This window comes from Paenibacillus lautus (genome assembly GCF_050482385.1).
Classification (GTDB): Bacteria; Bacillota; Bacilli; order Paenibacillales; family Paenibacillaceae; genus Paenibacillus_AQ; species Paenibacillus_AQ lautus_B.
On the sequence record NZ_JBCNHV010000032.1, the window covers coordinates 57,672 to 115,342 of the forward strand.

The 57,671-nt window shown below is 47.4% G+C and carries 60 protein-coding genes, 2 tRNA genes and 1 riboswitch (2 of these 63 cut by a window edge); of the genes, 48 read left to right on the top strand and 14 right to left on the bottom strand.

Features of this window, described 5'->3' with window-relative positions:
- The 14 genes from ABEW73_RS32030 to ABEW73_RS32095 form a co-directional block, all read left to right on the top strand.
- A protein-coding gene (locus ABEW73_RS32030) for an AAA family ATPase (RefSeq protein WP_430170319.1) crosses the window boundary here: on the top strand, nt 1-418 show its 3' portion. Its footprint begins 173 nt before the window's first position; only the last 418 of its 591 coding nucleotides appear in the window; its start codon lies off the left edge, out of view; it ends in the stop codon at nt 416-418.
- 286 nt (nt 419-704) lie between these two features.
- A complete protein-coding gene (locus ABEW73_RS32035) occupies nt 705-1,472 on the top strand; it encodes an AAA family ATPase (protein ID WP_430170318.1) in 768 nt (255 codons plus the stop codon).
- A 321-nt stretch (nt 1,473-1,793) separates the two neighbouring features.
- Nucleotides 1,794-2,219, top strand: a complete 426-nt coding sequence (locus tag ABEW73_RS32040) for a MarR family winged helix-turn-helix transcriptional regulator (protein ID WP_430170316.1) — start codon at nt 1,794-1,796, stop codon at nt 2,217-2,219.
- Between the two features lie 81 nt (nt 2,220-2,300).
- A complete protein-coding gene (locus ABEW73_RS32045) occupies nt 2,301-3,719 on the top strand; it encodes an MDR family MFS transporter (RefSeq protein WP_430170315.1) in 1,419 nt (472 codons plus the stop codon).
- A gap of 305 nt (nt 3,720-4,024) precedes the next feature.
- On the top strand, nt 4,025-4,822 hold the full coding sequence (locus tag ABEW73_RS32050; protein WP_430170313.1) for a DUF817 domain-containing protein: 798 nt from the start codon (nt 4,025-4,027) through the stop codon (nt 4,820-4,822).
- A gap of 165 nt (nt 4,823-4,987) precedes the next feature.
- Complete coding sequence (locus tag ABEW73_RS32055) at nt 4,988-5,122, top strand: hypothetical protein (RefSeq protein ID WP_272914349.1); 135 nt, start codon at nt 4,988-4,990, stop codon at nt 5,120-5,122.
- A 132-nt stretch (nt 5,123-5,254) separates the two neighbouring features.
- A complete protein-coding gene (locus ABEW73_RS32060; protein ID WP_430170311.1) occupies nt 5,255-6,196 on the top strand; it encodes a GNAT family N-acetyltransferase in 942 nt (313 codons plus the stop codon).
- Between the two features lie 211 nt (nt 6,197-6,407).
- On the top strand, nt 6,408-7,259 hold the full coding sequence (locus ABEW73_RS32065; protein WP_430170309.1) for a CPBP family glutamic-type intramembrane protease: 852 nt from the start codon (nt 6,408-6,410) through the stop codon (nt 7,257-7,259).
- Nucleotides 7,260-7,276: 17 nt separating this feature from the next.
- Nucleotides 7,277-7,885: a TetR/AcrR family transcriptional regulator gene (locus ABEW73_RS32070; protein WP_430170307.1), complete on the top strand. Its 609-nt coding sequence runs from the start codon at nt 7,277-7,279 to the stop codon at nt 7,883-7,885.
- 341 nt (nt 7,886-8,226) lie between these two features.
- Complete coding sequence (locus tag ABEW73_RS32075; protein WP_430170306.1) at nt 8,227-8,628, top strand: Rrf2 family transcriptional regulator; 402 nt, start codon at nt 8,227-8,229, stop codon at nt 8,626-8,628.
- A 212-nt stretch (nt 8,629-8,840) separates the two neighbouring features.
- Entirely contained in the window at nt 8,841-8,975 is a 135-nt protein-coding gene (locus tag ABEW73_RS32080) for a hypothetical protein (protein ID WP_430170305.1), read from the top strand.
- 28 nt (nt 8,976-9,003) lie between these two features.
- A complete protein-coding gene (locus tag ABEW73_RS32085) occupies nt 9,004-9,654 on the top strand; it encodes a ThuA domain-containing protein (RefSeq protein ID WP_430170303.1) in 651 nt (216 codons plus the stop codon).
- Nucleotides 9,655-9,779: 125 nt separating this feature from the next.
- Nucleotides 9,780-10,250: a DinB family protein gene (locus tag ABEW73_RS32090; RefSeq protein WP_430170302.1), complete on the top strand. Its 471-nt coding sequence runs from the start codon at nt 9,780-9,782 to the stop codon at nt 10,248-10,250.
- Nucleotides 10,251-10,512: 262 nt separating this feature from the next.
- A complete protein-coding gene (locus ABEW73_RS32095) occupies nt 10,513-11,952 on the top strand; it encodes an MDR family MFS transporter (RefSeq protein ID WP_430170402.1) in 1,440 nt (479 codons plus the stop codon).
- A 199-nt stretch (nt 11,953-12,151) separates the two neighbouring features.
- On the opposite strand, the gene ABEW73_RS32100 is transcribed toward ABEW73_RS32095, so the two are convergent.
- Together ABEW73_RS32100 and ABEW73_RS32105 are read right to left on the bottom strand one after the other, a co-directional pair.
- A complete protein-coding gene (locus tag ABEW73_RS32100) occupies nt 12,152-13,183 on the bottom strand; it encodes a ribonucleotide-diphosphate reductase subunit beta (protein WP_430170300.1) in 1,032 nt (343 codons plus the stop codon).
- Between the two features lie 765 nt (nt 13,184-13,948).
- Entirely contained in the window at nt 13,949-16,282 is a 2,334-nt protein-coding gene (locus ABEW73_RS32105) for a ribonucleoside-diphosphate reductase subunit alpha (protein ID WP_430170298.1), read from the bottom strand.
- Between the two features lie 194 nt (nt 16,283-16,476).
- Nucleotides 16,477-16,709: riboswitch (cobalamin riboswitch) on the bottom strand.
- A gap of 359 nt (nt 16,710-17,068) precedes the next feature.
- Here ABEW73_RS32105 and ABEW73_RS32110 point away from each other — a divergent pair.
- The 5 genes from ABEW73_RS32110 (at nt 17,069) to ABEW73_RS32130 (ending at nt 20,526) form a co-directional block, all read left to right on the top strand.
- A complete protein-coding gene (locus ABEW73_RS32110) occupies nt 17,069-17,374 on the top strand; it encodes an MTH1187 family thiamine-binding protein (RefSeq protein ID WP_076322239.1) in 306 nt (101 codons plus the stop codon).
- 108 nt (nt 17,375-17,482) lie between these two features.
- Nucleotides 17,483-17,554, top strand: a tRNA-Thr gene (locus tag ABEW73_RS32115).
- A gap of 165 nt (nt 17,555-17,719) precedes the next feature.
- Nucleotides 17,720-18,778: a tyrosine-type recombinase/integrase gene (locus ABEW73_RS32120; RefSeq protein ID WP_430170296.1), complete on the top strand. Its 1,059-nt coding sequence runs from the start codon at nt 17,720-17,722 to the stop codon at nt 18,776-18,778.
- 87 nt (nt 18,779-18,865) lie between these two features.
- Entirely contained in the window at nt 18,866-19,501 is a 636-nt protein-coding gene (locus ABEW73_RS32125) for a hypothetical protein (protein ID WP_430170294.1), read from the top strand.
- A gap of 359 nt (nt 19,502-19,860) precedes the next feature.
- Complete coding sequence (locus tag ABEW73_RS32130; RefSeq protein ID WP_430170293.1) at nt 19,861-20,526, top strand: hypothetical protein; 666 nt, start codon at nt 19,861-19,863, stop codon at nt 20,524-20,526.
- Here the strand turns inward: ABEW73_RS32130 and ABEW73_RS32135 are convergent, their stop codons facing one another.
- Together ABEW73_RS32135 and ABEW73_RS32140 are read right to left on the bottom strand one after the other, a co-directional pair.
- A complete protein-coding gene (locus ABEW73_RS32135) occupies nt 20,527-20,664 on the bottom strand; it encodes a hypothetical protein (RefSeq protein ID WP_430170291.1) in 138 nt (45 codons plus the stop codon).
- 56 nt (nt 20,665-20,720) lie between these two features.
- Nucleotides 20,721-21,023, bottom strand: a complete 303-nt coding sequence (locus ABEW73_RS32140; protein WP_430170289.1) for a BRO-N domain-containing protein — start codon at nt 21,021-21,023, stop codon at nt 20,721-20,723.
- A 236-nt stretch (nt 21,024-21,259) separates the two neighbouring features.
- Here ABEW73_RS32140 and ABEW73_RS32145 point away from each other — a divergent pair, with 236 nt between their 5' ends.
- A complete protein-coding gene (locus ABEW73_RS32145; RefSeq protein WP_430170287.1) occupies nt 21,260-21,526 on the top strand; it encodes a hypothetical protein in 267 nt (88 codons plus the stop codon).
- Between the two features lie 36 nt (nt 21,527-21,562).
- On the opposite strand, the gene ABEW73_RS32150 is transcribed toward ABEW73_RS32145, so the two are convergent.
- Nucleotides 21,563-21,808, bottom strand: a complete 246-nt coding sequence (locus ABEW73_RS32150) for a helix-turn-helix domain-containing protein (protein WP_430170285.1) — start codon at nt 21,806-21,808, stop codon at nt 21,563-21,565.
- 145 nt (nt 21,809-21,953) lie between these two features.
- Between ABEW73_RS32150 and ABEW73_RS32155 the strand changes: the two genes are divergently transcribed.
- The 15 genes from ABEW73_RS32155 (at nt 21,954) to ABEW73_RS32225 (ending at nt 33,958) form a co-directional block, all read left to right on the top strand.
- Nucleotides 21,954-22,424, top strand: a complete 471-nt coding sequence (locus ABEW73_RS32155) for a hypothetical protein (RefSeq protein ID WP_430170284.1) — start codon at nt 21,954-21,956, stop codon at nt 22,422-22,424.
- Nucleotides 22,425-23,745: 1,321 nt separating this feature from the next.
- Complete coding sequence (locus ABEW73_RS32160) at nt 23,746-24,951, top strand: hypothetical protein (RefSeq protein WP_430170282.1); 1,206 nt, start codon at nt 23,746-23,748, stop codon at nt 24,949-24,951.
- 13 nt (nt 24,952-24,964) lie between these two features.
- Complete coding sequence (locus ABEW73_RS32165; protein WP_430170280.1) at nt 24,965-25,747, top strand: hypothetical protein; 783 nt, start codon at nt 24,965-24,967, stop codon at nt 25,745-25,747.
- A 101-nt stretch (nt 25,748-25,848) separates the two neighbouring features.
- Nucleotides 25,849-26,073, top strand: a complete 225-nt coding sequence (locus ABEW73_RS32170; RefSeq protein ID WP_430170278.1) for a helix-turn-helix transcriptional regulator — start codon at nt 25,849-25,851, stop codon at nt 26,071-26,073.
- A gap of 89 nt (nt 26,074-26,162) precedes the next feature.
- Nucleotides 26,163-26,543: a hypothetical protein gene (locus ABEW73_RS32175; RefSeq protein ID WP_430170277.1), complete on the top strand. Its 381-nt coding sequence runs from the start codon at nt 26,163-26,165 to the stop codon at nt 26,541-26,543.
- Nucleotides 26,544-27,338: 795 nt separating this feature from the next.
- Nucleotides 27,339-27,533, top strand: coding sequence for a hypothetical protein (locus tag ABEW73_RS32180; RefSeq protein ID WP_430170275.1), 195 nt, complete (start codon nt 27,339-27,341; stop codon nt 27,531-27,533).
- Complete coding sequence (locus tag ABEW73_RS32185; protein ID WP_430170273.1) at nt 27,530-27,898, top strand: hypothetical protein; 369 nt, start codon at nt 27,530-27,532, stop codon at nt 27,896-27,898. The genes ABEW73_RS32180 and ABEW73_RS32185 overlap by 4 nt, the downstream gene beginning before the upstream one ends.
- A gap of 86 nt (nt 27,899-27,984) precedes the next feature.
- On the top strand, nt 27,985-28,743 hold the full coding sequence (locus tag ABEW73_RS32190; protein ID WP_430170271.1) for a hypothetical protein: 759 nt from the start codon (nt 27,985-27,987) through the stop codon (nt 28,741-28,743).
- Entirely contained in the window at nt 28,743-28,952 is a 210-nt protein-coding gene (locus tag ABEW73_RS32195; protein WP_430170269.1) for a hypothetical protein, read from the top strand. The genes ABEW73_RS32190 and ABEW73_RS32195 overlap by 1 nt, the downstream gene beginning before the upstream one ends.
- Nucleotides 28,949-29,269, top strand: a complete 321-nt coding sequence (locus ABEW73_RS32200; RefSeq protein WP_430170267.1) for a hypothetical protein — start codon at nt 28,949-28,951, stop codon at nt 29,267-29,269. Before ABEW73_RS32195 ends, ABEW73_RS32200 begins: the two co-directional genes overlap by 4 nt.
- Before the next feature lie 65 nt (nt 29,270-29,334).
- Nucleotides 29,335-29,598 carry a hypothetical protein gene (locus tag ABEW73_RS32205; RefSeq protein WP_430170265.1) on the top strand — a complete coding sequence of 88 codons (264 nt, stop codon included), beginning with the start codon at nt 29,335-29,337 and terminating at the stop codon, nt 29,596-29,598.
- Complete coding sequence (locus ABEW73_RS32210) at nt 29,595-31,442, top strand: phage tail tape measure protein (RefSeq protein ID WP_430170263.1); 1,848 nt, start codon at nt 29,595-29,597, stop codon at nt 31,440-31,442. Before ABEW73_RS32205 ends, ABEW73_RS32210 begins: the two co-directional genes overlap by 4 nt.
- A gap of 13 nt (nt 31,443-31,455) precedes the next feature.
- Nucleotides 31,456-31,785 (top strand): DUF2577 family protein, encoded by a 330-nt coding sequence (locus tag ABEW73_RS32215; protein WP_430170261.1) that lies wholly within the window; start codon nt 31,456-31,458, stop codon nt 31,783-31,785.
- 864 nt (nt 31,786-32,649) lie between these two features.
- A tRNA-Thr gene (locus ABEW73_RS32220) sits at nt 32,650-32,712 on the top strand.
- Nucleotides 32,713-33,517: 805 nt separating this feature from the next.
- Complete coding sequence (locus tag ABEW73_RS32225; RefSeq protein WP_430170259.1) at nt 33,518-33,958, top strand: NucA/NucB deoxyribonuclease domain-containing protein; 441 nt, start codon at nt 33,518-33,520, stop codon at nt 33,956-33,958.
- 249 nt (nt 33,959-34,207) lie between these two features.
- On the opposite strand, the gene ABEW73_RS32230 is transcribed toward ABEW73_RS32225, so the two are convergent.
- The gene (locus tag ABEW73_RS32230; RefSeq protein WP_430170257.1) at nt 34,208-34,375 is read right to left on the bottom strand and encodes a hypothetical protein; all 168 of its coding nucleotides are present in this window, start codon (nt 34,373-34,375) and stop codon (nt 34,208-34,210) included.
- A 344-nt stretch (nt 34,376-34,719) separates the two neighbouring features.
- Between ABEW73_RS32230 and ABEW73_RS32235 the strand changes: the two genes are divergently transcribed.
- Both ABEW73_RS32235 and ABEW73_RS32240 read left to right on the top strand, forming a co-directional pair.
- On the top strand, nt 34,720-35,625 hold the full coding sequence (locus ABEW73_RS32235) for a DUF4183 domain-containing protein (protein ID WP_430206423.1): 906 nt from the start codon (nt 34,720-34,722) through the stop codon (nt 35,623-35,625).
- A 127-nt stretch (nt 35,626-35,752) separates the two neighbouring features.
- Nucleotides 35,753-36,037, top strand: coding sequence for a DUF4183 domain-containing protein (locus ABEW73_RS32240; protein WP_430173783.1), 285 nt, complete (start codon nt 35,753-35,755; stop codon nt 36,035-36,037).
- Nucleotides 36,038-36,495: 458 nt separating this feature from the next.
- On the opposite strand, the gene ABEW73_RS32245 is transcribed toward ABEW73_RS32240, so the two are convergent.
- From ABEW73_RS32245 to ABEW73_RS32255, 3 genes are all read right to left on the bottom strand, one after another.
- Nucleotides 36,496-37,806, bottom strand: coding sequence for a serine hydrolase domain-containing protein (locus tag ABEW73_RS32245; protein ID WP_430173782.1), 1,311 nt, complete (start codon nt 37,804-37,806; stop codon nt 36,496-36,498).
- Between the two features lie 315 nt (nt 37,807-38,121).
- On the bottom strand, nt 38,122-39,930 hold the full coding sequence (locus ABEW73_RS32250) for a LamG-like jellyroll fold domain-containing protein (protein ID WP_430173781.1): 1,809 nt from the start codon (nt 39,928-39,930) through the stop codon (nt 38,122-38,124).
- Between the two features lie 491 nt (nt 39,931-40,421).
- The gene (locus ABEW73_RS32255) at nt 40,422-40,625 is read right to left on the bottom strand and encodes a hypothetical protein (RefSeq protein WP_430173779.1); all 204 of its coding nucleotides are present in this window, start codon (nt 40,623-40,625) and stop codon (nt 40,422-40,424) included.
- A gap of 305 nt (nt 40,626-40,930) precedes the next feature.
- Here ABEW73_RS32255 and ABEW73_RS32260 point away from each other — a divergent pair, with 305 nt between their 5' ends.
- Entirely contained in the window at nt 40,931-41,662 is a 732-nt protein-coding gene (locus ABEW73_RS32260; protein ID WP_430173778.1) for an N-acetylmuramoyl-L-alanine amidase, read from the top strand.
- 486 nt (nt 41,663-42,148) lie between these two features.
- Here the strand turns inward: ABEW73_RS32260 and ABEW73_RS32265 are convergent, their stop codons facing one another.
- Nucleotides 42,149-42,481 carry a hypothetical protein gene (locus ABEW73_RS32265; RefSeq protein WP_076322226.1) on the bottom strand — a complete coding sequence of 111 codons (333 nt, stop codon included), beginning with the start codon at nt 42,479-42,481 and terminating at the stop codon, nt 42,149-42,151.
- Nucleotides 42,482-42,730: 249 nt separating this feature from the next.
- Here ABEW73_RS32265 and ABEW73_RS32270 point away from each other — a divergent pair, with 249 nt between their 5' ends.
- From ABEW73_RS32270 to ABEW73_RS32295, 6 genes are all read left to right on the top strand, one after another.
- Nucleotides 42,731-43,333 carry a DUF4352 domain-containing protein gene (locus tag ABEW73_RS32270; RefSeq protein WP_430173776.1) on the top strand — a complete coding sequence of 201 codons (603 nt, stop codon included), beginning with the start codon at nt 42,731-42,733 and terminating at the stop codon, nt 43,331-43,333.
- Nucleotides 43,334-43,563: 230 nt separating this feature from the next.
- Complete coding sequence (locus ABEW73_RS32275) at nt 43,564-45,309, top strand: ABC transporter ATP-binding protein (protein ID WP_430173775.1); 1,746 nt, start codon at nt 43,564-43,566, stop codon at nt 45,307-45,309.
- Nucleotides 45,306-47,111, top strand: a complete 1,806-nt coding sequence (locus ABEW73_RS32280) for an ABC transporter ATP-binding protein (protein WP_430173774.1) — start codon at nt 45,306-45,308, stop codon at nt 47,109-47,111. The genes ABEW73_RS32275 and ABEW73_RS32280 overlap by 4 nt, the downstream gene beginning before the upstream one ends.
- A gap of 312 nt (nt 47,112-47,423) precedes the next feature.
- Nucleotides 47,424-47,723 (top strand): phage holin family protein, encoded by a 300-nt coding sequence (locus tag ABEW73_RS32285; RefSeq protein ID WP_071222109.1) that lies wholly within the window; start codon nt 47,424-47,426, stop codon nt 47,721-47,723.
- Between the two features lie 113 nt (nt 47,724-47,836).
- Nucleotides 47,837-48,355 (top strand): DinB family protein, encoded by a 519-nt coding sequence (locus ABEW73_RS32290; protein WP_430173772.1) that lies wholly within the window; start codon nt 47,837-47,839, stop codon nt 48,353-48,355.
- 190 nt (nt 48,356-48,545) lie between these two features.
- Nucleotides 48,546-48,701: a hypothetical protein gene (locus ABEW73_RS32295; RefSeq protein ID WP_006208027.1), complete on the top strand. Its 156-nt coding sequence runs from the start codon at nt 48,546-48,548 to the stop codon at nt 48,699-48,701.
- Between the two features lie 51 nt (nt 48,702-48,752).
- Here ABEW73_RS32295 and ABEW73_RS32300 read toward each other — a convergent pair whose 3' ends face one another.
- Nucleotides 48,753-48,983: a hypothetical protein gene (locus ABEW73_RS32300; RefSeq protein WP_071222107.1), complete on the bottom strand. Its 231-nt coding sequence runs from the start codon at nt 48,981-48,983 to the stop codon at nt 48,753-48,755.
- Entirely contained in the window at nt 48,984-49,559 is a 576-nt protein-coding gene (locus ABEW73_RS32305; RefSeq protein ID WP_076322219.1) for a 5' nucleotidase, NT5C type, read from the bottom strand. It lies immediately after the preceding gene.
- 288 nt (nt 49,560-49,847) lie between these two features.
- Here ABEW73_RS32305 and ABEW73_RS32310 point away from each other — a divergent pair, with 288 nt between their 5' ends.
- The 3 genes from ABEW73_RS32310 to ABEW73_RS32320 all read left to right on the top strand — a co-directional run bounded on the left by ABEW73_RS32310 (nt 49,848) and on the right by ABEW73_RS32320 (nt 55,106).
- The gene (locus ABEW73_RS32310; protein ID WP_430173770.1) at nt 49,848-52,100 is read left to right on the top strand and encodes an ATP-binding cassette domain-containing protein; all 2,253 of its coding nucleotides are present in this window, start codon (nt 49,848-49,850) and stop codon (nt 52,098-52,100) included.
- A gap of 228 nt (nt 52,101-52,328) precedes the next feature.
- Nucleotides 52,329-54,005 carry a glycoside hydrolase family 13 protein gene (locus tag ABEW73_RS32315; protein WP_430173769.1) on the top strand — a complete coding sequence of 559 codons (1,677 nt, stop codon included), beginning with the start codon at nt 52,329-52,331 and terminating at the stop codon, nt 54,003-54,005.
- A gap of 39 nt (nt 54,006-54,044) precedes the next feature.
- Nucleotides 54,045-55,106: an NAD(P)-dependent alcohol dehydrogenase gene (locus ABEW73_RS32320; protein WP_430173767.1), complete on the top strand. Its 1,062-nt coding sequence runs from the start codon at nt 54,045-54,047 to the stop codon at nt 55,104-55,106.
- Between the two features lie 127 nt (nt 55,107-55,233).
- Here ABEW73_RS32320 and ABEW73_RS32325 read toward each other — a convergent pair whose 3' ends face one another.
- Nucleotides 55,234-56,082 (bottom strand): hypothetical protein, encoded by an 849-nt coding sequence (locus ABEW73_RS32325; protein WP_430173765.1) that lies wholly within the window; start codon nt 56,080-56,082, stop codon nt 55,234-55,236.
- Nucleotides 56,079-56,597 carry a sigma-70 family RNA polymerase sigma factor gene (locus tag ABEW73_RS32330; RefSeq protein WP_430173764.1) on the bottom strand — a complete coding sequence of 173 codons (519 nt, stop codon included), beginning with the start codon at nt 56,595-56,597 and terminating at the stop codon, nt 56,079-56,081. Before ABEW73_RS32330 ends, ABEW73_RS32325 begins: the two co-directional genes overlap by 4 nt.
- A 327-nt stretch (nt 56,598-56,924) precedes the next feature.
- Between ABEW73_RS32330 and ABEW73_RS32335 the strand changes: the two genes are divergently transcribed.
- Nucleotides 56,925-57,671, top strand: the 5' portion of a protein-coding gene (locus ABEW73_RS32335) for an MFS transporter (protein WP_430173762.1). 507 nt of this gene lie beyond the right edge of the window; the window shows 747 of its 1,254 coding nt (coding positions 1-747); the start codon lies at nt 56,925-56,927; the stop codon falls past the right edge of the window.

Genomic DNA, 57,671 nt, shown 5'->3' on the forward strand with positions numbered 1-57,671 from the left:
CTTCTATAAAGAGAACCTGCGCGATCTGGAATATGATACGACCAAGGACATTTGCATCGAGAACTTGAGTGCCGGACAAAATGTCTTTATGATTTCTCCCTTTACCGCGGAGCTCAAGAGCCGCGAATGGATTGAAGAAGTCATCGCATCGGCAGGGTTAACGAAGAACGACGTTGACGTGAAGGTCATTGTGGTCGCGCTCAAAGACATGGATTTGCAGAAGGAACGGATCGTCGACAGACAGACCGAGCGGGATCAGTGGAAGCTGGATCATTGGGACGACTTCAAGAAACGCGTCGATTTCGTTCCGGAAGTGAACTGGGACATTCCGCAGACGTCCATTAAGGTATTCGATAACAGCGGCGATCTGACGGAAGAGAAGGTCGAGGAGCTCTATCAATTTATCATAAGCGAATAACATGTCGGAGCAATAGCATTCGATATCGGATGAGAAAATGCGTCTTTCCAGGTGCCTACGTGCCCTGTGATGGCGCATTTTTTTGGAGACTGGGGCATCATCTGCGTGAAGGAATCGTCCTACCTGTTATCGCCAGAGCAGCAGGGTTTCCCAGGTTCATGCTTCTGGAATGCGCCGTAGACTATAGACTGCATTTGGCACTTCTTCCGAATTGGAACCGAAGCTGGAATGTTATATAGTAGACTTGTCATGATCGGTTAACGTAAATATCAAGGAGGGAAAGCGGTTGGATCAGTCGGCTATGCTTGCCTATCTTCGCAGCGTTGTGTTAATGAGGGATCGTATCCCGTCATTTAACGAATACCCCTTTAATTTGCCGGCCGTAGCGGCTATGGACGGACTTCATTTTCATCCCAAGGTTACTTATATCGTAGGCGAGAATGGCATGGGCAAATCCACGCTACTGGAGGCGATTGCGACGGCCCTCGGGTTTAATCCGGAAGGAGGGACTTTGAATTTCTCCTTCTCGACGGAGGAGACCCATTCCAAGCTTCATGAATATATACGAACCGTTCGAGGCGCACGCAAACCGCGGGACGGGTTTTTCTTTCGGGCGGAGAGCTATTATAACGTCGCGACGAATATCGACCGGTTGGATGCCGAAGAGAGCTTCGCCCCTCCCATCAAAAATTCCTATGGCGGCAAATCACTTCACGAGCAGTCGCACGGCGAATCGTTTTTTGCCACTTTTTTGCATCGATTCTGGGGGAACGGTTTGTACATCATGGACGAGCCGGAAGCGGCACTCTCTCCATTTCGCCAAATGGCGCTGCTCAGACGCATCCATGACCTGGTCCACGAGGATTCGCAATTCATTATTTCCACGCATTCGCCGATTGTTATGGCTTATCCGGATTCGATCATTTATAAGTTGACATCCGAAGGGCTGGAAGAGTCGAGCTTGGAAGAAACGGATCATTATATGATTACAAAGGAATTTGTGAATCGCCGGGAAGCGATGCTTCACGAATTGTTTGCAGACGATGAAGAATAGCCATCAAGTGTGAAGGGTTCCGAAGGCGTGAGTTGGCCTTACCGGGTCCCTTTTTTTGTATAGCAGAGGGGAATTAGACTAGGCGAATCGTTATGAAGGGCATACCATGGGGGAGTTTTTCTGGAAAGGTGTCTTCTATAGAGATTATGGCGGCTCAGATCCCTGTAATGAACTTCGAATGATCTAAGTAGTTTAGTGATAAATCATGCATTAAAAGGGAAATAGGGAAATGAAAACATGAAAATGGTGTTTACAAGTTAGAATCATTGAACTAAAATAAGATTGAGGTGAAAAACTCTGGAGAACGGAAGAGAAGCAAGCGTGGAGAGACTCATGGATATGTACCGTGAGTTATCGGATAACATGACGAGGCATCGCGTCGTATCTTTTTTGAATCACTTGAGAAAGAACGATTTAACGATGAATCAATATAAGATTTTAAGTTTGATCGAGCAGCAGGGTCCGCTGCTTCCCAACCGGTTGGCTGAGCATATGGAACTTAAGGCTGCAACGATCACGTATTTGGTGGACGCTCTGGGACAGCGGGGATTGGTGGTTCGAACGCCCAATCCGAGTGATGGACGAAGCCACTATGTCAATCTTACGGCAGAAGGCCGGCAGCTTGTGCTCGATGCGCGCAGCGAGGGGGATTATGCCGTCATGGAATCCTTCAAGCAGCTGGATGAGGATGAGGCGGATAACCTGTATATTTTACTGCGATTGCTTGGCAAAAAATTATTTCCATAATCTAAGACCAAACTCTTCGAATCCCGCCTCCAGCTCTGTTAATCAGATCCGGGCGGGGTTACTTTGTTTAGGAGGCTTCATGTGAATACACAAGATAAATCTTCATTTTGGCTTATTATGAGCGCTATATTTTTCGGTAATTTTCTGGCGGTGCTTAGCATCACCACCATTAACGTGGCCTTTCCGGTTGTAATGCAGCAATTCGATACCACGCTGAGCACTACCCAGTGGCTGATGGCGGGGTACCTGCTGGCAACGGGAATTGTGGCCCCCATCGTAGGCTACATGGGGGACCAGCTCAGTTATAAGAGGCTGTTTGTCCTGGCATTGATGGGGTTTACGCTCTCGTCGCTATTATGCGTCGTAGCCTGGAATATCGAGACCTTGATTGCGTTCCGGATTACGCAAGGCGTGTTCGGCGGGATGATTATCCCGATTACGATGACCATCATCTACCAGGTATTCCCCCGGGAACGGCAAGCCTATGCCATGGGTTTATGGAGTCTGGCCTCCATGCTGGCACCGGTGATTGGGCCGACACTTGGCGGATGGCTGGTGCAATATTTTGGCTGGAAATCGATTTTCATTCTAAATATTCCGATCGGCCTGATCTCGATTGTCATCGTAAGCAAATTCATTCCTTTTTACCGACTGACCGGGAAAAAGTCGTTTGATTTCCTCGGATTCTTGACGGTGGTGGCGGGCAGTTCTCTTTTGCTGCTCTCCTTCAGTCATGGTAACGACTGGGGCTGGGGATCCTGGAAGACCCTGTCCCTGCTCATCTCCGGAGTCTTACTGCTGCTGTTCTTCATTAAGTGGGAACTGCGGATTTCATCCCCGTTATTGCAGCTTAAAGTATTCAAATTCCCCCGATTCCGGTACAGCTTGATCCTGAACTGTATCGTGACGATATCCCTGTATACGGGAACCTTGCTGGTGCCGCTCTATTTGCAGACTGTGCTGAAGCTGTCCCCGATGGATACCGGCCTGATCATGCTGCCGGGCGCGATTGTCATGGCAGCAGCGTCGCCGCTTATCGGTAAATTTTATGATCGGATCGGTCCATTCCGGCTGGTGATCACGGGAGTTCTCATCATTGTGGCAGCCACGCTCGCTTTCAGCGGAATCGGCACCCGTACCTCGGTTTTGTACATTTCCTTGCTGCAACTGGTTCGCTGTCTCGGCATTGCTTTATGCAATATGCCGTTAACGAACGCAGCGATGAGCGCGGTGTCCAGCGAATATTCCGGTCACGCATCGTCCATCACGAACTGGGCACGCCAAGGGCTTGCTTCATTATCGATCGGCATATTCAGCGCATTGGTAGTATCCAGAACATCCTACTACATGGGTGCGGGGGCTTCGACCCAGCGTGCCGCAACAACGATGGGCATTGATGATGTGTTTATGATCGGAACGATGGTGGCTGTTATTGCCATACCTCTTACATTTTTGTTACGGGTCAAAAAGAAAAAATCGGTTCACCCTGTCGCGCTCTGACCCGGCGTTCATCGGCCATGTTGGAGAAGATGATCTTTCGGGCTGTTGAAGCTTAGCGCAACACAGGGAACCCGAAAGGTATCAAGCGATTGAACGGTGGTTGAACTGCATCATTGGCGTCATGCACAGCCACAAAATTATAGTCAAATAGGACGTTAACCGATGAGAGGGCAGCTCTAGGGCTGCTCTCTTTATTTGCTTTACACCCGTCAATGGATTGGACGAATGATGACAACGCTGTTCTTTTATTGAATTCGCGGACTGTGGTAGGGTGAAGTATACGAATGTGCAGGTAGGAGGAGCTTATGGAATTTATACGGAAGCTGTGGATTTTCGGTTATCAGCAGGCTTTGTCCTGCATATTTCCGGTTATGATCTTCGGTACGCTGGGACTGACCAAGGTGGTTGAAATTCCCGGCTTGGCGCGTTATGATCTCATCCTTCTCATATGTGTACTGGCACAAATCGGGATGCTGGTGAGCAAGCTGGAGACATGGGATGAGCTGAAGGTCATCTGCGTCTTTCACGTCATCGGTTTGATGCTGGAGCTGTATAAAGTGCATATGGGCTCATGGTCTTACCCCGAGGAGGGCTGGAGCAAAATCGGCGGCGTCCCGCTGTACAGCGGCTTTATGTACGCCAGCGTAGCCAGTTATATATGCCAGGCATGGCGCCGAATGAATTTGCGCATCACCGGCTGGCCGCTGCCTGTGCTGACTGTGCTGATCAGCGCAGCGATCTATGCCAATTTCTTTACCCATCACTACGTATGGGATGCGCGCTGGCTTCTCACGGTATTGCTGTTCGTGGTTTTTGGCAGAACCATGGTGTATTTTGACGTGGATGGAAAAACCTTGCGGATGCCACTGGTGCTGTCGTTTCTGCTGATTGGTTTTTTCATCTGGATCGCTGAGAATATTTCTACGTTTCTTGGGGCCTGGACCTATCCGGGTCAGGAGCGGACATGGAGCCTGGTGCATATCGGCAAAATCAGCTCGTGGTTTCTGCTGGTGGTGATCAGCGTCATCATTGTGGCTCAGCTGAAGCATCTGAAGCAGGGCAGAGGACCGTCCAAAGACAATCCGAAGGGAACGGTCATGTGAATCCAGTTTAGCGGATTTGACCATTCATGCGAAATCATGTATCCTATGCTGATTAAGGTATGGAAGGCTAACGTTGCGACTCGAGCTGTAAAGCGAGAGACTTTGTATAAACATAGATGTTTGGCATGGATGAACCGCCGCGAAGCAGAAGGGAGGAGTATTCACATGAAAAAAAGATCATTGGCGTCTTTGGCAAAAGGCATGGGATACTCCACCGCTGTTTTCTTTGATCCGTCCGATAATGGGAGAAGTGTGTCCAAAATCGGATATTCAGCGATCAAGGATCCTTCCATTCGGTAACCGGATGAGGATGCAGTGGAATTGAACACCACAGGTCGCTTGCTTGTGGTTGCATAGATCGGCATGTACACCACAGGTGCGCTGTGGTGTTTTTTTGTGATTCTAATGCTTCAAACAGAGGAGAGGGTAACTATGTTCATGCAAGGGAAACAGATTTATGTCAAGTCGGTAGAGGAGTCGGATGTAGAGGCACTGCTGAAGCTCGAGAAGGATAACCGGGATTTTTTTCAGCGGTTCACGGGTTTAAGGGAAGAGAGCTTCTACACCCATCAGGGTCAGCTTGAGCGGATCCGAAAGGCCATGGAAGCCAGCAAGGCAGATCAAGGGTATGTCTATGTGATTGGACTACAGGACACCGGAGAGATGATCGGCGAGATAATGCTGACCGAAGTGGTGCGGGGGAATCTGCAGAGCTGCTGGATCGGTTATTTTCTGGACCAAGATCACAACGGAAAGGGCTATATGACCGAAGCGGTGCAATTGATTGTGACGTTTGCCTTTCAGGAATTGAAGTTTCACCGGATTGAGGCGGGCGTGATGCCGCACAACCTGGGTTCGATCCAAGTGCTTTTGAAAGCTGGATTCCATAAAGAAGGCATTGCCCGGAAAAACGTGAACATCAACGGAACGTGGGAAGACCATCAGACGCTGGCTATAGTGAATGAAGCCGATGAGGATCTGCCGTCCCCAATCCAGCGGTATAATCCGCCTGTCATCGCCCCGCCGATCGGGCCTTATACCCATGTAACCAAGGTTCCGAGAGGGGCTGAGCTGTTGGTCTTCTCCGGTCAGGTGGGAACCGACAGGGAGGGGAACTTGCCGGAAGATATGAAGCAGCAGGTGGAGAACACTTTGGCGAACATTGAGAGGTTATTGGGTGCGGAAGCGATGTCCGCGGATCATATCGTCAAAATCAACATTTGGGCGGCTCAGGAGGTCGACTGGGATCACTTTCACCAGGCATGGGAGAAATTCCACGGGGGGAAGGCGCCGGCCATGACGATGGCCTACGTACCGGCACTGGCGATGCCGTCCATTCTGGTAGAGATCGAGGTATGGGCAGCGAAGGGGTAAAACGACCAGAAGGATAGATCGAATCTTCAGCTCCTTGGTTTATTCAACAAAATTAGCTGCTGATTAAGTAAAGAAGCGATTATTTTTATAGCCAACCACGCGATAACAAGCGTCAAAATCATTGTTTAATGTTGACAGACATATATAAGATATGTATATTGTGATTACCGACTAATTAGTCGGTAATCACAATGAGAGATGGGTGCATGTCATGGAAAAAAAATATGGTCTTCAACCACCGATACCATTCAGCTTTAAATCTGTAGCAGGGTTCATCGTCATTTTTATAATTTGGCAAGGCGGCACTTTATTATGGTTAAATCTTGTTAATTCTTTGATTCCCGCTACTCGCTCAGGATTACCTAGTTTAATCACACTGTATATGTCTTTTTTATTCCTTATTCTCGGCATCTTTCTTGTTACCAAATATTTCTTCAAAATTCGTTTTAGAACATTTTTATTTGAAGGTAAAAGGCCCGATTTCCGAAAGTTCGCAATTTATTTTTTGTGGTATTTTATAGCACTTATCTTGTATTTGCTTATCGATATCGTCGTGCATCCTCAAGCTTTTACGCTTCATTTTGATCCGCTTCCATGGTTAGGTGTACTCATTGTTACCGCTCCTTTGATTTTGGTTCAAAGTGCTGCTGAAGAGATGTTGTTCAGAGGCTATATGTACCGTATGTTTAGATCATTAAGAGGCGGTGTATTCTGGTCCATCTTCGTCACTTCCCTAACCTTTGCCCTGATCCATGGTTTTAACCCCGAAATGCTAAACTACGGGATTTTTGGACCGTTGTATTACCTGCTGGGGGCATTCTTTCTGGGAATCGTTGCCTACCACACCAATGGTCTGGCTGCTCCCATCGGAATCCATTTTGCCACGAACATTTTTAATACATCCATTTGGGGATATGGATCATCGACGCTGGAAGACATGGGGCTGCAAAATATTGTATACCGCCACACGCTAGATATGCCGTTTGCATTTTCTATGGTTTTTGCTATTGTTATCTCATATGGTGCTTTTCAATTTTTCAAGCATAAAAGGAACCGTTCATAAGGTTCCGGGAGGAGCTTATGGCCAGAAGGCGATTGCCAGCAGAAGAAGCAAAAACGATTATATTAAACCATGCCAAGTTATTATTTATTGAAAAAGGCTATGATCGAGCTACAATGGACGATTTATGTATCTCGACTCAGATGAGTAAAGGCAATTTGTATCATCATTTTAAAAATAAAGAGGTACTCTTTCTCCAATTGCTTACCCAGCATGCCGAACAAATGTCACAAAAGTGGCTTCGTTCGGCTGAGCAATCCACGTCTCCCAGCGAACAGTTGCTTGAAATGGCTGATTTATTCGGAAGAGATTGTGAAAGTCCCTTAATCCAAGCACTTGAAGAGTATGCCAAAACACTTTCAAGCGAATCCGAAGCATTGGCTACATTGAGAGAGATCACAGAAGTAGCCTATCGTGCAATTAGACAAGTGCTGCATAAAGGGATCGAGCAAGGCGTTTTTATTAATGAAGATATCGAAACGTTGAGTTTTGGTGTGATGTCCACATTAGCCGGAGCAACGCAGCTCTGCCTAACGATGCCAAAATTAAGCGGGGACGAATATGCAGCCCTGCATGTCAATGCGATCAAGCTGCTTTTAAAGGGAATATCGATGGATGATCCCAACTGAAAAAAGAGAACACACTTGCTGGAAAACACTCATTGCCCGGACAATCGATGGTCGATAGATGTGCATCGCAGGCTTTTTTCACCCAGGCGATCCACTAGACACTTCTCCCATCGATCCGGGTACAGCTTGTTTAGCAGCCTTCGGCTCTGCCTGGCGAATTTCATCCGGAGTGGCGTTTTCAATGACGTGGTCGTTTCTAAACCGCTCCTTTAATTGCCAACTCCTTTTTCTCCTGATGAAACTTCGTGAGATTCCAAGAAAAGCGCATGTTTTATGCTTGACGTAATGGAATATAATAGTTATTATAGACCTGCAAAGTCCTTAATTGAGGTGATGTTTGAATGAAGTACTCCAAGGCTACAGACTATGCCCTCCATACGATGCTCTTTCTTACTGCGGCGACTCCCCAGAAACCAATAGGCGTACAGCAGTTGGCAGAGCGACAAAGTGTGTCTCCAACCTATTTGTCCAAAATATTGACCAAGTTGGTGAAGGCCGGCATGATTGAATCGATAACGGGGGTGAATGGCGGCTATCGACTCAAACGAAATTGGGAAGATATTTCGTTTCTGGATATTATCCATGCGATTGAAGGTTCGGCTTCCTTGTTCGATTGCAGTTTCGAACATGGACCAGGATGCCCGATTCAAAAGGTGGTGTTATCGGCAGAAGAGAAGATGGAAGAACTGTTGAGAAATCAGAAGATGTCGGATCTTGTACGTGAACATAACATCGTCATATGATCCTTCTTTTTTAGTCTATTCATGACAACGTGTATCTTTAAAATCTACAATATCGATTTATAACAGGCATGATTGAATCGATAATGGGGGTGAATGGTGGGTATCGATTCAAACGAAGCCGCACTCCTATGCAATCCACTATACCGCGTCAGCATTTGTTAGCCTATGGGTGACAAGTGATGGTTTTCTAACCGGGGTGGCTGCAGTCCTACATGAGCCGCGATTTGGATCAAGAAGCGGCCGTGCCGCCGGATGTGTCTGCCGATCGCATCATGAAGTTTGTGATGGACCCAAAGGCGTACCTTGGCGAACAGCCGATTTTTCTGGATTATGAAGGACGAGAGTGACCCTGGCAAATGAGAAGGAGAGGAGACTATGAATATGAAAGCAATTGCGCTTGGACAATACGAGGGAGCGAAATATCATCCTTTTACGCATATTGATCACGAATTACAAACCATATTTGAACCTATGGACGTTGAATGTACGGATGATTATGCCGTGCTTCAAGAGGATAAGCTGGAGGGCTATGATCTGTTCATATCGTACACGGATTTTTCGGATCTGGAGATACCCGAAGACCAGGTACAAGCGCTCATATCCTATGTGAGAAACGGCGGGGGGCTGCTAGCTATCCACAACGGCATCTCGCTGCAGCAAAGCCAAGAGCTGGAAAAGTTAATCGGCGGCAGGGTTACGGGACATCCGGAATATACGTCACTGCCAATTCGATATAATCATGGGAGTCACCCTATTGTGGAGAACTTAAGCGATTTTACGGTAGATGAAGAACCGTTTCGGTTCGAGCTGAGTCCGCATGAATCGGCGGTTATACTTGCCGAATATGTGCATGATGGCCAGCGGTGGCCTGCTGCGTGGGCACATACATATGGTTCTGGCCGCGTGGTATATCTGATGCCGGGGCATCATCTTCCATCTTTCCAGGTGGAATCCGTGCGTAAGCTGATTCGGAATAGCGGAATGTGGGCTGCCCGGGGTGCGAAGAGTAGTGATTCGACATCCTAATTTTAGGATAACGTGCATCGCTATTAACGGCGGTATTATTAGTGCGCTACGTATGGCGATTAACTAGGTGGCGAAATCCGCAATTTAACCCATACGTAGCTTATTATCAAAAGGAGAGTGAGAAGATGGATGTATTCAAAAGCCAGTATGATTTGATTAAGCGTACAAGGGAATCATTATTTCGTTACTGCGAAACTATGTCCCCCGCAGATTATGTTAAAGAAGTTGAAGCCCTAGGCGGAGTTTCTATTCGCAGTCTGCATGTTCATGTCACTGATTGTTATCGGGTATGGTTGGGGAGTCGTGGCCTTGGCAAATCACTTCCAAAATTAAAACCAGAATCCGTTGACAATGTGCAGAAAATGCGTGAAGTTTTTAAGAAAACAGATGACCTGGTTTATGAATTTCTGAATGAATTTAAAAACAAATGGGATCCTGCCGTTCAAGCATCCTGGCAGAGTGACAGTGTAGAGTTAACCGAATTATGGCTATTTACGCACACCATCACCCACGAATTTCATCATAGAGGACAAATTGTAAAAATAGGCAGGCAGCTCGGGTATATCCCGCCGAAAATGAACCTTGCTAAATCTTAGTGATTTCATAGAGATACGTTACTGTCCAAGTTGATGAAGGCGAGCATGACAATCCTGGCGGAATGCCCGATTCAAACAGGTGGTGTTCTCGGCAGAAGAGAAGATGGAAGAACTGTTGAGAAATCAGAAAATGTAGGATCTTGTACGGAAACTGAATATAGTTACATAACACTTCTTTTTTGGATCAATTAAAGACAACTAGTGCCTTTAAAATCTATAATACCTAATTATTACTGGGAGAGTGGAGAATAATATGCAAGCAGTGACGTCAGAAACACAGCATAATGCGGTGCAAAAATATAAAGTTATCCCCATCATGGTTTCGTTACTATTAAGCGGATTTATTGGGATGTTTAACGAGACGGCTTTAAACGTAGTGCTCAGCGATTTAATCAACCAGTTTCATATCACCGCCGCAACAGCTCAATGGCTGACGACGGGTTACTTACTGACCCTCGGCATATTGGTTCCGGTATCCGGGTTGTTTCTCCAATGGTTTTCAACCAGACAATTGTTCACGGCTTCGCTCCTGTTGGCTTTACTCGGCACAGCGGTGGCGACCGTTTCCCCCGGATTTGAGCTGCTCATGATTGCACGGGTGATTCAAGCTGCGGGCGTAGCGATCATCCTGCCGCTGATGTTTCACACCGTGATGGTCATTGTTCCACCTGAGAGGAGGGGGACGACATACGGGCTGATCGGGCTTGTCCTTGTGGTTGCTCCTGCTGTCGGACCTACCCTTTCCGGTCTGTTGATCGATCAGCTTAGCTGGAACTGGATTTTCGGATTGACTCTTCCCGTTTTGGCGTTTTCTCTTCTGTTTGGCATGCGATATATGCAAAATATATCGACGATTACCAAGCCGAGAATCGATATCTATTCGCTTATCTTATCCACGCTTGGCTTCGGCGGAATTGTATTTGCTTTTAGCAGCGCCGGGGAAGGAGGACTTGGAGCGCCCAAGGTCATGATTCCGATGATTGTCGGCATATTGGCGCTATTGATATTTGCGGTACGGCAAGTGCGAATGAAGCAGCCGATGATGGATTTGAGAGCATTCAAACAGCCCATGTTTACGGTAGGTACTGTTATGCTCATGATTGCCGTAATGGTGATGATGGCATCCATGATTATGTTGCCCTTGTATTTGATCAGAGGCCTCGGCCTTAACGCTTTTTCGGCCGGACTTGTGTTGTTGACCGGGGGGATTGTGAACGCGATCACGCAACCGATTATGGGCAGAATATTCGATAAATTTGGGCCGAGATGGGTTGTACCCGCTGGTATGGCCTTGATATCCGTCGTGCTCTGGTTTCTCTCAGGAGTTACGACAACGACGGCCATAAGCCAGATCATTATGCTTCATACCTTCTTGATGATCGGGATCTCCATGGTTTGGATGCCTTCACAGGCGAATGCTCTGAACCAATTGCCTCCTTCACTTTACCCGCACGGCAGCGCAATTATGAATACGGTCCAGCAGGTGGCGGGTGCGATCGGCACAGCGGTTGCGGTAAGTATCATGTCTGTGGGCATGAGCAGCTTTTTGAAGCAAACGGCAGACCAGGCGGATCCTGCTAACGCCGCGCTTGCTTTGACAGCGGGTGTACAGCATGTTTTTAATATTGCTATTGTTGTTGCGATTGCAGGTTTCGTCATTTCTCTATTCATGAAGCGTGTTCACATATCAGAGCAGAAATAACCCTCCATATTTGAAATTTGAAAATCAACCAGCGCGGCCAGCAGTTTCAGCGGCACGAACCGATTACGTACAGAAATGTCAGCTTCATAAATGATGAAACATTATTGTATTACATTTTATTGTAGTCGATCATATGATATAAAAAACCTCCGTGATCCCTGTTAAGGGATCACGGAGGTTTGTGTATATGGAGAGGATCTTATAGATCGTCAAAACCGTTGTCGTCGCCAACCTTGCCGTAGTTACGGGATTTGGCTTCGAAGAAGTCGGTTTTGGTTGCGTTCAGAGCTTCATCCGAGAAAGGCTTGATCCATGGCATGCAGTTGACGTCTACGCCTTGGTAAGCTTTTTCCAGACCCATCATCGTAATACGACGGTTCGCGATGTACTTGATGTAGTCGCCCAACTCGTTCAGATCGATGCCGCGCACATTGCTGAGCGTGTAGTGTGCCCAGTTGGTCTCAAGCTCAACGGCACGGTCGATGGTGCGGTACAGGTAGTCGATGTTCTCTTGGGAGTTCAGCTCCGGGAAATCCTTGAGCAGCTGCTTGAATACTTCGGCGAAGAAGTAACAGTGCTGGTTCTCGTCACGCTGAATGTAAGAGATCATCTGGCTGGTTGCCATCATCTTCTGGTCGCGAGCCAGGTTGTAGAAGAAGGCAAACGTGCTGTAGAAGAAGATACCTTCCAGGATCAGGTCGGCCACCATTGCTTCGAAGAAGGACTGCGGCGACGGATTGTCGCGGAAGTTCTGATAAATATCTGAAATGAACTGATTGCGCTCCAGCAGGACCGGATCATGCTTCCAGTATTCAAAGATTTCCTTCTGTTCTTGATCCGAAACGATGGAAGAGAGCACGTAGGAATAGGATTGGTTGTGAACGACCTCTTGCTGACCGATGATAGCCGAGATGGCTTCGAGTGACGAATCAGTAAAGTAACGCTTCACGTCGCTGACAAACATCGTCTGCATGGAATCCAGAACAGCGAGCAGGGAGATGTTGATCTTAAAGGTGCGCTGCTCTTCAGGGTCCAGGCGCGGGAACTGCTGCGCATCCTTGGACATTGGAATCTCGTCCGCGATCCAGTGGTTCAGTAGCAGGACTTTGTACAGCTTATACATATGAGGCATCCGAATGTCGTTCCAGTTCAAGATCCCGGAGCATTCACCTTCAATGACGCGAGTGGAGCGGTTGGGTGCTTCGGTGTTAAATATCTTTTGCATTTGCATGCCGATTTTCTCTCCTTGTATATCATAGTAGGGCGGGCAGAGGCGAAGCCGAGGGATAGGGTCCAGCCTATTCGAGGGACGGGTATCCACTCTCCAGCCGCTGTTGTCCGCCCTTTGCTTGAATGTATTTAAAGGTTGCAAAGGGCTCCCAAAGGCGGACGTAAACTCTTCCGCTTGGATACCCTTACCCTTGTAGTCTTTTATTAGATAGCATATTCAATCCTGCCTCGCGGGAACACCCGCATGCAGCCGTTTGATGCTTGTTGCACCGCATGAGAAGCGACTCCCAAGGGGAGAGCGATCCCAGCAGGCAGTAACTCAACAACCGCACGAAGTAACTCACGGTCCCTGCGCCGCATGAGAAGCGATTCCCAGAGGGAGAGCGATCCACGCAGGCAGTAACTCAACAACCGCACGAAGTAACTCAAAGGTCCCCGCACCGCATGAGAAGCGATTCCCAAGGGGAGAGCGATCCCAGCAGGCAGCAACTCAACAACCGCACGAAGTAACTCAAAGGTCCCCGCACCGCATGAGAAGCGACTCCCAAGGGGAGAGCGATCCCAGCAGGTAGCAACTCAACAACCGCACGAAGTAACTCATTAGCTTCCGCACTAAATTCCAGCGTTCCCGAAGGGAGAAAGCGCTCCTAGCCACTAAAGTAACATAGAAGCCGCCTCATTCATTCCCTGCACATCTTGCGGGTGTCCAGAGGGCAGAGCCCTTGGGGCCCTCCCTTGGAAGGGAGGGTTTGGGTGGGTTCGAATTTTAGCTTGCGCACGACTCACACTCTTCAATCGTCAGCGCACGGCTGCGTACATAGTACGTGGACTTGATGCCGGCTTTCCAGGCATGCAGGTGCAGCTCTAGGAATTCCGAAGCCCGGATATCAGGGCGGACATACAGGTTAAAGCTTTGCGCTTGGTCAACGTGACGCTGACGGGCGGCAGCCATTTTGATGGACCAATGCTGGTCGATCAAGAAAGCCGTTTTATAGTACCAGATTGTTTTTTCGGACAGATCCGGCGCCGGGTTAGCCACTTTGTAAGTGGTTTTTTCTTCATAAGACAGAAGTTCGTACAATGGATCGATGCTCGCCGTGGAACCCGCGATGATCGAAGTGGAGCCGTTCGGTGCGATGGCAAACAGCCATGCGTTACGGACGCCGCTTACTTGTACTTCCTGCTGCAATTCGCGCCATTGCTCAGTGGTTACGAACTTGCCTTCATGCTCGCCGTCGGTGTAACCGCGGAACTTGAAGTACTCGCCGCTCTCCCAGTCGGAGCCTTTGAATTTCGGATAATGTCCTTTTTCCTTGGCCAGCTCCATGCTGGATTTGACGAGCAGGTAGTTGATGTGCTCATACAGGTTGTCATTATAGGCAACGGCTTCGTCGGATTCCCAGCGGATGCCTTCCAGCGCCAGCAAGTGATGCAGACCGAAGGTGCCGAGACCGACCGCACGATATTGACTGTTGGTATATTGAGCTTGTAAAACTTCGATATTGTTAATGTCGATGACGTTATCCAGCATGCGAACCTGGATTGGAACGAGACGCTCCAGCACACCAGCAGGTACAGCACGAGCGAGGTGGATGGAGTTCAGGTTGCAGACAACGAAATCGCCAGGGATTTTGGAAATTACGATCCGGGTTTGGCCGTCTTTCGTAACCAGCTCCTCTTGCTCAACAACGGTTGGAGATTGGTTTTGCATGATCTCCGTGCACAGGTTGGAAGAGTAAATCATGCCATGGGCAGAGTTCGGGTTCGCCCGGTTGACCGTGTCACGGTAGAACATGTACGGTGTACCCGTTTCAAGCTGGGATTTCATGATGCGCTTCATAATGTCGATGGCCTGTACCGTAATACGCGGCAGCTGCGGGCTCGCCACGGCTTCAGCATACTTTTGGCGGAATTGGCCTTCGCCTTGTCCTTGATCATAGAAGTCTTCAAGGCCCAGCGGACGGCCATTCTCGTCTTTCCAGCCCATGATTTTCTTCACTTCATGCGGACAGAACAGGCTCCATTCTTCACGTGCTTCTACAGCTTCCATGAACAGGTCAGGCAGACTTACGCCGTGGAACACGTCATGTGCTCTCATGCGCTCGTCACCGTTGTTCAGCTTCAGGTCCAGGAAGGACAAAATGTCTTTGTGGAACACATCCAGATAAACCGCGATGGCTCCTTTACGAGTTCCCAATTGGTCAACGCTAACAGCGGTATTGTTTAACTGGCGAATCCAAGGGATAACGCCGGAGCTGGTGTTTTTGTGACCGCGGATGTCAGAGCCGCGTGCACGAACTTTACCGAGGTATACCCCGATGCCGCCGCCCATTTTGCTGAGACGGGCGATATCCGTATTGGAATCGAAGATTCCTTCCAGGGAGTCATCCACGGTATCAATGAAGCAGCTGGAAAGCTGGCCGGCTACTTTTTTACCTGCGTTAGACATTGTCGGCGTAGCAGCCGTCATATACAGGTTGCTCATGGCCCAGTAGGCTTCTTTGACAAGGTCAAGACGCTTGTCAGCTGGCTCGTTGTGCATGAGGAACATCGCGATGACCATGTAGCGTTCTTGCGGAAGTTCCATGACGCGACCGTCAAAGTCGTTTGCCAGGTAACGCTCAGCCAGTGTCAACAGACCGATGTAATCAAACAGCAGATCGCGGCTTGGATCGATGCATTCGCCGAGTTCTTCGATTTGTTCTTTGGTATAGCTGGTTAGCAGATCCTCGCGATAAATGCCTTTCTGTACAAGCTCCGTAATGAGCGGGTAGAAGGCACCGTATGGTTCTTCCGGATATGCTTTGTATCGGCGGTTGGTGGCCGCTTTTTTATATAAAGAGGTCAGAAACGAACGCGCAGCTGCAAACTTCCAATTCGGCTCTTCTTTGGTTACAAGCTCAAGCGCGGACATCGTGAAGGCGCTGCTGATTTCTTCGCCGGTAACTTGCTCACCGCGCAATTTGGCATTGACGCCGCGAAGCAGGCGCTCTTTATCGAGCATGTCCAATCCTTTAAGAGTCCGGTCGGCATAGACGGAGAGGCGAATTTCATCAAAGGCGAGCTGACGGTTGTTCGGTTTAACTACGAGCTGGGGCATGAATAAATTCCTCGCTTTCTTCGGGGGGAATATGAAAAAGGACATCAAAAAAACATTTTCTAAAACCCGCGGGCAGGCTTGAAAATGTCCGTGCGCTGTGATTCGAAAATGACGTTTGCCATAAGCCCATGAATGGGCATGATGTTATGTACAGACGCAAGCTTAACGAACACTTACCTAAAACCCCGTAGGTTGGTGTCTGCTGCATATAGGCAGGTCTCCTGACTTGGGCTGCATCCCTCGGCATTGCCTTTCCCGAGACCTTGATCCGGTTCCTCGGTGGCATATATCGGTTGTGGATGGCTGATAGATCATAAACAGCCTTACGCCCTTACAGTGGCGGGACCGTGATGGATTTACACCATGCTTCCCTATTAAGCCGGACTGCCTTATAGGTTGATCCGGCACCTACACACACTATATTTGGTTGTTGTTAATCTAATTTAACCCAATATATTGTGTTTGTAAACTATATTCTTAAAATTGAACGCAAAAAGAATTATAGCAAACGAACGGCCATTGTGCCAGTTAAGAAACTGCCAAAAGGCCATAACATTTCCTGAATTGTGACCAAATGCGACCTTTTCTGCGCAGATACCACGTATATTATCGTTTTGACAAAATAGGATGTATTCGTATGGGCGAGACGAGGAAGGAACACCATATCTTGTGTGAAGCTAAAGACGGATGGACTTTGATATGAAGGGCAAGAATTGTTATGATAACTGTATCCGGAAGTTTAAAGCATTCCATATAGATGAGATGGGAACGAGGGAGGTTTTCAAGATGGCGATAGCGGAGGTAACGGTGATTCCGATCGGAACCGCAACAACGAGTTTGAGCTCTTATGTTGCCGAGATGCAGCGTATATTGAAACAGCAGGATGGAATATCCTATGAGCTGACTTCGATGAGTACCATTATTGAGGGAGAACTAAACATGATTTGGCGGGCGATTGAGGCTTTGCATGAAGCGCCTTTTCTGTCCGGTGCGAAGCGGGTATCGACTTCCGTGAAAATCGACGACCGCAGGGATCAAGTCTCCTCGAGCAAACAGAAGATCCAGTCCGTGCAGGAGAAATTAGGCGGGTAATGCCGCCATTTTCGGAGGATATTTCCGTAAGAATAGGACTTGCATTTTGCTCCTGAAGTATTATAATAATTTTTGTTGTTTCATGAGGAATAACATCGAATCACATTTGCTGGTGTAGCTCAGGGGTAGAGCAACGCACTCGTAATGCGTAGGTCGGGGGTTCAATTCCCTTCACCAGCATCTCACGTTAATATTTCCCGCCATATCAACGTTTGGACGTTCGTTGAATGTAACGGATAGGCAGCGTCAGGTCGACGCATTCCAGCCGTTGAAATGGACGAGCGTAGACGCTAATAGGCGGTCATATCGGAGTCTCCTACAGTACATCGTAGGAGGCTTTTTGTTATGAGTAATGATCCGCGCAAAGGTAAGCAAGCGATTATAAATAAACGTAAGGGCCGCGGTCAGGAAATCGGCTCGACAACATTAGATATCGGATTTGATTTGTTTTATAGCGTAAAGAGGACGGAAGGCGTTCGCCCACGTACTCTCGCAGATTACAAAAGTTATTGGCGTTATTTTCGTGAATGGCTCACACGAGCACATCCGGAAATAGAACTGATCGGGCAAATCACGGTCGTTACGCTCCGGGAATACATAGAGTACATGTCACACGAACACGAGCGTTACGAAGGCGTAGAGTACCGTAAGAAGGACGGAAAGAAGCTTTCGCCGGCGACCGTGGCTTCTCGGCTTCGTGCGCTGCAAACGATGTGTAAGTTTTGGGGGACGGAGGGACTAACGCAGACTAATGCGGCTGAGAAGATTAAAGCACCGCGTATGGATATACCTGAAAAGAGCATAATCACGGACGAGCAACTTTCGGCAATTATTGCGTCTGCAGATACGACCACGTTCGCTGGCTATAGAGACTATGTGCTGATGACTCTACTTGCGGACTCGGGGTTACGGATTAACGAGGCGCTTCAAATTGAAGACACATTCATCGATATTAAGGCGCGATGCATACGTCTTCCTGGACCGCTGAATAAGAATCGTAAGCCGCGTATTGTCCCGGTATCTGCTTCCGTATTGCGCGAGGTTATTCGTTTAATGGAAGAAACGCAGGATTACTTCGATACGCAATATGTCTTCGTTTCAAATTACGGCGATCGGTTGAAGGCGGATCAATTTCGTAAGAGGCTACGTCAGTATGCGATTGAAGCAGGTATTGATACTTCTAAGACGCAAGTGTCTCCGCATAGATTTCGCGATTACTTTATAACAAATTACCTACTTAATGGAGGAGACTTATTTACGCTACAACGTATTGTGGCGCACGCTGATATTAAGACGACACAAGGCTACGTTAAAATTAACGAAGAGGCAATGCGAGATAGTCATACGCAATATTCTCAGATATCGCGGCTAGGTGTGCCACGCATTGGAAGGCGACGTAAATAGACTGATAGTGTGTAAATGCTAGGAAATCTGACAGCAGTAAAGTACAATAGTGTTGGTAATATTATCAAATAAAAACGGGGGATTGCTATGGATTCATATACAATTGCAAGAGGAATGCCCTATGGGTGGGCTACGGTAAAGGAAAGTGGTTTGCCTGCGCAGTTCTTACAAAAAAGAGTATATATTGAATCGTTAGATAAGAATGGGAAAGTGATAGACAAAATAGAGGTTTCCCATAACGAAAAGAATACTATTATGGCCGCCTTATACGCAATACATGGTGTGAGACTACTTATTAATGAGATGTACCCTAAATTGTTTACTGAGTTAGAGTATGAAACTGCAATAAAAGTTCTTGAAGAACAGTATAGAGTTGTTCCTACAGAATCGGAAATCATGGAAGTGCGGTCCCTTTTTGATAAATACAATTACAAAAGAGTTGCCCTCGCTTCTGAAATGGAGAAGAGCGGCCAATACTCTTATGGGTATTTTGCTGTTACCCCGAAAAGTCCGTATTTCGGAAAGAAATTTTCATTTAAAGAAGCTTTGGATTTTTTGAGCGAAAGAGAAGGGCTTTACTATGCGGTAAATAATGATGGGAACAGATGTTACGATTTTGTTGATAAACCTAATAAAAGTCAAATTAACTACCAGAAAAAGAAAAACGGCAATGAGGTCGTATTTCTAAATTTTGAAGATTGGACAGAGTATAAAATATCTTAACTTAGGTAATTCGATATACGGTCAAAGCGCTCGATCAACGGGATTTTATTTTTCCGTAGGTCGGGCGCTTTTTACGTTCAGACTTCGAGAGTGTGGTCTTTTTCTTGCGGACAACCATGTCGTATTATGGTAAAATTTCGGTTATGGGACGATTTATGAAACCGCTGACCGCCGATATACACTTTTATACCGCGATGCTCGATCGGACACCTATCGTCGTGTTTATCGCGGACGAACTTATTGGCAGCGGAAAGATAGAGGAAATAACGGAGAATAGCGTTAAGATCGGGAAAAGGCGTTATCTTCGCGAGAGTTGTACATTTAAATACGCAGAATAATCAAATGAGGTGCCTTAATCCATGCCTAATTTAACAATAAATTTTCCTAGTGGGGCAAAAGAAGTATTGATAGTAGAACATGTTGAACTTTGTCCACACTGTAATAGAGACGTTAGCGCAGTTATTGTAACAGTATGTGTTATTAACAAATTTCGGGTTGAGATAATTTATCGGTGTCCGCGGAGCCAGTGTAAAAGAACATATATTGGAAGTTTTTATGGAGAAAACACTAAAGTTTTTATCAAGGCCGCAGTTTATCCCGATTATAAGACTATTGTTGAAAAAGAATTTCAACCGTTAGTGAAAGAGATATCCCCCAGTTTTGTTGAGATTTATAATCAAGCCCTCAGAGCAGAGCAATTGAACTTAGAACATATAAGCGGAATGGGCTATAGAAAGGCGCTTGAATTCTTAATCAAAGACTATGTTCTTAGCAGTAATCCAGAATCAAAGAATGTGATTGAAGACCACAAAACAACTCTCAACAAAGTTATTAAGGAGTTCATTATGGATGCTCGAATAATTCAAACCGCTACACGAGCTGCCTGGTTGGGTAACGACGAAACACATTATGTTCGTAAATGGAATAATAAAGATATCAGCGATTTGAAAATTCTGATCGATCTTGTCGTGCATTGGGTATCAATGGAGAAACTAACGAAACAGTATTTAGAAAGCATGAATTAACTAGTTAATAAGAAACTCCGTAAACACTGGACTCCGCAGCATTCCGGATTTCGTCCAATTCCGCATCTTCACGCGCGCCCTAATCCGCGGTTCCACGTAAACGAAGTTGCGGTCTTCACCGGTAATCAACGGCTTCACAACGTTATAAAACACCTTCCTATGCGTAGGATTTGCGCCTAGCTCGATAATACCGGCTAGGCGCATTTTTGCGTTGTGTCAGTCGCGTACATGCCGTTGCGACGGATTGACGGGATTACCTCATGCGTGATCCAACGTTTGAATGCGCGAGCTTCTGGCTTGCGGCTGCCGAGGATCAGCGAGTACAGGCCTGGTTCGTTAACAATGTACATTTTCTGTCCTCGTCCTAGAGAATCAATGACGTGAGTTGAATTCACCTCATCGGAGTCCAATCTCTCTACAGCTCTAATCGCTTGGTTAATTCCCAGCGCGTCACAAACATCCTTCGCAACAAACCAAGGTTCCCCTCCGATCGTCACCGTTCTAACCTCCGCGGTTCCGTACGTAAATACTTTCGTTAATTCGCGTCAGTCTGCGTCTAGTTTCGTTGACATTTCGTTTGCGTTGCGTGAGTGAAAGGCGGTATGTCGCTGTTAAAAGATTACCGTATTTTGGCACGGGACATAGCGATTAGAGCGTGTTAATATCGGTTTCGACGTTGATTTGCGCGCGAAAATAGACGTCAATAATGACGACAATGACACGGAGGTCTGCAATGGTAGTTGACGCAGAGACTAGAAGACGAGAAGGGCAACGTTTGGCCGCAAGAGAAGTGACGGTAAAGGAGATCGCGAAGAAATACAACAGAAAGGAAGGAACTGTCCGTGGCTGGAGGAGAGACGCCGAAAGCATAGAGGAAGAATTGTCCGTCGATGCCGGAGGTAATGAGTTACATAAGCTGCGCAAAGAAAATGTTCGATTAAAGGGACAGGTTCAATCTTTATTGAAGACTGTATCACAGTTAGCGTTGAATCAGAAATAAGTATATAAAATCAAAAGGACCGCGCCCATTTACGGGTTAGCGGTCTTCTTTTTGTTGCGGTATGTACTCAAGGACATCGGTTAAGGTATATCGGCGTCCAGTCATTGAGTTCAATGTATCGAGAATATTACTCAACGTTTCCAAATCAATCCTCTTCGTTTTGCCCTCGCACATATCATAAATAAGATTCGGTCTTACTTTAGCCTCACGAGCGAGTGCGTTCTTGGTAACGCCCGCATCGTTTAATGCGTCATCGAGTTTGATTAATATTGCCACGGACATTCACCTCTCACCTTCTATTATATCCTCTCGATAAACTTTTTAAAATAATCTATTGACGTTTAACGATAGACGATATATACTTCGTTTATAGATTAACGACAGACGATAAACGTAATACGTTAAATCATAATAGGAGGTTTCAAATATGAATGAAAAAGAATCTATCGTCGTATTCGAACGCATAGCCAGACGCGGCTTCTACAGCGTCACACTCAACGGCCAACGCAGCTATATCCCTTTCCGCTTGTTTTACGCAGTATTCCCACGAATGAACCGCAAAGTATCAAGAGGCACCGTCGAAGCCAACGAACGCCAGCTCGAAGCACTCGGAACCGTCGCAGATATTATGGGGAAGGATCACCATCAAATCCGTTACACAGTCGAACTCGGTTACGATATTTACGGTCGCCCATGCGCAACGAACTACATGGTTAACGCGCTCCACCTCGGCCAAACAATCGCGATCGTACCGGCAGCCTTCCGCCGCATAACTGGCGCACATGAACGCGCAACGGACGGCTGTATGGACGTGACTGGCGCGCAGCTAGATGAACTCGGCTTTATCCGGAAGGAGGTCGCAAGCAATGCAGCAAGCAACGCAATCCTTACCGCCTAGAACTCGCCGCGTCAGTCGTCGTACTCAACGCGCACTTCTGAGAGGACTCGCCTGGTTCGTCGCAATGATAATACGGGAGGTGCTTTCGTAATAATCCGTCCGATGATGGCGGCCGCTGCTCGAACAGCGACTGATGACCGGAGGACAAGTATCGGCAAGTGACCGCCCAGGTCGTATGTTAAATGTAAGAACCACGTACCCACCGGCGGCAACCGGTTAGGATCGCCATGCGTGGAAACGGTCGCGACTCCAATCGTGACCACCGGAACACGGTGCGCTAACACCGTTGATCCGAAGTTTTAATCGTCAGGATGGCGCCAAACATCGCTGGCGATCGATCAAAAACGCGGGATACGAGATCGCTGATCTCCCGGAAAGTATCGCGTAATCACGGCGACAGGCTGGCCGTTGAGACAATTGCGGATGGAGGGAAAAGGAATCCTTCGTCCGCTTTTGTTATGTAATATGTGGGAACATATGTTTGGTTTCAGGATTGTTGTCCCATTTTCAAAAAAATTTGTCCTTATATCTTAGTAGACAAATGTACGGATCGCATTCGGCCGTTGTTGAAGTTAACATAAGCCGAAATAATTTCGCGCCATGCTGTACGGAATCGCAATTTAGATTGTCTAGGTGTATGTAGGCGAAATATTTTGCGGAATGGTGTACGGTGCGGCCGTAATGGTGTCATAAGGATTGAAGGCGGAAATATCTCTCGCCAGAATGTGCGAAGGCGGGGTCGAGAGGGAACGTGAATAGTAGATGCGGAAAATTTATGCCGGAGTGTGCAGACGATAAGTGTCGCGTAGATAATACGATACCGACAAAGTTTACGCCAAGATGTGCGAAAGGCGTGTGTAGTGTTCTAAGTTTATGTATAACCACAAGAGATAGTTTCCCGAAGCGCACACCTTACGCACTTGCTACTCCACTCCGTTATCACTTTTTACTACGTTCCTTTAAGGAAAACGCGAGAAAACCCAGTAACGACGCGGCTTTTCAGACACGTTTAGCACTTTTTTGTGATAACCGTTTCCGACGCGATTGCTCTTTATCGCGGAGGTGAGGAACGAAGTGACGATGGCACCTAACTCCGGGGAAGATCGCCCGTCGTTCCGAGTCCGCTAAAGCGTCCACGGTCATATCAATTTCCTATCGCGAAAGAAGGTGTTACAAGATACAAAGCCATTGCGGACATGTCATGAAGCGAACCAAGTCGTATCTCATGTAGGCAATATCAGAGAAGGCGCGTTAGTCTTTAACGGGGTCAACCATAGGCCACGTTATGGAGTAGCAGCGCCAAATAGAAGGAGGCGGACATGTGACACAAGTAAAGGTAATCGATTCGATAATGGGAAGCGGAAAAACATCGTGGGCGATCCAGCATATCAACGAAGCGCCGGCGCAGGAACGTTTTATCTACATAACGCCGTACCTGCACGAGATATCGCGGATTAAAGGGGCGGTAACCTCGCGACGATTTATCGAACCGAACAATCGTAACCATGCGCGGAAGAAGATGCATAGTCTCAAGGCGTGTATTGCAGCCGGCGACAATATAGCGGCCACTCATTCGCTATTTCAGACGGCGGATGACGAACTGATCGACTTGATCACTGGCGCCGGCTACACGCTCGTACTGGATGAGGTTATGGACGTAATCGAGGTCGCCAGCATAAGCCGCGAGGATATCCGGATATTGAAGGACTCCGGGGAAATAGAAATCGTCGATAACCGCGTCGTATGGACCGGTGAGGGATACGTAGAGGGTCGGTTTAACGACATAAAGTATCTGGCTAAAGCCGGCAACCTTTTTTACCATCGCGGCAGCTTCTTAATATGGACGTTCCCGCCGGCAGTGTTCAGCGCCTTCGATAGTGTCGTTGTTATGACGTATCTATTTGACGGCCAACTGCAACGGTACTATTACGAATTACACGGGATCGATTACGACTATAAATCCGTTAAGCAGGCGGAGGACGGTCGGTACTGCCTAACGGAATACAGGCGGGAAGACGAAGGACGCGCTGAAATACTGCGCCTTATCGACCTGTACGAAGGGCCGATGAATGATATCGGTAAGATTCCGAACTCGTTTAGTGCGAGTTGGCTCAATAACTCTAAGCCGGAAATGTTTGCGCAGATAAAACGAAATCTAAACAACTTTCTACGAAATGTCTGCCGCGCATCCGGTGAGGACATCCTCTGGACTACGAAAAAGGACCATCGGCAGAAGTTGAACGGTAAGGGTTACACCAAGTCATTCCTACACTGTAACGCGAGAGCAACGAACGAGTATGCGGAACGATGGGCTCTTGCCTACGTGTTCAACCGGTACATGCACCCGTTCGAGCGTGCGTTCTTTGAAGACCGAGACATAACGGTTAACCAGGATCTACTCGCGGTGTCCGACTTACTTCAATGGGTATGGCGGTCGCGTATCCGCAAAGGGGAAGCGATTAAGCTGTACATTCCATCGAGTCGGATGCGGTCGCTACTTATTGCGTGGAGTAAATACGAAATTTAAGGGAGGGGATCGTATGATCCGGAAAGAAGACGCATTGAAGAAGATTCAGAACTTTATTATCGAAAATAAGGATGTCCCGACAGCCTGGCGTTCGGAACTTGTACGAGCCTTGACGGAGGAGCTAGAAAGCGAGGGATTCGTGCCTGCGCTGTACTGGTTATGGAAGATGAAGCATCCATCATTACTCCGAAAGGGGGCAGCGCCTCAGACGATCTGCGAAATCTTGGCGGACTTCATACTTAATATAAACGAGGTGGCGGAACGAAAGGCGGAGTATCCCGTACTTGGTCCGGAAAAGGCACACCGGAATGAAAAACAGCGCGAGGCATGTGAAAGTCTTCTCCGCTTTGAGCGCGATGACGATTTGGACCATCAGCCGCCGGGAACCGTCTATGAGGATTCCTTTGTCGACGGTAATCCAGTAGAGGAGCAACTGTTTGGGGAGCGATGCGATATGTCTGCGGAAGAGTTAACCGACCGGCTCGAAACGATCAAGCGAAGTCCAAGCGCGTTTATCGGCAAGTATGCGGATGGCACCGAGTGGAACCGTGAGGTTCCTGATAAGCGCAAAACGGTCGAAAATGTGGCCGAAGCTATTGAGCGTATTGATATTAGGAGAGTAAGAGTTTGCTTAGTGTGCGGCAACGCGTTCTATTCACATAGTAAGCAACCCGGACGTGTCAAGGTCTGCGATATCATCATACATTTGAAATTCAAGCCTAAGACTCAGTGCCAAGTTACCCGCGATAGGGCACTCGCGCCACTCCGTAAAAAGAAGAACAAGACATCAGCGTAATCGAACCATTTTCCAATACTATATAGACGGGTAATCCGTCATGTGGTCTATTTTATTTACTCTTATAGTAGCAAAAATAATATAAAAGGGAGGTTTGTAGAATGAATGCCGAAACTGTAAGAGCCATTCGGTTATCTAAGGACATGAGCCAACAGGATTTTGCAGATGCGTTGCGTGTTTCGCGGCAGTGTGTAACGGCGGTGGAGTGCGGGTATCGTGCTGTATCTTCAAATCTGCGTATTAAGATCGCGCAGACATTCGGTACCGGTCCGGATGTTATGGAAGCGATAGAGCGTGCGAAAGAGTCAAGTAAATTGGCGCTGTGACAAGCGTCTTTTATTTTTTGATGGTTCATCTAAAAAACTTTAGTATATCCCAAAATAATATTACAACGAAAACAAACGGGGGTCAAGACTTGGGGGACCAAATTTTAAAAAGAATCCAATCACTCGCCCGCAATCAATGCGCAGCCTTTACCGGTACTGACGGATGCCGATACGAACCCAACGGCCAGGCACGCTGCCAATGGTTCCGGACTGATCCGCAGGCGCTACCGTTCATTGAGGCCGGTGATATGCGTTGCCTGGAATTTGAACGCGCAGTGCTGCCGACAGATCCCGAATTAGAATCGCGCTACTTCAACCGCGAAGAGAACACGGCGACATGCGAGCGCTGTTCAACTCCGATCGTTAAGACGTCGAACCGGATGAAGTATTGCGGAGAGTGTCGCGAGATTAGACGGAAGCAAGGCGCAGCTGATCGGGCTAGGAATCGATATTGGGCAGCCAAAACCTAACGTTTTAGGACGTGAAAAACCGCGTAGTGGTGCGGGTTCTTAGGCGCTAATTTAACGAGATAGGGTGTTTATACCGGAAAGCCGAAAAACGGCTTCTAAAACGTTAGAAAGAGGTGGAACATGAATGACAAGCAAGCCGACGCAAAACATTACTGTCCTTATTTTCGAAGCGATTGCGGCTGCGTTTTGCTTCAAGCGATGAATAAGGCGGATATTCGTTGCAAGGTTTGGCGCGGCGAGGATTCGGTAAGATGCCGCTATTTAGATACGCAAGTTGCGAAAAGGGGATGAGGAGGCAATATGAAGGCAAATTAACGAAAGCCGCTAATGAAATCGGCAAAAGCATCGGTAAAGCTACCGCAAGTGGGATGACAGAAGCAGCATAGCAATTAGCTGAAAAACGGCTGACCGGCACCGTCGTTCTCTATCGCGATCATCGCGGTTTCGGCTTTGTTAAACAGACTAAAGGTAAGGACATATTCTCTCACATAAGAGACGTTGCCGATCCGGGTTTAACACCTCGAACCAGGCGAACGCGTGTTATGAACTAGGCGAGAAAGACGGGCGGCAAGCTGCAGTCAAGATCGCTCTAAAACATTAAGAATTGTATTATCATCCATGAGAAATGGTTAAGTTCCAATATTTAATGGAAAACATACCCTTTCCGTGTTATGTGTTACATGATACAATGTAGGTAAGGATCTCCTAGTTCTAAGTTGATAGATGTGGGTATAGAGTTTATATACCAGGAAATACTTTATACCGATCACTAAACACAACTTGGAGGTGTGTAGTATGAGTAAGGAGGGCAAAGACTTGAATAGTGCATTGGCAGAGAAATATCCAAATTTAAACATCAAACCTGATTACAGAAAACTTCTAGAAAATGTTAAACTCCCTAAAATTAAAGATGACACCATTATCTTAGACCCAACGAATGAAATGCACAAAAAATGGTTCGATCTAGAAGACGGTGAAGATAACGAGTGAGCAAACACGAAATAGGAAATATATATAAAGGGTATTTTCAATACCAAGATCGCCACGAAACTAGGGACTTTAGAAGACTTTTATTAACTGATATTACAGGCGAAAATTCCGAGATAGGAATCGTGACTCAAATAACTGGACAAGGACCAAAAGAACCGCCAGGCTATTATGACAAGTATCGAGAGCCTATCGAGAAATGGAAGCAAGCAGGGTTAACAAAAAAGTCATATGCAAGAGTTAATAAGAATATGCCTCTTCCCCTTAATGTTCTTAATAACCCAATCGGAAGGTTAGATGACGAGGAGTTTATAAGAATTGTGGGAGAGGCAATGAAATATTTAAATAGTCACGGATTCGAGCACTAATATAATACATAACTAAGCTGAAGAAGCCACTCATTTTGGGTGGCTTTTTTATATTCAAAAAAATAAAACAAAAGGGGAAATGAGAAATGGGTTACAGAGTATTTATGCAGGAGTCTTTTAATGGTCATGATGCAGGGAAAATGGTTTCGGGACTTGATTACTCAGAAGCACACTTGATCCAAAATCAACGTAAAGGAGTTATTGTCGATGCGCCAGACGCCTACGAAAGGCAAATAACCGAAAAAGTGGAGGAGTTTCGCGCAGAGTATAAAAGAATGACTGAATCCGATGATCCGGTTTACAGAGTAGAGGGCGCGATCGATTACTACGTGAAGCAGATGCAAGAAAAACTTGATAAAGAGGTTGCCGAATTAACACAGGAATGGAAAGACGTATATAAGGCAATGCAGGAAGAAGCCTCAAAAGATGCAGCTCGCTTCCGCCGTTATATCACGGAATCTGAGAAGGAATCCGCGAAACAGCACGCAATTAAAGCTGCTCAGGCGCTTAAATACGGAAATGATCCGAATGTACTAGAGGAATTGGTACGCCTGGCGCCACAAATGCCGAACGGACAGAAACTCGCGCTAATGGACGAGCTAGAGAGAATCGAAAGCGCAGCGAACGGCAAACATGGCGCGGCAATTAAACGTCTGTATTCAGAGTTGAGCAGCGTAACGAATACGGATCTCATGCATATCAAAGTCGTCGAGCTGCTCGGAGATGTTAGCGTAGACAGGACTTACCGGAACCTAAAATTGATACATCGAACGTACAAGCATCTACCAATTAACATGCACAATGAGCATAGAATTACCTCTGCAGTAGGGGCAGGTGTGCGCTAATGTTGGTTAATCATGGGACGGTTAACAGTTATCGAAATAATGACGGTAAGGTTGCCCTGGTCGAGGAGAGACATATGAACTTTGCGGATGCCGAGGCATTTCGTAAGTTTACGGAAGAGAACCCGGAAGCGCTGATACGTCATTTCGATGTTAGAGACGGAAATATCTTTGCGCAGGTACAATTTATCAAAATGGAGGACTTAAAATGAACGGAACAATTACGATTAGCAAGACGTACCACGTTCGGAATCTATCCCATATGTGGGGTTCGCGTATCGAGATTGACGGTAAAAAGCTGATTCATCTTGGTAAGTACGGCGGAAGCATAGGGTACGAATTATCCGCAGTAAACGCGGTTGAGGGCAACCTAAACGCCGTCTTAATCCACCTAACCGATAGCAAGGATACCGGCGTTAACCTAACCGTAAAGTTGCCACAAGGCGTGACGCTATCGGACGCATATAAGACGCAAGTGACAACGAAATATACGGCTGACGGAACGATCGCGACGATTACATTTGAATAATAACGGACTTATTACGGGAGCTGCCTTCGGGCGGCTTCTTTTTATTTTATTCGGAGGTGCTACGGATGATTGATTTACAAAAGGCCGACAGATTTACGGTCGAGGCGGCGGAACTATACGGCTTACTGATACACGGCAAGCCAGCGGAGGAGAAATATTTGCGACTGATGGACGTTTATAGCGACGTTGACGTCTTTAATGTCTTGCCGGACATTTACGCACTCAGAAAGTATCGCTATGGGAGTAGAGGTTGGGGGCGCCTGAGGGAACGGATTTATGAAAAGGCACAACGATTCAACGATTATTGCGAGGGGGTTCGTAAGCAATGATTGATATAACTGCACGACTTCGCTTAATCGACGATATGTCGTCGAAATTACGGCGCGTAATGGGCGGCCTCGGATCGTTTAGCGGAAAGGTTATCGGCGCATCCGCCGCGATAGCCGGACTTGGCGCCGGACTCACAGCCGCAGCGGTAGCGGCCAATTCGCTCGGCAAAGCGATGGATTTCGAGGCGCAAATGTCATCGATCGCGGCACTAACCGGCGCAACTAATAAAGAGATGGAGCAAATGCAGGCGCTCGCACTCAAAATGGGCGCAGCTACGAAGTACAATGCGTTAGAAGCCGCGCAAGGTATCGAAGAATTGCTCAAGGCGGGATTATCGCCAGCAACCGTTCAGGCGGGCGGACTTGAGGCGGCGCTTAACCTTGCGACTGCTGGCGGATTGGATCTCGCAGCGGCCGCGGAAATCATGTCGACCGCATTGAACGCGTTCCAGGAAGACGGAATGACAGCGGCACAAGCGGCGGACATTCTCGCGGGAACGGCGAATGCTTCCGCAACGAGCGTCGAGGAATTGCGATATTCCCTTTCGATGACGTCGGCAGTAGCGGCTGGCCTCGGCATGAACTTCGAAGATACGAACGTTGCGCTCGGCTTGTTCGCAAACCGCGGCCTTAAAGGTTCGGACGCAGGCACATCGCTGAAAACGATGCTCCAAACGCTGCAGCCGGTAACGGACGAGCAAATCGAATTGTTCCGCGCACTCGGACTCGTGACGGCTGACGGTTCTAACCAATTCTTCGACGCGGCCGGTAATATCAAATCGCTGAACGATATCGCGGGAACTCTGCGTAAATCCATGGCGAAGTTGACGAACCAAGAGCGGCAGCACGCGCTTAAACTCATGTTTGGTACTGACGCTGTACGTGCGGCTACGATTTTATTTAAAGAAGGCGCAGAGGGCGTTGATAAGTTCCGCGATGAGATGTCGAAGGTCACAGCGCTCGATGTTGCGCGTAAGAAGATGGATAACGCTGCGGGTGCGGTCGAGCAATTCAGGGGCGCCCTTGAGACGTTGCAAATATCCGGAATGATGCCGTTGTTGCCGATCGTTAAAGACATGGCGAATGCGGCTGCGGATTTCATCGATAAGTATAGTCCGCAAATCGTGGCGGGTATGCAATCGATGGTTGATAAGGCGAAAGCTTACGTTAAGAAGAACTTTATCGATAATCCTGAATGGCAGCGATTGACGACTCTGGAACAGAAGATCGAGTTTACCTTCGATAAGTTCGGCGAGTTGTTTAATAACTGGTGGAATGCTGGCGGAAAGACGAAAGTGACTGCAGCCGCCGAAAAGATTACGAGCGTCATCGGTAGTGTATTGGGGAATTCCCAGCCGCTCATAAATGCTGCCGTTAAATTAGGAGTAGGAATAGCGGATGGTGTACGTAAGGGGATTATGGACTCGTTCAAACTTCCGGAAGAGCTACTCAATCTCGTACCAGGCGGAAATACTGCGCAGACTAAACGGTTGATCGAGTTTAACCAGAAAATGAGCGATACAGACAACAATACGCCTATGTTCGGCGGTGAGGCCGTCATGCAGGCTCCGCAACCTAAGTCGTTATGGGATTCGGTAACAGGCGTCTTCAAAGGGCATAACGGCGGATTAGATCGCGTTCCATATAACGGATATACTGCGTCGTTGCACGCTGGTGAAGCCGTATTGACTCGCGAAGAGGCTAAACGTTATCGAGGCGAGAGTGGTGCTAATGGCGGCGGCTCGAGTAGTGTAACGGTCAATATTTACGGCGGATTAACGGTGCGTGAAGAGGCGGACGTCGAGAGTATCGCGAAGAGATTAGCGTACGAGATGGCGATGTAAGGAGGTCCATATTATGACGATAGAGCTGATAGAGGGCGGAGGGTTTAGTCAGTTAAAGCACGTCGTTAAAACGATCGGCCATAACCGAGATGTTGATATCGAGTTTGCGACAGTACTTTCACCGCTACCCGACATCCGGATAAAAATCGATAACATGCCGATAGAATTGGACGCAGATGACGTTGTTGTTTGCGAGCATCTGCGCGACCATAAGCGTGAGATAACGATAAATGGCGGTGAAATCGCAGAGATGACCGTTATGTCTCCGCTTATGGCTGGCGACCGCGTTGCTGTAGTGATGTATTCCGACAATCAGGGTTATCTCGTGCTAGACCGGATTTAATTACTTGCGGAATCATGGCGTTTAACACTGCGCTGTGGTTCCGCTATTTTTTTTGTGTAAACTTGAGGAAATACTTACGAAAAGTAAGCTATAAAGAGATAACGCAATGTCTGGCGAAGATTTAGCGAGTATATTCCCGAGATAAACGGTTACGCTGCTTTACATATAGTCGGGTTTTCGCTAATATAACGAGACGATGGACAAAGACGGAATACGGCCGAAAATGAGCGTATTCACAGAACGGTGATACCGACTATGGGCGACTAATGACGCGGTATTTCAGCGATTAATAAGTTGTGGAAAACGGTGAATTTGCGGAGTTATTTCGATATCCATACGTGTCCAATTTGCGCAATATCCGAAACCGATTTTTAGCGTAATAATTCGCATAGTAGTGCGCATAATTGGCGTAAGTTCTACTTCGGATTCTTTCGGAATATAGCGAATTTTACCCGCCGCGAGCTTCTGACGGACGTCCCCTCCGAAATTTTCAGGGGGTCAAACCGCATACTTGCATATTTATGCGCTAAATCGATGTATAAACGGCTTGAATATGATGCATAATCGGACGCAATCGGACAAACGGCGTAACCATGCGGCTTCGTGGTACATACGCACAGCCTACGTATTAACAGTGCGTAGACCCTACGATGAATAACGGATGTATAACGGTCGATCCCGTGAAAGGGGGGGCGGGCCTCCTGCGAACGAACCCGAAATCTGGTGCCCGAAGAATCCGCGCAAAATTTTAAACTTTGGGGGTTTGCGTAATCGAAATGCGCGGGATATAATGGAAATACGTAGGACTCCGATAGATCCGTAAGACACGTCTGAATGTGCGTTATAGGCAACGTCAGGTATCGGAGGGAAATAGCGCTATCTAGCGCACTCGTAATGCGTAGGTCGGGGGTTCAATTCCCTTCACCAGCATCTTTAGAAAGTCAATAACGGCGCGGTTTTCCGAGTTTTCGGAATCGCGCCGTTTTTGTTTAATAACCTACACTTCTAACATTCTTCTAACATTTAGTTGAGTAAAGTGGATTTTTCGTCCTCGAAGGAAAACCCTTCCTGATGTCGGAATTTGATATTCAAGGGGGGCTTTTATTGATGAAGAAGAAAAAGGTTGTTTCGTAGTGACACCTATTGGACCGGTAGCTAATTTATCTGGTCTGAATCCGAATGTATTATATGAACTGGCTGTAAGACATTCGATCAGAAAACCAGTCATCCAAATATGTGAAAAGGGTAATTCCCACTTTCTATTATTGATGCAGTTCCAGTGGCAAGCCGCGAAAAGGTGGTGAAGCTTTGGAAATCGGCGGTATGGATATTAACGGAAATATCGTTTAACTGGCACGCTAAAACCGAGCGTGTCTTTTTTATGCCCCTGGGTGTCCGGGGGCTTTTTAATTTGAGGAGGGTAGTTCCACGTTGAATCAATTGAAGCATTTAGGGAATACAGTGTTGTTAGCTGCTTGCTGGTGCATCTGGCAAGGAGGCAGCAACCGGAGGGGTTGTAGAGGTGCTGGGGCTGCTTGCAACGCTGCTCGGCTGTGGGATAAGCCTCAGTAGATTCTGGTCGATCTGATGATCGCCGATTACAGAGAAGTGATTTACAAATATATGCCAACTTGATTATACTTAAAAAAGTGAACTGAAGGCATCGGTAAAAAAATCCCTGCTGGCCTATGCTGGCAGGGATTTTTTTGTTTGAATGGGGGGAGCAATTCGCATGAAAAAGTTATTCTTGAAATTTGGAACAGCGGTCTTATCCCTGTTATTGGTTTGGTTGGTCCTTAATTATTTTCCGGAGTTAGATGACATTGACGTAAACCCACCAATACCGGGTACCGTTGTCGAATTGGAGTTTCCAGCGGATAGATATCCTGAGACAGCGGATCATATAAAAAAGGCTATTGAATCCGGCCATTCCGATGTTTGTACCATTGATCGAACTGGTGCAGAGGATAACAGGAATTTTTCATTAAAAGGAATCCCTACAAAAAAAGGATATGATCGGGATGAGTGGCCGATGGCCATGTGTGCCGAAGGCGGAGACGGTGCAAGTGTTGAATACATAGATCCATCTGACAATCGAGGAGCAGGAAGCTGGGTAGGTAACTATTTGGAGGGATACCCGGATGGTACCCAAGTACATTTCATTTTTAGATAGCAAAAAGACCCTACTAGCTATATGCTAGTAGGTTTTTTTACGTCTAGTCGTATTAATCGACTCACATGCTTTATTTCCTCTATGGAACCCAGACTGGCCCATAAGCACTCCGCATCTTTAAGCGATCTATACAAGCATCTGGTATGCCTATGCTTCGCCATCGATAAGGTATATCGTCACGCTTTGCTTCTTCTATATATGGCTATTTTTAGTTCTTTATCCCACATTTGATTGATCACGCACCCATGACTAAAGTAATGATGTCAATATTCCAAAGGTGGCAACGCATGCAATTTCGCCGTCCAACACGAGGTCATCCGGAAATAAGGCGTTGGCTATCTCAGGGTATAGGCGCGTACAGTCGTTGTTATGGCGTGTATATAAACGGACTATGCCGTTTTTCTGCGAGTAGATCAAGCGGTGGCCGTCGATTTTAGGCTCGAATATGAAGCACGAGTCTGAGGAGCTGGCGCGGTTGCAAGTAACAACGGATCAATAAACATAAAAACACCTCAATGGAATTATAACGTTCAAGCTTATGCTGATCAGGCGGTAAGTTAACAGAGAGCGGCGCTGATTATTGGATTCAATACTTAGGTATAACGAACTAGTATATCCCTAATAATAACGCCTATTTTTTATCTGGAATGGTTCCGGTTTGTTTGATACAAGTTATTTGTCCATCCCCATGGTGTGCATTTGACATATAGATATGACAACACACAGTCATGAAGTCTAAGGGAAGGTGGCGGAAATGAAGGATGGCAGCTAAACGAAAGTACAAATGTTTAGAGGCAAAAAGAAAATACAAATGTACCAAAAGAATTAAAAAAACAGTTTTTCGTAAGAAACCCCGTTGTAAAAGGCGGTTATCAAAGTGGTGTTTATTAAATAGAAGAAGGAAAAATCTTCAAGTTGCAATTGATCAGCAAGCCTTACAAGCTGCAGAGTTAGCTAAATTGTGTGAAATGCAGAGATCCATAAGCCAGCCAGGTATTCAAGGGGTTTCAGGTCCACAAGGGATACAAGGTATTCCGGGAGCTCGAGGAGAACGAGGGATTGATGGATCTGAGGGCCCCCCAGGAATACAAGGCCTTCCGGGATTACAAGGAATACAAGGAGAGATGGGTCCGCAAGGAATACAAGGAGAGATAGGTCCGCAAGGAATACAAGGAGAGATAGGTCCGCAAGGGATACAGGGTATTCCGGGAGCTCGAGGAGAACGAGGGATTGATGGATCTGAGGGCCCCCCAGGAATACAAGGCCTTCCGGGATTACAAGGAATACAAGGAGAGATGGGTCCGCAAGGAATACAAGGAGAGATAGGTCCTCAGGGCCCTCCTGGACCTGTAGTAATTCCTGAAGTTACCATCTTGCCTACGACAAACCGTTATTTTTATCAACCAGAAACAGATTTGGATTTAACCATGTCGGTTACAATTCCAGCCAGTTTTTTCACCAACGATTTGGGGGCTCCAGTTGCGGATTTCTCAGCACTCGACCCAAATAGTTTTAACAATCTTTATATAAATGGAATTCTCCAGCCGGGTAATTCGTATGATGTAAACCCTACCAGTTTATTATTTCCGTCACAAAGCACCACAATCTATGCGGGAACTCCTATCGTTTTAGAAGCAGTACAACTAACGGCGATTGTTACTGTCTAGTAATTTTTGGAAGAATGCCCTCACTTCTCCCGAACCCTCTGCATTTATTGTACAAGAGGATCAGGCATGTTTTCTAAGTTTGCTAGAAAATCTGTATGATTCTCAAGAAAGAAGGGAGGCGATGAAAATGCCAATAGTACCACCGTATCAAAACAGTAGAAGATTCACTGCTACAGCTGGCGCTGGAACGGGAACAGGAGCAACATTCGCAATTGCAGCAACAGCGTTTACCAATGATGCAGGAACAGCTGCCACGGTATTTCCGGGTACGTTCAACTATTACAACCTTTATGTGAATGGTATAATGCAAACAGCTGATGTTTCTTCTGTTACAACAACGACGATTACGATCCCTGGCGGTGATGCGTTAGATCCCGGAACTCCACTTATAGTTCAATTCGTTGTCTCTTAATTCATGTTGGTTTTCAAAGAAAGACCTGCTCTGTTTTTTAAACGAGCAGGTCTTTTCTTTGATTTAAAAGCGAAGGGGAATTTTGAGCCTTCCCGGAAGATGCTGCCGGTATTACAATGCTAAACCAATTGATAATCTAATAGAATTTATAGAAAACATCGTGAACAGGCTTAGCATGAATAATAGAAGAAACATGGTGTCGCACTCGTAATGCGTAGGTCGGGGTTCAATTCCGTTCGCCAGCATCTTTAGCAAACCTTATAGGACGCGGATTTCCCGGTTTCGGGAGCCGCGTCTTTTTAGCTGCTGCGGCCGATCTTTTACCCTCTAGTCAATTCCTTGACAAATATGGCGTGGATAAACAGAAATCTAAGATGAAACAACAAAATGCGGGCGGCAAACTAAGGTAGGAAATAAGTTCTTAGCTTGCCGCTTTTTTTATTGATTTATTTTCTCCGTTACTTTAATGTTGGACTAACTTTGTATAAAATTTGTTTCTCATTAAAGTAATCGGTATATTCAACATACTTAATCTCGCCAGTTGCTGAATAACGAAATATAAGTTGTTCATGAATCATCTCGGTTAAAAAAGTAGTTTGGGTTGAATCGTGACTTACTGGAACCAGTTTGAACTTATATAAGACGCCGTACATTTTAGGAACCATAAGGTATAGCTCGTTGTTTATTATTGATATGTCCAAGACTGTGCTCGTGTCATCGACCGAATACTTCCCCGATATAGACTCTTGATTGACAAAATGCGTTGGTTTAGCAAGCAATGGGAAAGAAACATTTTCTCCGAAAATAACTTTTGCTATCTCTCGGCTTAAATGAGTTACTGGAGTTACGCCCATATTACTTAGAAAAATGATTGTAACTTCGTCATCTACGAACCTGAGAAAATCGCTATAAAAGCCGCCAACATCTCCAAAATGATGGGTGCAAGTTCGGCCATTTATATCTGAAACTACCCACCCGCAAGCATATGAGTCGTATTTAGGTGTAAACATTATTTCCGTCAACTCTTTGCTTATTAGTTGGGATGTTTTTAGTGCTTTATCCCACATAAACAAATCCTCAGTGGTTGAATATAATCCATAGGCTCCTAATGGGTATGACATATCTTGATAAGCAGCACGGACAGGTTCTTCATAAAAGGAATAACCAGAGGCAACTTTTGATACAATTTTAACGCCATCATCACAGCCGGTATTAAGCATTCCCGTTGGTAGGCAGATTTTTTCCCTTATATAATCGGAATAGGACATTCCGGAAGTGGATTCAATGATGGACGTTAATAATGCATAGCCGGAGTTGGAGTATTCAAATCTGCTTCCTGGTTCGAATTCGCATTCAAGGCCTTTAAACGAGTCAATAAGTTGATTTAAAGAGGATGGAAGCCTCATAGTATAAGGCCAAAAGTCTGGGGAGCTTGTGTAGTTGGGGATGCCGGAGGTATTCGTTAAGCAATGGAAAATCGAAATACAATCACCGTTTGGATATTCGGGAAAATATCTATCTATAGTATCGTTTACGTTTAATTTGTTCTTCTCGTGTAATTGAAAAATACTCATGGAAGTGAAAGCCTTAGTCAAAGATCCGATAAGAAACTTAGTATCAGGCGTATTTGGCACATTATGTTCTCGATTAGCCATTCCGAAACCTTGGTTAAACATAATTTGTCCATTACAAGCTATTAATATGGATCCATTCAAATATCCGTTTTGATCATATGATTCTATCCATTTTTCTATTCGTTCCTGAAGCATGAATTAGCTTCCTCCTAATGGTTTATAAGGAAATGTTACCAAGGAGGATATGAAAATCGAAGGGAAAAAACAATTATTGTTAAACTTTCTTGTCTATTCGTCTAATAAGTCCAATATCGTACCAGCATTAATAAAAATTGCCCGCCGGCTTTTAGCCAGCGAGCCGTAGTCCTCTACCAGAAACTCTACCCAAATCAGGAACCATTGCTCATCTCAGCAGTAGTCATTCAAAAATGTCTGGAAGATGAATCATCATAAAAGCGAGCAGGAGCGCTTCAAGCGCCGGGAATCATCCCGGCGCTTGCGCATGTCTAACTATTGTAAGAAATCTTTCTTGTTCAGCGCATGATCGACGATACGAATTTCGCTGATCCATCCGTTAAACACGCCGTCCAGCTTATTGGCATATTGGCTCGCGCCGATGATCCACGGTTTGCCAGTCGTGGCGATGCCCTGCGGCTTCGTATCGGGATTGCGCAATACTTCTACGCCGTCGATATACATCTTCGTCGATTGCCCGTCGTTGACCAGCGCGATATGGTGCCAGCTGTCGTCCATCTCCCACGACCAACTCGTTTGCTCGCTTCCGTAATTGAGCGGGAAGGACGCCCATTGAATTTCCCGTAAGCTTGACACAGCTAACGTTGCTAGCGGAGCGTCGGCGTCACCTTCTTTCTTGCCGACGTCTTGTCCGGTGCCGTACCGGCCCAGAATGCCCATCCAGGAATGCTTGTCGGCGTCAAAGTCAGGCCCGAGCTTCACGACCGCTTCAATCGTATATCCGTTCGGGAATGTCAGTGCATTGATAGGTGCTTGATCGGATGTTTTCAAATACGAGCCTTTCTTTTGTGATTTGTTGTTGAAAAAGCGAATGCCCGAATTGCTTTGCGGATTTTGCGCATTTCCTTTGTACCAGATCAGATCGCCTGGCTTGGCGTCGCCTTCGTCGATACGGTACAAATCGTTGCCTTTGCCGGAAAGATCTTTGACTGCTGCTCCCTTGCCTGCCACAGCTTGCCCTTCAGCGGCCGAACGGTTGTCCATTTGCCAGTAAGCGACCGTACCTTCTACTTTCGGCACTTCTTTATTGACGGAAATGATGGGCTGAAATCCGGAGAACCGTTCTTCAAAATCCATCGCGACGGTAAAATCGTTAAAATCGTCTACTAATTTCTCCTCATCAAACGCGGTTCTTTGTTTCTCCGGCATTCCCATGACCCATGGGGAGAAGGAGGATGTATGAATGCGGTTTTTGTCCATGTCGAATTCAAGCGTTCGTAACAAGCCGTTGCCGCCATGAAAGGCGCTCTGATAATCAACGACCATCATAACGACGTCGTGACCTTTGTTATTTTTCTTGACCGTATGAGCATAGCCATGATGATGACCGTTGACGGTGAGGAAGATTTGATCGTTCTTCGCAATCAGTTTGTCCCATAGAAATTGCCCGTGATCTGTCATGACGGCTGATTTTTTGTCGTTGGAAATGTTCAGCAGTTGGTGAGTGAACACCATGACCGGGTACGTAGGATGTTTGTCGATTGCCTTTTGCGCCCACTTCAACGTCTCTTCGGACGCTCTCCAATCCAGGAAGAGTGCCATGTACTTTTTCCCGGACCCTTCAAAAATATAGTAGGAATTAAATCCGTCCTCCGAATGGCCGGTAAAACCCGGGATGTTCTTCATCCGGTCTGTCGAAAAATAGTTCAAAAACGGTTCCTTGGCCAAATCCCGTTCGTTGTCGTATTGCTGCGAGTTGAGCACATCATGGTTTCCTGCCAAAAAACCGTATGGAAGCTTGGCTTTATCGAGTACTTTCATCGCCTCGTCGGCGTTGCGCCATTCGTATTCTTCATCGGCACGATCGACCAAATCGCCTAAATGTGCAGTGAACACAATATTTTCTTTTTTCGCGTTCTTTGCGATCCAATTCGTTTGCGACAGCCAAAGCTCGTTTTTGTAACGTGCATACTTTTGCGTATCCGGCAGTATGGCCATCTTGAAGCTATTGTCGCTATCTGGTGAAGTGGCTGGACTTGCGGACGCTTGAAAGCCCGACAGCAGCCCCGCAATCATCGTCGCTGGCAACAGCAGCGCGAGCAATTTCTTGAATTTCTTTTTCATTCTGTCATATCCCTTCATCGATGTAATGTGATAGGGACATTGTACGGAATATGTATTACCGGGATGTTAGGAGAGAAACGGATTTGTGTAAAGTATGGAAAATGGTCTGTGCTGATTAAATTGCCGTTGGCTTCCAGTGTGGATCAATCGGCAGTATATCGATCATGGGAATCGCGAGCACCCGGCCACTAAGCTGTGAAGGAGTGATCAAAGAGTCATAAGGAGAATGCCTAACACTAGAAAAAGGGCTCCTAGAACGATCCAGAGAAGCCCACTGGATTTGATATATTGAATGTAGTTCGAGCTTGGCTCAGACTCGTATTTTACCTGCCAACTCTTATATAACGAACCCCATGTGGGTTTGCGTATTCTCAATAGACCACGTATTAGAAAAACGACAGCGAACAGGATAAGTGTAAACCCAGACATATAACCAGCCCCTCATCAATGGCTTAATGGAAAAGTTAAATGCGAGTAATACATATTACAAGTTAGAAAAAAGTAGATAACCCTAAAAGAGCTAAAATAATACCAAAACCAACAACAAATACTCCTAGAAACTGCATTTTTAATATATCATTATCATCTATTTCATGGTATTCATCCCGATTCATGCGGATTGCCATTTCTTCAGGATTTCTGAATATTAATAGACCAAGCCAGATATTAATGGCACCGACGAACATGGTAAACATAGAATCAACCCCTTAACAGACAATACGCAAATCCTAATTTCAAGTTCCATTAAATGTAAAATGCAGGGCCCGTATCTAAACTCAAAAGGTGACTAGAAACCGATCTAGGCCGCTCAATATAGACACAAGCAAACACCGAATGTGCTAAACAGGAGTATCTTATATATATACTCGTCTTGCAGTAGGACTTACAGTTGCTTGCCTAATATAAGCATTGAAACATTAGTTGGAAGCAATTGCTGCAGTTGCCTTCGCTGTAATGGATCACCGGGCTATTCAACAACCTACAAAGGCGGTGAATGATCGTGAAAAAGGTTTGGATTGACGCAGGGCATGGCGGGAAGGATTCTGGAGCAACCGGAAACGACCTGCAGGAGAAGGAAATCGTATTAGCGGTGTCTCTTGCTGTGAAGAAACGATTGGAAGCGGAATATGGCGATGTCCAAGTACTACTCTCCCGATCCTCAGATGTGTTCCTTGAATTGGCTGAACGGACCCATAAGGCAAAAGCTGCTGGCGCCGATATCCTAGTTAGCATCCATTGTAACGCGGGTGGCGGTGCTGGGGGCTTTGAGTCATATCGATATACCTCGGCAAGCTCGGCTTCGGTAAAATTGCAGAACGTTATGCACACGGAAATCATGAGTACCATTAAATCCTTCGGTGTCATCGATCGGGGGCAGAAGGCCGCTAATCTGCATATGGTCCGTGAATCTAAGATGCCTGCTGTCTTAACCGAAAACCTGTTTATCGATGTGGCGGCAGATGCAGCCAAGCTTAAACGGCAGGATGTGATTGATTCTATTGCGATCGGTCATGTGAATGGCATTGCTAAATATTTGGGACTTCAGAAGAAAGAGGGGGGCGTTACGGTGGAGGATAAGGTACATGTCATCGTAAACGGGAAGCAGATCGCGGACGGCAAGCTTGAGAATGGCGTGACCTATGTGCCGCTTCGGGCTATCGGTGAGGCGTTAAGCGCCAAGGTTGTCTGGGATAACAAGACCAAAACGGCTACAGTTACAACAAAGCCATAAATTATTAAGACCCTACTGGCTTGGACGCTGGCAGGGTCTTTGTTTTGTTTACCAAGTATGCATTTCTAAAACTCAATATTTTAGTAGTATCCGATATTCATTAACAGAGCTTCCTGAAGTTGGCGCATATCATCGTCCCCTCTCGGAATATTTGAATGATTTTATTGTTTCTGGTTTTTCAATAGTTCGATTAGATGAACCCAAAAGAATGGATAATTCAGTAGATTCGCTTCCTTCTTTATTAGCTGTCGTAGGACAAAAATCGTCAAACCATCTTTCCTAGTTCAGCCTTGTTACAATACCATCAGAAACCTGAGCTAAACAATTTATGTCTCTTTAATCATAATTTAAGCTTCCGTTAATATTCGGAGCATATGATAAAAGCACCCCTTAAAAAATATATCAGAAGCCCCTCTAACATCGGTTAGAGGGGCTTCTTTGGTTATCTTCCCTCGCCTGCGTACAGGCGGATTTCTGATTGAATATTTAGAATCCCAGCCATTTCGTAATATAAGCGGATACGGCTAACTCCTGAAAATCCTGCCAGCTGCGAAATGGGGTATGTTCAACGATAAATGGGTTAATCGTATGTCCTTGTATGAATTCGTCAAACTCTTCATCTGTGCTTCCCTCATACCCTGCGGCTTTCAGCAAGTGACCGATTGAAGAAAACTTGGTATGTCTTTGAATAAATGATTCCGAGAACAGTTCTTCCACGGGCACTTCTTGTTTCATGTCCGAGAGCCTTGCGGCATTTTCGCGAATTTCTGATAGCTTCTGTTCATCCAGTCCGTCTAATCCACTGATCCCAGTATTCATTATGCCCACCTCCAAAAAGTTGCACGTCACTCTATTATACATATACGAGTATGCTGAATTATTGGATTCGCTTTTTTTTGAAGCGGGTATTGACTTGCTTGTTTTATATAGGAGGAGAATACGGAAATTCGTTATACTGAATGGTTTAAATCTTACATAAGCAAAAAATGTCGAAAAGTTAAGAAAATAATAGAAAAATCATATATGGTATGATAATGTGGTATATATTACCTACACGGAGGTCAGTAAATGAGAACAAAGTTTGGTTTGATTTTGATGATTTGTGCATTATTAGTTATTTCGGCATGCGGAAATAATCCTACGAGCAGTGACTCCGCCAAGCAAGATGAAAGTGTCAATGCAGTTGGGGAAACCGTTAAGGATGAGCCGAGCAAAGAAGCAACAACAGAGCCAGCCAAAGAGGAGCCAAAAGAGGAACCAAAAGAGGCTTCTAACAAACCTGGAGAAAAATTCACCTTAGGTGATTGGGAAGTTGTGCTTGATTCGTTTGAGTTTGATCAAAAAGTAAGTGCAGATATGTTTTCGTCGAGTGCTGATGAAGGCAACAAGTTCCTTATTCTAAATTATACAGTCACTAATAATGGTAAAGAGGCAAAGGATTTCACATCAATCATTGGTGGCGTTAGTATGAAAGCCATATTTAAAGAGGAATATGAGTATAACTACACGGTGACCATGATTGATGGCGATCTGGGAACAGGCAGCATCAAGCCTTTGGCTACGAAATCCGGATTTGTTGTCATAGAAGTACCCGATGGCGTAGCTGATTCTAAAGAAAGCTTGGTCATCAAGCTTGAGGATCAGGACAAGGCACAAATCACATTACGATAACACCGGGAGAACGACTGACGCTAAATTCTAGTACAATAAACGAACGCCAGCTCTGCATAGATGCAGAAGCTAGGCGTTCGTTTGCTTTTTCTTAGTACAAATTATAATTATTTTTTACCTAGGAATGACTGTGGATATCATGTAGACTGGTAATGATTTACTGCCGCCACGCCTTGCTTTATGGGGAATGGAGGTCTGTACATACTTGCTTGCATATGGGGGTGGGCACTGTGCCCAAACAAGAAAAGGTTTCAATGTCATGGCTGCTACGGTATCTGAAACCGGTAAAAGGACGGCTGATACTGCTAATCCTGATGCTGCTGACGTCGACGGGTTTGCAGCTTCTGAATCCGCAGATTGTCAAACGGTTTATTGACACGGCAGCCGAAGGTGGCGTTATAGCCACGCTGATTCAGCTGGCGGGATTGTTTCTGGTCGTGGCTGTTTTTAATCAGCTGATTACCGTGGCTGTCAGCTATATGGGGAACGATATTTCATGGCGCGCGACGAACCGGCTTCGCGGCGATCTGTTGAAGCATTGCTTGCGGCTGGATATGCGATTTCATAATGTAAAAACACCCGGGGAGATGATCGAGCGGGTTGACGGCGACGTGACGAATATTTCGAACTTCTTTGCGATGTTTATCGTGCAGGTTATCGGAAGTTTTGTACTGCTTGCCGGCATATTAGGATTTATGTTTACGGTCAATCTGCCGATCGCAATCGTCATGACGGTATTTACACTGCTGTCCATTTTGTTCATGGTGTTCATCCGGAATATGGGCGTCAATTCGTCGAAGAATGAACGGGAAGCCAGCGCTTCGCTGTTCGGCTTAATTGAGGAACGCATTGCTGGCATTGAGGATGTACAAGCGAACGGCAATGTGCCGTATGTGATGAATCGGTTTCATCGCATGATGCGCAGCGTGTTCCTGAAAGGGAGAAAAGCCTGGATGCTTCGCGTCGTCCCTTGGAACACCACGGTGATTCTGTTTGCCCTTGCAGTTACCGCTGTCCTGTTGCTAGGGGTTCGTTATTATTTGATCGGTGAAATTACGCTAGGCACCCTGTTCTTAATCTATCAATATACGCAGATGCTGAATGACCCGATCGAAATGCTGGGTGACCAGGTGCAGGAGTTCCAAAAGGCAAAGTCCGGCATGCTGCGCTCCAGAGAGCTGCTGTCCAACAAGAGCGAGATTGTGGACGGAGAACAAGAAGAGCTTCCGGAGGGAGCGCTCGGTTTGAAATTTGAGGCCGTCAACTTCAGTTATAACGAAGATAAGCCGGTGTTAAAAAACATCAACTTTGAGGTCAAACCAGGCGAACGCCTGGGCATTATCGGACGTACCGGCAGCGGAAAGTCGAGTCTCAGCCGTATTCTGCTTCGACTGTATAACATCGACAGCGGTGTGATCCGCGTCGGGGGAACCGATATTACGAAGCTGAAGCTGCCTGCGCTTTACCGCCGGGTAGGGATGGTCACGCAGGATGTACAGCTGTTCGATGGCTCGCTGCGTGACAACCTAACGTTGTTCGATAACAGCGTGTCGGATGCATTTATTCTGGAAACGACGGAGCGTTTGGGACTTCGGCAATGGATCGATGCGCAGCCGGAAGGTCTGGATACGCATCTGACAACAGGCGGAGCATCGCTATCCGCGGGGGAAGCACAGCTATTTGCTTTAACCCGGGTATTTTTGACGCAGCCGAGCCTGGTGATTCTGGATGAACCGTCCTCACGCCTCGACGCCGCAACGGAAATGATGCTGCAGACGGCCGTGGATCAGCTGATGAGCAGCTGTACGGGCATCATCATCGCGCACCGGCTGGCTACGCTGGAGCAGGTGGATAAAATTATGGTGCTGGGTGACGGACAAATTCTGGAATTCGGCGCACGGGAAGCACTTGCACAAGATCCGGCATCGCATTATGCCAGACTGCTGATCACAGGCAGAGAGGAGGAGCTGGCATGACCATCACAGGTTTTATAGGGCGCCTCTTTCGTTTCAGGCCTTCATTATTTTTATTCAACGGTCTGTTGTGGTGCATATTTCATTCCTTGCCGCTATTGATCGGGCTTGGGATGCAGTGGTTTTTTGACCGGGCTACATCGAATTCGACGGATTATGTATGGCTAGCCGTTCCTTTGATCTTCATTGCCGTAGTAAGGGTTGCGCGGGTGGGGACGTTCTTTGCGGCCTTTTATCAATGGGTAACGTATATTTACCACATTCAGGCCATTCTGCGCACGAACATGCTGGCCGGGATCATGCGCTGGCCGGGGCGGAATTTGCCGGCTTCTCCAGGGGAGGCGATGAGCCGCTTCCGCGATGACGTGGAAGAAGTTGTGGAATACGTGGAATCCTGGGTGGATTTCTGGGGACGCCTTGTTTTTGCCCTCGTATCCGTAGTCATTATGGCAAGCATTAACTGGAAGATCATGCTGGTGGCCGTGCTGCCGCTCGTAGTGGTCACACTCCTGAACAATCTGTCCGGCAACCGCGCGCGTCGTTACGGTCTAAAGAACCGGGAAGCTACGGGGCGCATTACCAGCTTTATCGCGGAAACCTTCGGTGCGGTTCAAGCCTTGAAGCTCGGGCAGGCCGAGGATCATGTTCATGAGCGCTTCATGAAGCTGAACGAAGACCGACGGCAGGCAGCGCTGAAGGATAATCTGTTCAAGCAATGGATGCGATCCTTGAATCAGCATGTACTTAGCATCTGTACGGGACTGATTCTACTGATGTGTGCTGCTGAAATGCAGGCCGGGCATTTTACCGTCGGGGATTTTGCTTTGTTTACGTCTTACCTGGCCAATATCGGCTTCAGCATTTCCTTGTTCGGGTACATGGTATTCCAGCACAAGCGGCTGAAGGTTTCCTTTGACCGGATGCGCTCGCTGTTCCGTCCTGGTGAGGAAGACCGGATTATTGAGGCACGGGAAACGTATCTGAACGAAGAGCCTCCGGAACTGCCCGTCATTCACAGAGAACCGGGGGAGAAGCTCAAGGAGCTGGAAATCAAGAATTTATCGTACCATTATCCGAATTCGGAGAATGGCATATCGGACATTAATTTCCGCTTGGAGCGCGGCAAGTTTCTGGTGGTGACCGGACGAATCGGGGCGGGGAAATCGACGCTTGTCCGGACATTGCTGGGTCTCCTTCCGAAACAGGAAGGGACGATCCGCTGGAACGGGGAAGAGGTGGATCCGGCAACCTTCCTTATGCCTCCTCGGGCGGCATATACTCCGCAGGTTCCTAGGCTGTTTAGTGATCCCTTGAGAGAGAACATCGTGCAAGGGAAGAAAGAGCGGACGGAGGAAGCTCTGGAACGGGCCATCCGTCTGGCCGTCATGGAGAAGGATATCGAGAATCTGGATCAGGGACTGGAGACGTTGGTCGGTCCGAGGGGCGTCATGCTGTCGGGCGGACAAATCCAACGGGCGGCTACGGCACGCATGCTGATCACGGGGGCGGATTTATTCATTTTTGATGATCTGTCCAGCGCGCTGGACGTGGAGACGGAGCAGCTGGTATGGGATGGGTTGTTCAAGGAACAGGGCGTCACTTGCATCGCGGTATCGCATCGCAGGGCAGCCCTTTCGAAGGCCGATCATATCATCGTCATGAAGGATGGCCGGATCGAAGCGGAGGGCAGCTTGTCTGCGCTGCTCGCCACGAGCGAAGAGATGCAGCTGTTATGGCAGGGCGAGCAGTCCACTGTCGAGACTCAGGCCCCCGTAGAGGATAGAGCTGAGGTTAGCAAGGTATAACATTAAGTTTGGTTTTGGAATTGGGGACGTTAGAACAGCTTTAGAGCAAGGCAGCTTCCGTTGGGGCGGAGGCTGTCTTTTTTGTGTAATACGCATGGGGAATAATGGGCGAAATATCCCGCCACAAGGGCTGGACTCAGAAGGATTACTTTGATCCGGTGCTGCACAAATGGGCTGCGTTTATTCTAAACTCTCAGATTATCGACACGAAACCTATCGAAAATTCCATTTCGCAGATTCTATTATTTTACTTGCGAGAATAAGGATATAAATACAAGCCAATCGATAGGCTCGAGGAATAGGATGTAGAAGATGAATGGAAAGGGTGGGTTTACCATGGAATGGAGCGTCATTTTTCAATTGATCGACCCGCGGCTCTTCATGGTTGTTGCTGCCTGTTGGGTAATCGGATATGTGCTGAAGCAAACCCCCAAGGTTCCGAATTGGAGCATTGTATATCTGGTTATGGTTGTATCGATTCTGTTCACAACCGGCTTGATCGGCTGGAGCGTGGAAAATATCATTCAAGGCATACTTGCAGGGGCATTTGCGGTATTCGGGCATCAGGCCGTTAAACAAACGGCAGAGGCGATTGCGACTAGAAAGAAGTAAGAATGGCTGAATGACCCAGGATAGTTTTTGCCTAAACCGAACTTTACCTGGCAGTCTGCCGCTTGAGCCTGTTATTCTTAGGTTCATGAGATGATATAAGGGAGGGTGAAGATTTGCAGAGGAAAACGTTGACGGTTGCGGCATTACCTGGGTTTGAGCCGGAGATCGGCCGCTGGATATGGGGACTTGAGGATGTGCGGCGAACAATATTGAAACGGCTGGAAGGGATTCGATATGAGCAATTGAACCATAAGGTGGACGGTCGGCAGTCGATCGGGTCCCTGTTGTACCATATCGCTTACATTGAAGCGGACTGGCTGTACGTCGAGGTGCTTGAATCCGATTGGGACCCGGAAATAAAGGCGTGCTTTCCCTGGGATCACCGTACCGAGGATAACCATCTTTCTGAAGTGCCGGATCAGTCACTGGATGAACACCTTCACCGCATGCAGAGGGTACGCCAGGAATTGCTTGGCCATTTCGAGGGCATGGACCTCTCGGACTGGAGGCGAGTCAGACAACTGGAACCGTACGATGTGACGCCCGAATGGGTCATCTATCATCTGATTGAGCATGAGTCCCATCATCGGGGACAGATATTTCAGCTGTTAAGAGAATTGGAGCACGCATAAGGATCGATTGTCCACTCAAGTAAGACTGGGGCCTTCGTTGCATGATGCCGGAGCCTTTTGAGGCTGCTGCTATACACGTTAAAAATTCCCCGGGGCAAGGAGCTTTCCTTGCTCTTTTTTGTATATCCTGCAACGATTCAGCATGCCAAAACGTAATAAGCAGAAAGAATACGGTATCGGAGGAGCTATGATGAATAATGAATTTTACGTGGGATGGGGAACGCTGGCGTTGATTAATGCGGGGTTGGCTCAAGGAAAAAACAGAACGGGATTAAACTGGTTTCTGTTATCCCTGTTGTTAGGCCCGCTCGCAACCCTGTTTCTTGTTCTGTCAGCTAAAAGGTAATTTAAGCAATAAAAGAGCCGCCTCCCGGCAAGGGAAGCGGCCTTTATCGTATTACATCCGTTGAAACATGGCGGTGTCACGGCTGTAGTGTGTCAGATAACCTGTCTCTTCGTTGCGGATGCGGACGACATCCGGTGTGTAGCATTCAATGTAACCTCGCTCGATCTCCACGTATACGCTTGCGGGGTCCTCTTCCCATACGGAAACCACCGTTTCCGACAATGCGGCCGCGAAAAAATGGATGTCTTGCGATAGGTACCGACTATTGCGGTCTGTATTCATTTATTTCATATCCCCTTGATGGTTAGAATCAGATAAAATGCGGTCGACTAACTCGTTCATTCCCTTCCAGGAATCCTTCAGAATAAATTCATGCTGAATATGCGCGTTCCACGGACGCGGAATCAGAATGGTTTGCTTTCCAGCTTTTCTGGCGGCAATCGCATTATGGGGACCATCGTCAATCAGAAGATCGAATTCCACTAAATCCTTGCGCTTGGCCACAAAAAAATTCTCGAACGGAATAAAAGGCATATGCCGCTGCAGCCATCTCCACTTCTCGGGGACCGAGGATGGGCGGGCTGCGGTAACTACAATGACGTCATAATCATGCGTCATTCTGTGGACTTCGTCAATCGTATATTCATCAAATATTTCAAGTTCTTCATATAAGCCGGGCTTTCCGAAGAAAAACTCTTCTGAGCAGTCAGGATGCCAGATTTGGTGCAGGTTATAATCGGTAATCTGATCCAGCGTCAGCTGAGGGTCTTTGTACTGCAGATTGTGATAGTGAATGGCCTTGGGTATGAGGTGGCAGATGGTATCATCCATATCGATGGCGACTATTTTTTTGCTCATATCGTCATTACTCTCCTGTAATCATGAATTCTAAGAAACGATGATGTTCCGTAATTGTAAGGGACAGGATGATTATTGGCAAACCGGAATCAAAAATGGGAGGGTGTAACATTTTCTTCCCCCATACTCTTATAAACTAAGTATAGCATTAATACGGTCAACAACCTTCCTGATATTTACGGGTAGCGGGAATAACTTAATAAAAGAGGCCTTCACCCATTATGACAGTACATGTCATGATTGCCCTTTTATAATAGGAACACTACAGGGTATAAGGGAGGAACGGCCATGGCGCAAGAATATATCAACATCCGTGGAGCCAGAGAGAACAATCTGAAGAATGTTTCGCTGAAAATTCCAAAACGAAAGATCACGGTTTTTACCGGCGTATCCGGCTCGGGCAAATCGTCCATCGTGTTCGATACCATCAGTTCGGAAGCTCAGCGATTGCTGAATGAGACGTTTACCGCTTTTGTTCGAAACCGCCTTCCACGGCATAGCCAGCCGGACGTCGATTCGATCGAGAACTTGTCGACGGCCATCGTCATCGACCAGAAGCGTCTGGGGGGGAATTCACGGTCCACGCTAGGCACGATCACGGATCTGTACGCCATACTCCGTCTGTTGTTTTCCAGGGTGGGACAGCCATTTGTGGGATACTCCAACGTCTTTTCTTTTAACGATCCGCAGGGCATGTGTCCGGAATGTCAAGGAATCGGCAGGAAGGTCGAGCTGGATCTAAATAAACTGCTGGATACGAGCAAATCTTTGAATGAGGGAGCAGTCCGATTTCCTATTTTCTCAGTGGATAGCTGGTATATGAAAAATTACACCATGTCCGGTTTCTTTGATAACGATAAGAAACTGGCCGACTATTCGGAAGCGGAATGGGATCTCTTCCTATACGGCAAGGAGGGAAAGGTGACGTTTCCGTCCAAGGGTGGACCCGTACAGTCTGACTTCGAAGGTCTCGTGTTGAAGTTCAACCGGTTGTATATACAGAGAGACAGCAGTGAGTTATCCGAACGGACCTTAAATCACGTCAAAAATTTTATTGCGCATGGCACATGCCCGTTATGCGAGGGGACACGGCTCAGTCAAGCGGCATTAAGCTGCAGAATCAACGGTTATAATATCGCTGAGTGTGCGGCTATGGAGATTGGGGAGTTAAGAGAGATCATCCTGAATATTAAGGAGCCGGTGGCTGCCAGTATGGTGGCCAGCTTGGCCGAGCGGCTGCAGCACTTGATGGATATGGGGTTGGATTACCTGACGCTGAATCGGGAGACGACCACGCTCTCTGGTGGTGAATCGCAGCGGGTGAAGATGGTTAGGCATCTGGGCAGCAGTCTGACGGATATGATGTATGTTTTTGATGAGCCGAGTGTTGGTTTGCATCCACGGGATGTTCACCGTCTGAACGACATGCTCAGGAAGCTTCGTGACAAGGGCAACACGGTGCTGGTCGTGGAGCATGACCGTGACGTGATTGAAATTGCCGACCATGTGGTGGACGTGGGCCCGAATGCCGGTACCCGGGGTGGAGAAGTTATCTTCGAGGGTACGGTTGAGCAGCTGTGCAGCCAAGAATCTACGTTAACCGGGCAGTATATGAAACGCTGCATGCCGATGAAAGAACAGTATCGGGTACCGACAGGACTTATGCGCATTGCGAATGCCAATCATCATAACCTGAAAAATGTAACGGTGGATATCCCGGAAGGCGTGTTGACCGTGATCACGGGCGTAGCGGGGTCAGGCAAGAGCTCGCTGATTCATCATGCCTTCCTGTCCCAGCATCCCGAGGCTGTCGTCATCGACCAGTCAGCGGTCAGCACCTCAATCCGTTCCAATCCTGCTACCTATACGGGGATCATGGATGACATTCGGAACATGTTTGCCAAAGCTAACGATCAGAGTCCATCCTTATTCAGCTTCAATTCCAAAGGAGCCTGTCCCGACTGCCACGGTCTCGGGTTCATTTATACGGATCTGGCGTTTATGGAAGGCATCAAGTCACCGTGTGACACCTGTGACGGCAGGCGCTTTAAGGATGATGTGCTGCAGTATAAACTCCATGGAAAAATGATTACCGACGTGCTGGATATGACAGTGCTGCAGGCACTCGATTTTTTCGAGAAAAAAGAAATCAGACGGCGGCTGGAGGCCCTGCACGATGTCGGCCTGCACTATCTGACACTCGGACAGCCGCTAAGCACCCTGTCCGGGGGTGAAAGTCAGCGCATCAAGCTGGCCAGCGAGCTGCACAAGCAGGGAAAGATCTACGTGATGGACGAGCCGACAACGGGGCTGCATATGTCGGATGTCGGGCATTTGCTGGACATGATGAATCGGCTCGTTGATAACGGCAGCTCGGTGATCGTGATCGAGCACAATCTGGATGTGATCCGTCAGGCGGACTGGATCATCGATCTCGGACCTGAGGGCGGCAGCAGGGGAGGTAGGGTCATGTTTGAAGGAACGCCTGCTGAACTGATCATGGCGGAACAATCGCTGACCGCGAAGTATGTACGGGGTTAGCGGGGAGCTGGCACGAATTCGTTTCCGTAGTCGATTCATAGTAGACTTATTGTGGTCGTGCCGCATATCCCCGCGGCATGGCCATTCTATGGTTGTTAGGCTTATAAGATCGCTTAAACGGCAATACTGTATGCTGCGACAGACTAAGTTGGTTAATGAAGTACGTGTAATGACTCGGTCTGCATTCCTAAATAAGCAGCATCTTTATTGTAAACGGGGGATACGACAATGCAGAAAGTATGGTGGAAAGAAGCAGTTGCTTACGAAATCTATCCGCGCAGTTTTATGGATACGAATGAAGACGGGATCGGGGATCTGCCAGGGGTTATATCTCGCCTGGATTATTTGAAGGATCTCGGGATCGATGTGATATGGGTATGCCCCATCTATCGTTCATCTAATAGCGACAACGGTTACGATATCAGCGATTATCAGGATATTATGACGGAGTTCGGATCCATGGCCGACTTCGATCAGCTACTGGCCGAAATCCATAACCGCGGCATGCGGCTTATTATGGATCTGGTGCTCAATCATACCTCGGATGAACATCCGTGGTTTATTGAATCCCGTTCCTCAAGGACCAATCCGAAGCGGGATTACTATATCTGGCGGAATGCGAGGGATGGAGCCGAGCCGAACAATTGGGAATCCGTCTTCACTGGTTCCGCTTGGGAATATGACGAGTTAACGGATCAATATTATCTCCACCTCTATTCCAAGAAGCAGCCTGATTTAAACATGGAGAATCCGGCGGTCAGGGATGATCTGGTCAAGATGATCCGTTGGTGGCTGGATAAAGGGATTGACGGTTTCCGCGTGGATGCGATCACCCATATTAAGAAACTGCCGGGATTGCCGGATATGCCGAATCCGAATCATCTTCGATATGTCGACTCGAATCCCGGACATCGGAATATAGCGGGCATCCATGATTTTCTTCAACAATTCAAACGCGAAGCGTTCGCCCATTATGACATTATGACGGTTGGCGAAGCGAGCGGCATTCCGATATCGGAAGCAGACCGCTGGATCGGGGAAGAGAACGGGTCGCTGAACATGATTTTTCAATTTGAGCATGTCAATCTTGATTTCGGGCTCGAAGGGCGCTGGGATTATGCGATCTGGGACTTGGCCGAATTGAAGCAGATCATGCATAAATGGCAGACGGGACTTGAAGGCGTGGGCTGGAATGCCCTCTATATGGAGAATCACGATCAGCCGCGCTCCGTATCCCGTTTTGGCGATCCGGTCCACTATCATAAGGAATCGGCCAAGATGCTGGCTACTTTTTTTATGCTGATGCAGGGGACGCCGTTTATTTACCAGGGGCAGGAAATCGGCATGACGAATGTTGAGTTTGCGGAGCTGAGCGATTATCGAGACGTGGAGATCTACAATTATTACCGCGAGCGGCTGTTAGACGGGAAAGACGTGTCCGAGACGATGCGCAGAATCGCGTACCGGGCAAGGGACAACGCAAGAACGCCGATGCAGTGGGATGACACGCTTTATGGCGGCTTCTCCACGGTTGTGCCGTGGATCCGCTGTAATCCGAATTATCATGAGATCAACGTGGAGCAGCAGTTAAATGATCCTGATTCTATTCTGAATTACTATAAAGCCTTGATTCGTCTGCGCAAATCCAGTGAGGCGTTGATCTACGGAACATATGAAGCGGTGCTTCAAGAGCATCCGGAAATATTCGCCTATTCCAGGTCGCTCGGGAACGAGACGTACTTGGTCGTACTCAACTTCTATAGCGGAACACCGGATTTTCAATTCCCTGTCGAGTGGCGTGAGCATCAACCGGAAGTTGTACTCTCGAACTACGAGCGCTCGGACCGAAGTTTCAGCGAATTCGCTCTACACCCTTATGAAGCGATAGTTTATCGTGTAAACTAAGTTGGTAAGCGATTTCTTGAAATGAGAGGTGAATGCAGCTTGTCACAACCAAACATGATGTCTGCCGCTGTTCTTGATCGCCCTTTATCCATTGGGGTGAAGCAGGTTCCCATTCCGGAGCCGAAGCCGGATGAAGCCTTGATTCAAGTGTATTGCATTGGCATATGCGGTTCGGATGTGCACTACTATGAGCATGGACGGATTGGCAGGTATGAGGTGAAGGAACCGTTGATTCTGGGACATGAGCTTGCCGGCGTTGTCGTTAGAACGGGGGAGAAGGTGAGAAATGTCTCCGTCGGTGACCGCGTGGCCGTGGAACCAGGCGTTACGTGCGGGCGCTGCTCTTATTGTAAAAGCGGACGTTACAACCTGTGTCCGGATGTTGTATTTATGGCCACCCCGCCGGTTGACGGAGCCTGGGCCGAATACGTCGCGGTGCGAAGCGACTTCCTGTTCCGGCTGCCGGATGAAATGTCCTTTGAGGAAGGCGCTTTGCTTGAACCGCTGTCTGTAGGACTTCATGCCGTACGCCGCGGGCGTATCCGGCCAGAGGACCGAGTGCTGGTGCTCGGACTGGGGCCGATTGGCTTGCTTGCCATGGAGGCGGCCAAAATGTCCGGAGCCTCTCAGGTATATGGCAGCGACGTCGTGGAATACCGGCGTAATTTGGCCCTTCAGATGGAAGCCTCCGGCGTGATCAATCCGATGGATGAATCCGTTCCGCAGCGATTGAACGAACTTACGGGCGGCAAAGGTATTGATCTTGTTATTGAAACGTCGGGCAACGCAGGTGCCATCGCGGATTCAATCGGTTATGTGAACCGAGGAGGCCGGATCGTGTATGTAGGTCTGCCCACAAAGGATGCCATCCCGGTGGATATTGGCGCTTTGGTTGATGCCGAGCTGGATGTATACGGCGTGTTCCGCTACGCAAACACGTACCCGGCGGCTATTCAGATGCTGCAAAACAAGGGCAGCCGCATACGCGATATCATCACCCACCAGTTTTCCTTAGATCAGATCGAGGAAGCTGTAGAGCTTGCTCGCACGCAAAAGAACACCAGCGTAAAAGTCATGATCTATCCTCATCCAACCGCATAACATAGTTGCTGCCGGGAGAGTCGCTTCCAGGGCCAGCACGTTCAATCGTGCCCAAACAACGTCATTGATCATCATAAAAAGGCACCGCTCCAACATTAGTCGGAGCGGTGCCTTTTCATGATCCAGGTTAGTTCGGGCGTTCATTGCTCATCCAGCTGTCGATACGCAGATCATCGCTGTAGCTGTCGCGAGCCGAAATTTCACCAAGCTTCTGCTCGGCTTCCTCACGGGTATCGAACCCGCCGATGACCGCGATGAATTCACCGCCGGCGGTCTTAATGAAGGTCACGTCGTCTTCCATATAAATCTCTTCAAGAATAGCAAGGGATTCCCCTTGCGGCATGGCTTCACTGCGGATATAGAAGACCTCGCGCGGGGTTACCGGCTCGCCGGTCGAAGTGAGCTTCAGCTCAATATAGCCGGGGTCTTTATATTCGGATACGGTATGCTTCACGCCATCCTTCAGTTCAACGACAAAACGCATGGCCGAGTCGTCCAAAATCACATTCTCATAGACATCCTTCACCAGCGGGAGGGCCAGCATGTCTTTCTTGAGGGTTTCATAATCAAAGTTTCGTACGCCGTTAAACGTGAAGATCAGACGGTTTGGTGCATCCCGATGATCCACGGTGTAGGCCGGGACGCTGGAAACGGACTGGCCTTCCTGATCAAATTGAATCTTAAACACGTCCTCGGAAGCTTCCGTACCCACGGTAACGCCGTCGGTCCGCTCGCCTCCGCCCCCGAACTGCAGAACCTGAACGATGCTGCCTACCACGGGGACTTTGGCCAAGGCGTTTGCCACCGTCGGGATGTTGACCACGAATAGCAGGGCAATGGCAGCTGCAACAACGGACGAATATCTTGTCAAGCGCATGGATCGTTTGCGGGCAGCCGCCTTTTTCTGTGCTGCGACCATAACGTCGGTTAGCTGGGCAGGGATCTCAATGTGTTCGTAGCGTTCTTTTCCTGTCATAGTTTATCGACCTCTCCCTCGATTAAATACGATTTTAATTTTCCGATAATGCGGTAGAATCTGGTCTTGACCGTGTTTTCGGACAATGACAGCACATCTGCCATTTCTCGAAAGCGCAGGTCCTCAAAAAACTTCAGAATAATATAGGTTTTCTCTTCGGGCATCAGTCTGTCCAGCGCATCATATAAATCCATTTTCTCTTCCAGCGGTATGGTATGCTCTGCGGCTGCATAGTCTTGTGTTTGGTCCTCCATATAAGTTACCCGCTTCTTGCGACCGAGATGGTCGATGGCAGCGTTAATGACAATCCGGGTCATCCAGGACTCAAAATACTGCGGCGTGTTCATCCGCTCGTAAGCGAGATATCCCTTATAGGTTGCCTCGGAGACGATATCGAGTGCCTCCTGCTCATTTTTTACATAGCAATAGGCCACCCGGTATAACTTGCTTTTGCATTTCTCAATATTTTCGCTGAACTGTTTTGGCTTCGACTCTTTCGCTCTCAGTTCACTCACCCCTAACTACTAGCGCTAGTATTTTATGTCATGGCACGAATTCGTTTTGATCTATTCCTGGTTTAATGGGTTGGATCATGCTCAAGTACTTGAGTGTGCTTGACTGATCATTAGACCGTGGAGCGGGCCAAATAGTTTTAGCCGGGGATAAAAAAGTTACGGCTTGGTGAGATATACCATCTGAATCACCTGTAAAAATTAATCCGTGAACTTAACAGAAGTCCTTAACGGTGTTACTATATTAACCATATAAAATGTACGGAGGCCAGAACATGTAGGTTTTTCTACCCTAACCAACACAACTAAATACAGAATTGGGGTAGAAAGATGAAGAGGAAATCTTTTCGGTATCTCTGGATAGGTCAGGCGCTCGCCAATAGCGGTGATTTGTTTTACATTGTCGGCCTGATGGCAATTATCTATGGGATTACGGGATCCGCCATGTTGATGGCCATGATACCCTTTGTCACGACGATGGCACGGTTTATAAGCGGGAGCTTTGCGCCCGTGTTGATGGATAAATACAGCCTCAAGTCGCTGCTTGCTTCGTCGCAAATCGGGAAAACAGCCGTGTTGTTCCTATTGTTAATGACCTACTATGTGCTGGGAGAACAGGAGGTGACGGTCTATGCGATTCTCGGATTCGTATTCCTCATCTCTTTGCTCGATGGCTGGGCTGCACCTGCAAGCCATGCCATGCTGCCGCGGCTGGTGGATGCCGCCGAGTTAACGAAAGCCAACAGCTTTGTCGCTCTCGTCGATCAGCTAATCCAACTGGGAGGATGGGCCGTTGGGGGACTGCTGGTTGTAGCTATGGGTGGCAGCAACGTGATATGGCTAACCTTTGCCCTGGCTCTTGCAGCCGCTGTCTTCATGAAGATGATCGAGGATCGGCATGAATCCACCCAGGAACAGAAAGAGAAGGCGCGCGTTTCGAATTGGCGCTCCATTCAAGAAGGCTGGACACTCATTTGGAAACAGCCTTCTCTTCGGGCAATTCATGTGATTTATGTATTGGAGACGATGGCGGGCGTGATTTGGATCGCAGCGACCATCTACGTGTATGTAGCCGAT

Bases quoted from the DNA above. Each gene is read 5' to 3' on its own strand.
- ABEW73_RS32050 (WP_430170313.1), top strand. From the start codon at position 4,025: ATGGAATTTATACGGAAGCTGTGGATTTTCGGTTATCAGCAGGCTTTG.
- ABEW73_RS32055 (WP_272914349.1), top strand. From the start codon at position 4,988: ATGAAAAAAAGATCATTGGCGTCTTTGGCAAAAGGCATGGGATACTCC.
- ABEW73_RS32060 (WP_430170311.1), top strand. From the start codon at position 5,255: ATGTTCATGCAAGGGAAACAGATTTATGTCAAGTCGGTAGAGGAGTCG.
- ABEW73_RS32065 (WP_430170309.1), top strand. From the start codon at position 6,408: ATGGAAAAAAAATATGGTCTTCAACCACCGATACCATTCAGCTTTAAA.
- ABEW73_RS32070 (WP_430170307.1), top strand. From the start codon at position 7,277: ATGGCCAGAAGGCGATTGCCAGCAGAAGAAGCAAAAACGATTATATTA.
- ABEW73_RS32075 (WP_430170306.1), top strand. From the start codon at position 8,227: ATGAAGTACTCCAAGGCTACAGACTATGCCCTCCATACGATGCTCTTT.
- ABEW73_RS32080 (WP_430170305.1), top strand. From the start codon at position 8,841: ATGAGCCGCGATTTGGATCAAGAAGCGGCCGTGCCGCCGGATGTGTCT.
- ABEW73_RS32085 (WP_430170303.1), top strand. From the start codon at position 9,004: ATGAATATGAAAGCAATTGCGCTTGGACAATACGAGGGAGCGAAATAT.
- ABEW73_RS32090 (WP_430170302.1), top strand. From the start codon at position 9,780: ATGGATGTATTCAAAAGCCAGTATGATTTGATTAAGCGTACAAGGGAA.
- ABEW73_RS32100 (WP_430170300.1), bottom strand. From the start codon at position 13,183: ATGCAAATGCAAAAGATATTTAACACCGAAGCACCCAACCGCTCCACT.
- ABEW73_RS32105 (WP_430170298.1), bottom strand. From the start codon at position 16,282: ATGCCCCAGCTCGTAGTTAAACCGAACAACCGTCAGCTCGCCTTTGAT.
- ABEW73_RS32110 (WP_076322239.1), top strand. From the start codon at position 17,069: ATGGCGATAGCGGAGGTAACGGTGATTCCGATCGGAACCGCAACAACG.
- ABEW73_RS32120 (WP_430170296.1), top strand. From the start codon at position 17,720: ATGAGTAATGATCCGCGCAAAGGTAAGCAAGCGATTATAAATAAACGT.
- ABEW73_RS32125 (WP_430170294.1), top strand. From the start codon at position 18,866: ATGGATTCATATACAATTGCAAGAGGAATGCCCTATGGGTGGGCTACG.
- ABEW73_RS32130 (WP_430170293.1), top strand. From the start codon at position 19,861: ATGCCTAATTTAACAATAAATTTTCCTAGTGGGGCAAAAGAAGTATTG.
- ABEW73_RS32145 (WP_430170287.1), top strand. From the start codon at position 21,260: ATGGTAGTTGACGCAGAGACTAGAAGACGAGAAGGGCAACGTTTGGCC.
- ABEW73_RS32150 (WP_430170285.1), bottom strand. From the start codon at position 21,808: ATGTCCGTGGCAATATTAATCAAACTCGATGACGCATTAAACGATGCG.
- ABEW73_RS32155 (WP_430170284.1), top strand. From the start codon at position 21,954: ATGAATGAAAAAGAATCTATCGTCGTATTCGAACGCATAGCCAGACGC.
- ABEW73_RS32165 (WP_430170280.1), top strand. From the start codon at position 24,965: ATGATCCGGAAAGAAGACGCATTGAAGAAGATTCAGAACTTTATTATC.
- ABEW73_RS32170 (WP_430170278.1), top strand. From the start codon at position 25,849: ATGAATGCCGAAACTGTAAGAGCCATTCGGTTATCTAAGGACATGAGC.
- ABEW73_RS32180 (WP_430170275.1), top strand. From the start codon at position 27,339: ATGAGTAAGGAGGGCAAAGACTTGAATAGTGCATTGGCAGAGAAATAT.
- ABEW73_RS32190 (WP_430170271.1), top strand. From the start codon at position 27,985: ATGGGTTACAGAGTATTTATGCAGGAGTCTTTTAATGGTCATGATGCA.
- ABEW73_RS32195 (WP_430170269.1), top strand. From the start codon at position 28,743: ATGTTGGTTAATCATGGGACGGTTAACAGTTATCGAAATAATGACGGT.
- ABEW73_RS32200 (WP_430170267.1), top strand. From the start codon at position 28,949: ATGAACGGAACAATTACGATTAGCAAGACGTACCACGTTCGGAATCTA.
- ABEW73_RS32205 (WP_430170265.1), top strand. From the start codon at position 29,335: ATGATTGATTTACAAAAGGCCGACAGATTTACGGTCGAGGCGGCGGAA.
- ABEW73_RS32210 (WP_430170263.1), top strand. From the start codon at position 29,595: ATGATTGATATAACTGCACGACTTCGCTTAATCGACGATATGTCGTCG.
- ABEW73_RS32215 (WP_430170261.1), top strand. From the start codon at position 31,456: ATGACGATAGAGCTGATAGAGGGCGGAGGGTTTAGTCAGTTAAAGCAC.
- ABEW73_RS32225 (WP_430170259.1), top strand. From the start codon at position 33,518: ATGAAAAAGTTATTCTTGAAATTTGGAACAGCGGTCTTATCCCTGTTA.
- ABEW73_RS32235 (WP_430206423.1), top strand. From the start codon at position 34,720: ATGGCAGCTAAACGAAAGTACAAATGTTTAGAGGCAAAAAGAAAATAC.
- ABEW73_RS32240 (WP_430173783.1), top strand. From the start codon at position 35,753: ATGCCAATAGTACCACCGTATCAAAACAGTAGAAGATTCACTGCTACA.
- ABEW73_RS32245 (WP_430173782.1), bottom strand. From the start codon at position 37,806: ATGCTTCAGGAACGAATAGAAAAATGGATAGAATCATATGATCAAAAC.
- ABEW73_RS32250 (WP_430173781.1), bottom strand. From the start codon at position 39,930: ATGAAAAAGAAATTCAAGAAATTGCTCGCGCTGCTGTTGCCAGCGACG.
- ABEW73_RS32255 (WP_430173779.1), bottom strand. From the start codon at position 40,625: ATGTTTACCATGTTCGTCGGTGCCATTAATATCTGGCTTGGTCTATTA.
- ABEW73_RS32265 (WP_076322226.1), bottom strand. From the start codon at position 42,481: ATGAATACTGGGATCAGTGGATTAGACGGACTGGATGAACAGAAGCTA.
- ABEW73_RS32270 (WP_430173776.1), top strand. From the start codon at position 42,731: ATGAGAACAAAGTTTGGTTTGATTTTGATGATTTGTGCATTATTAGTT.
- ABEW73_RS32280 (WP_430173774.1), top strand. From the start codon at position 45,306: ATGACCATCACAGGTTTTATAGGGCGCCTCTTTCGTTTCAGGCCTTCA.
- ABEW73_RS32285 (WP_071222109.1), top strand. From the start codon at position 47,424: ATGAATGGAAAGGGTGGGTTTACCATGGAATGGAGCGTCATTTTTCAA.
- ABEW73_RS32295 (WP_006208027.1), top strand. From the start codon at position 48,546: ATGAATAATGAATTTTACGTGGGATGGGGAACGCTGGCGTTGATTAAT.
- ABEW73_RS32300 (WP_071222107.1), bottom strand. From the start codon at position 48,983: ATGAATACAGACCGCAATAGTCGGTACCTATCGCAAGACATCCATTTT.
- ABEW73_RS32305 (WP_076322219.1), bottom strand. From the start codon at position 49,559: ATGAGCAAAAAAATAGTCGCCATCGATATGGATGATACCATCTGCCAC.
- ABEW73_RS32310 (WP_430173770.1), top strand. From the start codon at position 49,848: ATGGCGCAAGAATATATCAACATCCGTGGAGCCAGAGAGAACAATCTG.
- ABEW73_RS32315 (WP_430173769.1), top strand. From the start codon at position 52,329: ATGCAGAAAGTATGGTGGAAAGAAGCAGTTGCTTACGAAATCTATCCG.
- ABEW73_RS32325 (WP_430173765.1), bottom strand. From the start codon at position 56,082: ATGACAGGAAAAGAACGCTACGAACACATTGAGATCCCTGCCCAGCTA.